Annotated in this window: 53 protein-coding genes (2 of these 53 running past the window's edge); 30 read left to right on the top strand and 23 right to left on the bottom strand. The window is 44.6% G+C overall.

Annotated elements, in window-relative coordinates; genetic code table 11:
- From ACZ5ZC_RS15340 to ACZ5ZC_RS15330, 3 genes are all read right to left on the bottom strand, one after another.
- Positions 1–429, bottom strand: partial view of a 4Fe-4S dicluster domain-containing protein gene (locus tag ACZ5ZC_RS15340; RefSeq protein ID WP_140097442.1) — the beginning only. It extends 1,233 nt beyond the left edge of the window; 429 of the gene's 1,662 nt are visible here — the first part of the coding sequence; the start codon lies at positions 427–429; its stop codon lies off the left edge, out of view.
- Between the two features lie 308 nt (positions 430–737).
- The gene (locus tag ACZ5ZC_RS15335; protein ID WP_053807409.1) at positions 738–1,367 is read right to left on the bottom strand and encodes a DUF3306 domain-containing protein; all 630 of its coding nucleotides are present in this window, start codon (positions 1,365–1,367) and stop codon (positions 738–740) included.
- Positions 1,357–1,821, bottom strand: a complete 465-nt coding sequence (locus tag ACZ5ZC_RS15330; protein ID WP_005396177.1) for a DUF3305 domain-containing protein — start codon at positions 1,819–1,821, stop codon at positions 1,357–1,359. The genes ACZ5ZC_RS15335 and ACZ5ZC_RS15330 overlap by 11 nt, the downstream gene beginning before the upstream one ends.
- 325 nt (positions 1,822–2,146) lie before the next feature.
- Here ACZ5ZC_RS15330 and ACZ5ZC_RS15325 point away from each other — a divergent pair, with 325 nt between their 5' ends.
- Positions 2,147–2,980, top strand: coding sequence for a formate dehydrogenase accessory sulfurtransferase FdhD (locus ACZ5ZC_RS15325; RefSeq protein ID WP_005396179.1), 834 nt, complete (start codon positions 2,147–2,149; stop codon positions 2,978–2,980).
- 360 nt (positions 2,981–3,340) lie between these two features.
- Here ACZ5ZC_RS15325 and ACZ5ZC_RS15320 read toward each other — a convergent pair whose 3' ends face one another.
- The 3 genes from ACZ5ZC_RS15320 to ACZ5ZC_RS15310 all read right to left on the bottom strand — a co-directional run bounded on the left by ACZ5ZC_RS15320 (position 3,341) and on the right by ACZ5ZC_RS15310 (position 8,643).
- Positions 3,341–4,933 carry an ABC-F family ATPase gene (locus ACZ5ZC_RS15320; protein WP_012841837.1) on the bottom strand — a complete coding sequence of 531 codons (1,593 nt, stop codon included), beginning with the start codon at positions 4,931–4,933 and terminating at the stop codon, positions 3,341–3,343.
- Between the two features lie 229 nt (positions 4,934–5,162).
- Complete coding sequence (locus ACZ5ZC_RS15315) at positions 5,163–7,202, bottom strand: sensor histidine kinase (RefSeq protein ID WP_464932071.1); 2,040 nt, start codon at positions 7,200–7,202, stop codon at positions 5,163–5,165.
- Positions 7,192–8,643: a sigma-54-dependent transcriptional regulator gene (locus ACZ5ZC_RS15310; protein WP_464932070.1), complete on the bottom strand. Its 1,452-nt coding sequence runs from the start codon at positions 8,641–8,643 to the stop codon at positions 7,192–7,194. Before ACZ5ZC_RS15310 ends, ACZ5ZC_RS15315 begins: the two co-directional genes overlap by 11 nt.
- Before the next feature lie 333 nt (positions 8,644–8,976).
- Between ACZ5ZC_RS15310 and ACZ5ZC_RS15305 the strand changes: the two genes are divergently transcribed.
- The 6 genes from ACZ5ZC_RS15305 to ACZ5ZC_RS15280 all read left to right on the top strand — a co-directional run bounded on the left by ACZ5ZC_RS15305 (position 8,977) and on the right by ACZ5ZC_RS15280 (position 13,951).
- Complete coding sequence (locus ACZ5ZC_RS15305; protein WP_054867071.1) at positions 8,977–9,795, top strand: ABC transporter substrate-binding protein; 819 nt, start codon at positions 8,977–8,979, stop codon at positions 9,793–9,795.
- Positions 9,796–9,801: 6 nt separating this feature from the next.
- On the top strand, positions 9,802–10,500 hold the full coding sequence (locus ACZ5ZC_RS15300) for an ABC transporter permease (protein WP_005396188.1): 699 nt from the start codon (positions 9,802–9,804) through the stop codon (positions 10,498–10,500).
- Positions 10,501–10,550: 50 nt separating this feature from the next.
- A complete protein-coding gene (locus tag ACZ5ZC_RS15295; protein ID WP_253658488.1) occupies positions 10,551–11,270 on the top strand; it encodes an energy-coupling factor ABC transporter ATP-binding protein in 720 nt (239 codons plus the stop codon).
- On the top strand, positions 11,248–11,835 hold the full coding sequence (gene mobA, locus ACZ5ZC_RS15290) for a molybdenum cofactor guanylyltransferase MobA (RefSeq protein ID WP_025534433.1): 588 nt from the start codon (positions 11,248–11,250) through the stop codon (positions 11,833–11,835). Before ACZ5ZC_RS15295 ends, mobA begins: the two co-directional genes overlap by 23 nt.
- Positions 11,832–13,610: a bifunctional molybdopterin-guanine dinucleotide biosynthesis adaptor protein MobB/molybdopterin molybdotransferase MoeA gene (locus ACZ5ZC_RS15285; protein WP_464932069.1), complete on the top strand. Its 1,779-nt coding sequence runs from the start codon at positions 11,832–11,834 to the stop codon at positions 13,608–13,610. The genes mobA and ACZ5ZC_RS15285 overlap by 4 nt, the downstream gene beginning before the upstream one ends.
- Before the next feature lie 74 nt (positions 13,611–13,684).
- A complete protein-coding gene (locus tag ACZ5ZC_RS15280) occupies positions 13,685–13,951 on the top strand; it encodes a DUF2960 domain-containing protein (protein WP_005377584.1) in 267 nt (88 codons plus the stop codon).
- 204 nt (positions 13,952–14,155) lie between these two features.
- On the opposite strand, the gene nagK is transcribed toward ACZ5ZC_RS15280, so the two are convergent.
- Together nagK and ACZ5ZC_RS15270 are read right to left on the bottom strand one after the other, a co-directional pair.
- On the bottom strand, positions 14,156–15,064 hold the full coding sequence (gene nagK / locus ACZ5ZC_RS15275) for an N-acetylglucosamine kinase (RefSeq protein WP_229618081.1): 909 nt from the start codon (positions 15,062–15,064) through the stop codon (positions 14,156–14,158).
- Between the two features lie 173 nt (positions 15,065–15,237).
- Positions 15,238–15,987 carry a tRNA-uridine aminocarboxypropyltransferase gene (locus ACZ5ZC_RS15270; protein ID WP_054867106.1) on the bottom strand — a complete coding sequence of 250 codons (750 nt, stop codon included), beginning with the start codon at positions 15,985–15,987 and terminating at the stop codon, positions 15,238–15,240.
- A gap of 149 nt (positions 15,988–16,136) precedes the next feature.
- Here ACZ5ZC_RS15270 and ACZ5ZC_RS15265 point away from each other — a divergent pair, with 149 nt between their 5' ends.
- A complete protein-coding gene (locus tag ACZ5ZC_RS15265) occupies positions 16,137–16,958 on the top strand; it encodes a sterol desaturase family protein (protein WP_012841839.1) in 822 nt (273 codons plus the stop codon).
- A gap of 90 nt (positions 16,959–17,048) precedes the next feature.
- Here ACZ5ZC_RS15265 and ACZ5ZC_RS15260 read toward each other — a convergent pair whose 3' ends face one another.
- The 5 genes from ACZ5ZC_RS15260 to ACZ5ZC_RS15240 all read right to left on the bottom strand — a co-directional run bounded on the left by ACZ5ZC_RS15260 (position 17,049) and on the right by ACZ5ZC_RS15240 (position 21,151).
- The gene (locus tag ACZ5ZC_RS15260) at positions 17,049–17,279 is read right to left on the bottom strand and encodes a hypothetical protein (protein WP_005396201.1); all 231 of its coding nucleotides are present in this window, start codon (positions 17,277–17,279) and stop codon (positions 17,049–17,051) included.
- 47 nt (positions 17,280–17,326) lie between these two features.
- Positions 17,327–17,707 (bottom strand): hypothetical protein, encoded by a 381-nt coding sequence (locus ACZ5ZC_RS15255; protein ID WP_054867073.1) that lies wholly within the window; start codon positions 17,705–17,707, stop codon positions 17,327–17,329.
- Between the two features lie 263 nt (positions 17,708–17,970).
- Positions 17,971–18,402 (bottom strand): hypothetical protein, encoded by a 432-nt coding sequence (locus ACZ5ZC_RS15250; RefSeq protein ID WP_253652181.1) that lies wholly within the window; start codon positions 18,400–18,402, stop codon positions 17,971–17,973.
- A gap of 36 nt (positions 18,403–18,438) precedes the next feature.
- On the bottom strand, positions 18,439–18,852 hold the full coding sequence (locus ACZ5ZC_RS15245; protein WP_464932068.1) for an NUDIX hydrolase: 414 nt from the start codon (positions 18,850–18,852) through the stop codon (positions 18,439–18,441).
- 280 nt (positions 18,853–19,132) lie between these two features.
- A complete protein-coding gene (locus ACZ5ZC_RS15240; RefSeq protein WP_054867076.1) occupies positions 19,133–21,151 on the bottom strand; it encodes a methyl-accepting chemotaxis protein in 2,019 nt (672 codons plus the stop codon).
- Between the two features lie 134 nt (positions 21,152–21,285).
- On the opposite strand from ACZ5ZC_RS15240, the gene ACZ5ZC_RS15235 reads away from it, so the two are divergent.
- Positions 21,286–21,780, top strand: a complete 495-nt coding sequence (locus ACZ5ZC_RS15235) for an NlpC/P60 family protein (RefSeq protein WP_005396208.1) — start codon at positions 21,286–21,288, stop codon at positions 21,778–21,780.
- 44 nt (positions 21,781–21,824) lie between these two features.
- Here ACZ5ZC_RS15235 and ACZ5ZC_RS15230 read toward each other — a convergent pair whose 3' ends face one another.
- The 3 genes from ACZ5ZC_RS15230 to ACZ5ZC_RS15220 form a co-directional block, all read right to left on the bottom strand.
- A complete protein-coding gene (locus ACZ5ZC_RS15230; RefSeq protein WP_005396212.1) occupies positions 21,825–22,169 on the bottom strand; it encodes a DUF3802 family protein in 345 nt (114 codons plus the stop codon).
- Between the two features lie 190 nt (positions 22,170–22,359).
- The gene (locus ACZ5ZC_RS15225; RefSeq protein ID WP_005396213.1) at positions 22,360–23,322 is read right to left on the bottom strand and encodes a GGDEF domain-containing protein; all 963 of its coding nucleotides are present in this window, start codon (positions 23,320–23,322) and stop codon (positions 22,360–22,362) included.
- Complete coding sequence (locus ACZ5ZC_RS15220) at positions 23,322–24,296, bottom strand: response regulator (RefSeq protein ID WP_046875314.1); 975 nt, start codon at positions 24,294–24,296, stop codon at positions 23,322–23,324. Before ACZ5ZC_RS15220 ends, ACZ5ZC_RS15225 begins: the two co-directional genes overlap by 1 nt.
- A gap of 224 nt (positions 24,297–24,520) precedes the next feature.
- On the opposite strand from ACZ5ZC_RS15220, the gene ACZ5ZC_RS15215 reads away from it, so the two are divergent.
- Both ACZ5ZC_RS15215 and ACZ5ZC_RS15210 read left to right on the top strand, forming a co-directional pair.
- Positions 24,521–25,387 carry a fructosamine kinase family protein gene (locus ACZ5ZC_RS15215; RefSeq protein ID WP_005396217.1) on the top strand — a complete coding sequence of 289 codons (867 nt, stop codon included), beginning with the start codon at positions 24,521–24,523 and terminating at the stop codon, positions 25,385–25,387.
- 253 nt (positions 25,388–25,640) lie between these two features.
- Entirely contained in the window at positions 25,641–25,835 is a 195-nt protein-coding gene (locus ACZ5ZC_RS15210) for a CPXCG motif-containing cysteine-rich protein (protein ID WP_005396219.1), read from the top strand.
- A gap of 75 nt (positions 25,836–25,910) precedes the next feature.
- Here the strand turns inward: ACZ5ZC_RS15210 and ACZ5ZC_RS15205 are convergent, their stop codons facing one another.
- A complete protein-coding gene (locus ACZ5ZC_RS15205) occupies positions 25,911–26,522 on the bottom strand; it encodes a riboflavin synthase (protein ID WP_054867079.1) in 612 nt (203 codons plus the stop codon).
- A 394-nt stretch (positions 26,523–26,916) separates the two neighbouring features.
- Between ACZ5ZC_RS15205 and ACZ5ZC_RS15200 the strand changes: the two genes are divergently transcribed.
- Together ACZ5ZC_RS15200 and ACZ5ZC_RS15195 are read left to right on the top strand one after the other, a co-directional pair.
- Positions 26,917–28,287: an MATE family efflux transporter gene (locus tag ACZ5ZC_RS15200; protein ID WP_005396222.1), complete on the top strand. Its 1,371-nt coding sequence runs from the start codon at positions 26,917–26,919 to the stop codon at positions 28,285–28,287.
- Between the two features lie 133 nt (positions 28,288–28,420).
- Entirely contained in the window at positions 28,421–29,419 is a 999-nt protein-coding gene (locus tag ACZ5ZC_RS15195; protein ID WP_054867081.1) for a DUF3080 domain-containing protein, read from the top strand.
- Between the two features lie 15 nt (positions 29,420–29,434).
- On the opposite strand, the gene ACZ5ZC_RS15190 is transcribed toward ACZ5ZC_RS15195, so the two are convergent.
- Positions 29,435–30,280: a DNA ligase gene (locus ACZ5ZC_RS15190; RefSeq protein WP_046875255.1), complete on the bottom strand. Its 846-nt coding sequence runs from the start codon at positions 30,278–30,280 to the stop codon at positions 29,435–29,437.
- Positions 30,281–30,703: 423 nt separating this feature from the next.
- Between ACZ5ZC_RS15190 and ACZ5ZC_RS15185 the strand changes: the two genes are divergently transcribed.
- The 16 genes from ACZ5ZC_RS15185 to ACZ5ZC_RS15110 all read left to right on the top strand — a co-directional run bounded on the left by ACZ5ZC_RS15185 (position 30,704) and on the right by ACZ5ZC_RS15110 (position 49,085).
- The gene (locus tag ACZ5ZC_RS15185) at positions 30,704–31,024 is read left to right on the top strand and encodes an STAS domain-containing protein (RefSeq protein WP_005394270.1); all 321 of its coding nucleotides are present in this window, start codon (positions 30,704–30,706) and stop codon (positions 31,022–31,024) included.
- A 26-nt stretch (positions 31,025–31,050) separates the two neighbouring features.
- Complete coding sequence (locus tag ACZ5ZC_RS15180; RefSeq protein ID WP_046875254.1) at positions 31,051–31,917, top strand: OmpA family protein; 867 nt, start codon at positions 31,051–31,053, stop codon at positions 31,915–31,917.
- On the top strand, positions 31,914–34,016 hold the full coding sequence (locus ACZ5ZC_RS15175; protein ID WP_464932067.1) for an SLBB domain-containing protein: 2,103 nt from the start codon (positions 31,914–31,916) through the stop codon (positions 34,014–34,016). The genes ACZ5ZC_RS15180 and ACZ5ZC_RS15175 overlap by 4 nt, the downstream gene beginning before the upstream one ends.
- Complete coding sequence (locus ACZ5ZC_RS15170; protein ID WP_047008761.1) at positions 34,016–34,702, top strand: AAA family ATPase; 687 nt, start codon at positions 34,016–34,018, stop codon at positions 34,700–34,702. Before ACZ5ZC_RS15175 ends, ACZ5ZC_RS15170 begins: the two co-directional genes overlap by 1 nt.
- Positions 34,703–34,713: 11 nt before the next feature.
- The gene (locus tag ACZ5ZC_RS15165) at positions 34,714–35,094 is read left to right on the top strand and encodes an Hpt domain-containing protein (protein ID WP_054867084.1); all 381 of its coding nucleotides are present in this window, start codon (positions 34,714–34,716) and stop codon (positions 35,092–35,094) included.
- A gap of 276 nt (positions 35,095–35,370) precedes the next feature.
- Positions 35,371–36,894, top strand: coding sequence for a sigma-54-dependent transcriptional regulator (locus ACZ5ZC_RS15160; protein ID WP_464932066.1), 1,524 nt, complete (start codon positions 35,371–35,373; stop codon positions 36,892–36,894).
- Positions 36,869–37,939 (top strand): glycosyltransferase family 4 protein, encoded by a 1,071-nt coding sequence (locus ACZ5ZC_RS15155; RefSeq protein WP_464932065.1) that lies wholly within the window; start codon positions 36,869–36,871, stop codon positions 37,937–37,939. The genes ACZ5ZC_RS15160 and ACZ5ZC_RS15155 overlap by 26 nt, the downstream gene beginning before the upstream one ends.
- A 155-nt stretch (positions 37,940–38,094) precedes the next feature.
- Complete coding sequence (locus tag ACZ5ZC_RS15150) at positions 38,095–39,279, top strand: glycosyltransferase (protein ID WP_145532143.1); 1,185 nt, start codon at positions 38,095–38,097, stop codon at positions 39,277–39,279.
- An 11-nt stretch (positions 39,280–39,290) separates the two neighbouring features.
- On the top strand, positions 39,291–40,463 hold the full coding sequence (locus ACZ5ZC_RS15145; RefSeq protein ID WP_253658498.1) for a glycosyltransferase family 4 protein: 1,173 nt from the start codon (positions 39,291–39,293) through the stop codon (positions 40,461–40,463).
- Positions 40,456–41,886, top strand: a complete 1,431-nt coding sequence (locus tag ACZ5ZC_RS15140) for a lipopolysaccharide biosynthesis protein (protein WP_464932064.1) — start codon at positions 40,456–40,458, stop codon at positions 41,884–41,886. Before ACZ5ZC_RS15145 ends, ACZ5ZC_RS15140 begins: the two co-directional genes overlap by 8 nt.
- Positions 41,883–43,247: an O-antigen ligase family protein gene (locus ACZ5ZC_RS15135; protein ID WP_006742945.1), complete on the top strand. Its 1,365-nt coding sequence runs from the start codon at positions 41,883–41,885 to the stop codon at positions 43,245–43,247. The genes ACZ5ZC_RS15140 and ACZ5ZC_RS15135 overlap by 4 nt, the downstream gene beginning before the upstream one ends.
- Before the next feature lie 115 nt (positions 43,248–43,362).
- Positions 43,363–44,487: a glycosyltransferase family protein gene (locus ACZ5ZC_RS15130; RefSeq protein WP_301659373.1), complete on the top strand. Its 1,125-nt coding sequence runs from the start codon at positions 43,363–43,365 to the stop codon at positions 44,485–44,487.
- The gene (locus ACZ5ZC_RS15125; protein ID WP_048626363.1) at positions 44,484–45,917 is read left to right on the top strand and encodes a GumC family protein; all 1,434 of its coding nucleotides are present in this window, start codon (positions 44,484–44,486) and stop codon (positions 45,915–45,917) included. The genes ACZ5ZC_RS15130 and ACZ5ZC_RS15125 overlap by 4 nt, the downstream gene beginning before the upstream one ends.
- A 220-nt stretch (positions 45,918–46,137) precedes the next feature.
- A complete protein-coding gene (locus tag ACZ5ZC_RS15120) occupies positions 46,138–47,256 on the top strand; it encodes a glycosyltransferase (RefSeq protein ID WP_054867086.1) in 1,119 nt (372 codons plus the stop codon).
- Positions 47,249–48,436: a glycosyltransferase family 2 protein gene (locus tag ACZ5ZC_RS15115; RefSeq protein WP_464932063.1), complete on the top strand. Its 1,188-nt coding sequence runs from the start codon at positions 47,249–47,251 to the stop codon at positions 48,434–48,436. The genes ACZ5ZC_RS15120 and ACZ5ZC_RS15115 overlap by 8 nt, the downstream gene beginning before the upstream one ends.
- A gap of 10 nt (positions 48,437–48,446) precedes the next feature.
- Entirely contained in the window at positions 48,447–49,085 is a 639-nt protein-coding gene (locus ACZ5ZC_RS15110) for a sugar transferase (protein WP_005394228.1), read from the top strand.
- 19 nt (positions 49,086–49,104) lie between these two features.
- Here ACZ5ZC_RS15110 and ACZ5ZC_RS15105 read toward each other — a convergent pair whose 3' ends face one another.
- The 5 genes from ACZ5ZC_RS15105 to hrpA form a co-directional block, all read right to left on the bottom strand.
- Positions 49,105–49,494, bottom strand: a complete 390-nt coding sequence (locus ACZ5ZC_RS15105; protein WP_005394226.1) for an ATP-binding protein — start codon at positions 49,492–49,494, stop codon at positions 49,105–49,107.
- A 120-nt stretch (positions 49,495–49,614) separates the two neighbouring features.
- The gene (locus ACZ5ZC_RS15100) at positions 49,615–51,195 is read right to left on the bottom strand and encodes a BCCT family transporter (protein ID WP_005394224.1); all 1,581 of its coding nucleotides are present in this window, start codon (positions 51,193–51,195) and stop codon (positions 49,615–49,617) included.
- 372 nt (positions 51,196–51,567) lie between these two features.
- Complete coding sequence (locus ACZ5ZC_RS15095; RefSeq protein WP_005394222.1) at positions 51,568–52,083, bottom strand: outer membrane beta-barrel protein; 516 nt, start codon at positions 52,081–52,083, stop codon at positions 51,568–51,570.
- 199 nt (positions 52,084–52,282) lie between these two features.
- Positions 52,283–52,762: an outer membrane beta-barrel protein gene (locus ACZ5ZC_RS15090; RefSeq protein WP_005394221.1), complete on the bottom strand. Its 480-nt coding sequence runs from the start codon at positions 52,760–52,762 to the stop codon at positions 52,283–52,285.
- A 182-nt stretch (positions 52,763–52,944) separates the two neighbouring features.
- On the bottom strand, positions 52,945–56,931 hold the full coding sequence (gene hrpA / locus ACZ5ZC_RS15085; RefSeq protein WP_464932062.1) for an ATP-dependent RNA helicase HrpA: 3,987 nt from the start codon (positions 56,929–56,931) through the stop codon (positions 52,945–52,947).
- A 185-nt stretch (positions 56,932–57,116) separates the two neighbouring features.
- Between hrpA and ACZ5ZC_RS15080 the strand changes: the two genes are divergently transcribed.
- A protein-coding gene (locus tag ACZ5ZC_RS15080; RefSeq protein WP_054867089.1) for an FMN-dependent NADH-azoreductase crosses the window boundary here: on the top strand, positions 57,117–57,671 show its 5' portion. It continues 30 nt past the right edge of the window; only the first 555 of its 585 coding nucleotides appear in the window; it begins with the start codon at positions 57,117–57,119; its stop codon lies beyond the right edge, outside the window.

Raw genomic sequence — 57,671 nt, 5'->3', positions numbered from 1 at the left:
ACCAACTGGGTAGTAGCCCGGTACTGGTACTTCTTCCGACATGCAGCTGTTTAGGCAAAGATCGAGTACGATATCGAAACAATCGCTATTGATCGCGACCTTGGCAAGATTGTTGGTCGAACCATGATTTTCAATCAGAACTTCAAACGTACCTAAGAACCCTGAAACCTGAACCGAATTAGCGTAGTAAAGCTCGGGATTTATTCCCTTTTCGCCATCGGTAGAAAGCAGCGTTAGGCTGTTCATTTGCGACAATTGCGCTGCCGCACTTTCGATGATTGCCGTTGGACCCACAATCAAAGTATTACCGCCGCTTTCATAGCTTACGGTTGGTGGAATAAGATTGGTCAACTCTACGGTATTTTCGAAAGCGTACAGCCTCGCTTTACCGTTATTGGAAGTTGCTTGTTCTAATAATTGTTTCAGCATTGCTCAATTCCATTTATGAACATGGATAGTCTTTTCCATCTCTTAGTGTAGTTAGCGCCGGAGATTCTGCTGATTAACTTATCAATGAGCATTCTTGTTCCGCCGTCTATAGGCGATGAATACTACGCAGTGGGTCCGGACTAACTTCAACCAGATTGGTATTGAGCAACAAATAGCAAATGTCGTGCCAATTAAATATCAGCTAATTTTCAATAGGTTAGCTATTTATCTTAGAAATTGTAGGGATAAAAAAACCGACTGGGACATTTTGTCTCAGCCGGCTCATTGAGTGTTTAGTCAAAATGTACCTATTCTTTGTGTGGTATATTTTGTCTCACCTCGTTAGGCGGTGATTCTTCAGCAAAAGTATCACTTTCGCCAAATACTGTATTTATATACAGTTCATTTTCATCTTGAGTAATTTGGCCACTTTTGTCGGTGTTTGACTCTGCGTCTTCAACTACCTCAGATGCGATATCGTTAGCGTTAAGCTCAGGCCCTTGCGCAGTTTCAGCGTCTGGTTCGTCTTCCACTTTGTCTTTAACCCAATCACGCAGCGTCTCAGCGACGTCTTGAGAAAGTGACTTTAAGTTACTGTAATCATCATCGTAATCGTCTAGGCCGTCACGCACGTTAAATTCTTCGGACAAGAACATTTTGCGCAGCGCGGCTTTCTTAACACTTTCTGAAGCTTCAGAAACCAGCAGTTGCGCCACAGACATTTCTTCGGTTTTTTCAGTCTCTACACTCGCGGTAATGTCTGGAGCCTGACTATGCTCATTGACGTTCAAAGCGTCTGAGCTTTCGTCAGCGTTTGAAAGCGCTGTGACACAATCTTCGGATTGCTCCGTCTCTGCTATCGGCGTGATCTCTTCATCATGTTGGGAAGATTCTGCTAATTTACGTTTCGACCAACGGCTTAAAAAACTAGTTGCCATTTGCTCTGCCCGCTCCTTTGCGTTTCTTACGTCTTACTTCTAACAACTCACCGTGGCGACCGATGAAGGCTTCCATCCAAGCCTGAACGGCTAACGGCATATCGTTGGATAGTACAAGGTTGTCGCCATCCATATATTGCGCCGCGACAGATTGTGAAGCCGTTAGTAGCTGTATCGCTGGTTTTTCACCAGACTCGACGTTATCCATCACTAAAAAAAGTTTAGGTTGCTGAGAGCTTAAGTTAAAGCGGTAGTCTGTACGCTCGTCTTTGTGCAATTGCAACAGACAAACATCTGGAGTCTCTTCCGTCGGATTTAGCGCAAATCCCGTCAACTGCCATTGGGTTGTTACCCAAATCCCTGTACTGATCTCATGCTCAACAAGCTCTACGCCAATTGGCCATGCGTCTTCGGTCTTCTCGTAATTGTTCTCGAAATCTTTCTTATCCGACATAACTCACCCAGTTTTTCTATTTTGGTCTGAAAGCAATCAGGACACTTTGACCTTACTTTCGACCATTTTATTGACTTATAAGCAATAAACGAGCCACACTGATAAAGCTTAGCCTATTCATGTCCTCTGGCTATAAGTACCAAACTAGCCGAAACTCAAATGTACTGATGTGTCATTACTGCGAACTCGCAGTTTTAATGCATTGTTGACATAAAACCTCGCAATTTTTGTGGGAACCGCTATTTTGGAACGAGATTTGCTTTGCTAACCACTTAGCAAGCTAAATGCGTAGCAACCTAACGCTCTTAATCACTAGGACACGACTGTGCTGAAACCAAATATTATTAAAACCAGTGAAAATCCCCTGCAAACCATTGAAGTCGATGTGTACGACGAGTACGGCGAAAAGCTCACAAAGCAAATCGCGTGCGAGCGTCCTCTTACGGTCATGCTGAACTGGAAAGAAGTGGTCACGCTCATGACGCTAGGTTCGCGTCCAGAAGCGCTAGTACTGGGTTATTTAAAAAACCAAAGCTTCCTGTCCGATCCAGCCGCAATTGAATCCGTCATTATTGACTGGGAAACGCATTCCGCAGCGGTGATTACTAAAGAAAATACCGAACATTTAGAAGGCGCTCTGAAAAAGAAAACCGTCACATCTGGCTGTGGTCAAGGCACCATGTATGGCAACGTGATGAAACAACTTGAGAATTACCAAGTGCCTCAAGTTCCGCTTAAACAATCAGAAATCTATTCCGCATTGGAAGCGTTGACTCATTACAACGACACCTACAAAAAAGCAGGTGCGGTGCATGGCTGTGCGGTTTGCAAAGGCAATGAGGTATTATCATTTGTGGAAGATGTCGGCCGCCACAATGCAGTGGATACGCTTGCAGGTGAGATGTGGCTCAAAGAAGAAACAGGTGAAGATAAAATTTTCTACACCACTGGTCGCCTTACTTCAGAGATGGTGATTAAAGTGGCCCAAATGGGCATTCCTGTTCTGCTTTCTCGCTCTGGCGTTACTCAAATGGGGTTAGATCTTGCGAAACAATTTGGCATTACGACGATTGCGCGAGCAAAAGGTTTACGCTTCCAAGTATTTACCGGAGCCGACAAGATTGAGTTTGATGTGAAAGGCGAAAGTGCATCTCGTTAACGAGAAATAATACAAAACCGTCGATTCGTGTAAACTTATAACAATTGGGATAAGTAAATCATCACGTTATGAAGGCTTAATTAAACGATATAACTCAGAAATAGCAACATGTGTTGTAGCAATACAACGCTTGCTTTAATTGATGCTAACTACAGCTCATTCACAAAGGATGTGAACTATGGACAATGACCAACTGTGGAATTTTTTGCTCACGCCCAGTGGCATCATGCTCTCAATGATCATTACATTTGGTGTCGTCGGCATATATGCGTATATAACCGGTCAATTTAAGGATTAAGACCAATATAAAAAGCCTCGCTAAATAGCGAGGCTTTTGCTTTTTAAACGCTTCGCGAGTAATTACGCGTCAACGCCACGAGATTTTAGGAACTCAGAGTACGTGCCTTTGAAGTCCGTGATCTTGCCATCGCGGATTTCGATAATACGCGTTGCTAGCGAGTCTACGAATACACGGTCGTGAGATACGAAGAACAACGTGCCTTTGTATTGCTCAAGCGCAGTGTTCAAAGATTCAATCGATTCCATATCCATGTGGTTGGTAGGTTCGTCCATTAGCAGCATGTTTGGCTTGTGCATCATCAGCTTACCAAGCAGCATACGACCTTGCTCACCACCAGACAGTACTTTTACTGACTTTTTAATGTCGTCTTGACCAAACAGCATACGACCAAGGAAACCACGAACGACTTGCTCGTCATCACCTTCTTGACGCCATTGACCCATCCAATCCGTTAGGTTCATGTCTTCTGCAAAGTCATGCGCGTGGTCTTGCGCGTAGTAACCGATGTTTGAGTTTTCAGACCATTTGTACTCACCCGCACGCGGTTCAAGCACACCAGCAAGCGTGTTTAGAAGTGTTGTTTTACCCACACCGTTCTCACCGATGATCGCAACGCGCTCACCCACTTCAAAAATTGCATTGAAGTCTGAGAACAAGTCCTCTTCGAATCCTTGGCTTAGGTTTTCAACAATCAGAGCGTTACGGAACAGTTCTTTCGACTGTTCGAAACGAATGAATGGGTTTTGACGGCTAGACGCTTTAACTTCATCCAGTTTGATCTTGTCGATTTGCTTAGCACGAGATGTCGCTTGTTTTGCTTTCGATGCGTTTGCTGAGAAACGTGCAACGAACGTTTGTAGCTCAGCAATTTGTGCTTTCTTCTTCGCGTTGTCGTTTAATAGACGTTCACGAGCTTGAGAAGCTGCTGTCATGTACTCATCATAGTTACCTGGGTAAATGCGCAGTTCACCGTAATCCAAGTCCGCCATGTGCGTACATACTGAGTTTAGGAAGTGGCGGTCGTGCGAGATGATGATCATGGTGCAGTTACGCGCATTTAGCGTGTCTTCCAACCAACGGATCGTATCCATGTCCAAGTTGTTGGTAGGTTCGTCAAGCAGCATAACGTCTGGGTCTGCGAATAGAACTTGCGCTAGAAGCACACGAAGTTTCCAGCCCGGCGCCACTTCACTCATTAGGCCGAAGTGCTGCTCCATTGGAATACCCACCGCAAGAAGAAGCTCGCCCGCTTTGGCTTCTGCCATGTAGCCGTCCATTTCCGCAAACTGAACTTCTAGGTCAGCCACTTTCATGCCGTCTTCTTCACTCATTTCAGCAAGTGAGTAGATACGGTCACGCTCTTTCTTCACTTCCCATAGCTCTTTATGACCCATGATAACGGTATCGATTACCGTAAATTCTTCGTAAGCGAACTGGTCCTGGTTTAGTTTTGCAACGCGCTCGTTTGGATCGTAACTCACGTTACCGCTGGTTTGCTCAAGCTCGCCGCTGAGGATCTTCATAAAGGTTGATTTACCACAACCGTTAGCTCCAATTAAGCCGTAGCGATTACCTTCGCCGAACTTAACTGAAATGTTTTCGAATAGCGGCTTAGCGCCGAATTGTTGAGTAATATTCGCTGTGGAGATCAAAACCTTTACCTTAGCAATTGGGGTGTATTTAGAAAAACCGGGCAACGGTACTTGTTCATGCTACATACTGCAAGTGTTGTTTTTATTAATTCATCGCTAGTGAAACCATCGCAGTGCTTCTTCAAAGCAAAAAGCTCAAGCACAAATGCGTCATTGAATACAAAATTGAATACAAAAAAGAGCCAGTATTATAACTGGCTCTTTCTTCCGTAATGCTTACAACAAGTGACTAAGCGATATTCGTCACCTCTAGGATCAGCTCGGCTTTTTTAGGTAAATAAATACTGAATTTACTGCCCTTTCCCCATTCCGACTCGGCTTTTAGCTCACCACCCGTTTGGCTGAGGATACTTTGAGAGACCGACAGTCCCAATCCAGTACCCTCTCGCTTCGTCGTGTAAAATGGTGAGAAGATTCGATTCAAGTTTTCTGGCTTAATACCGCAACCCTCGTCAATAACATGAATCGCGGCTCCTTTCACTTCGCCCTCGTCAATCCAGTCTTCACTGACTACGGTTAACGTGCCTTTGCCGTTCATTGCGTGAATGGCATTCATTTGCAAATTAACTAAGATTTGTAGCAAGTGGTGACGGTTTATCTCAACGGACGTATGCGCTTGTAGATCAGTCACAAACTCGACGTCGCGTTTCTTGGTGCCCGTTTTAACCAAGGTGATGCTTTCATCAATGATAGGATTGACATGTTGCCAAGTGATTTCATCTTGAACACCACCTTGGCGACTGTATTGCAATAAACTGCGCGTGATATTGCGAATACGGTCGATTTGCGCGTGAATCGCATCAATCTCTTCTTGTACTCGACTTGCATCGTCACCCAACTCAAAGTGGATCAACTCCACGTTGCCAAGGATCACGGCGGTTGGGTTATTAATTTCGTGAGCAATCCCCGCGGTGAGTTCTCCCAGTGCTGCCAGTTTTTCATGAACAACGAGTTTGTCGCGAGTTTGGTTGAGCAGTTGAATATGCAGCTCTAAATCTTGGGTTTTTTCTCTAAGGCTTGCTGTGCGCTCTTGAACTTTGCATTCAAGTTGTGCTGCGGAGTTCTTCAGTTCAATTTTGCGCTCTTCTAGCGCGTCTAACATATCATCAAACTGTCTGGCTAACTGCGCAAGTTCATGATCGGCATCCAATCCCAACGGACCAATCCGTTTTTCTTTACCTTGTTGGACCTGCTTCACCACTTTATGGATGCGTTCGATCGGTCGAAACAGATCATAAGAACCGCGATATACCATCACGCCGGAAACCAGCAATAACATAACCGTAATCAAGCTAATTTCGGCAATGTTGGTCATGTAGGCTTTAACGAATGGCCACATTAGGTAACCCGTATAAAGCATACCAATAACATTGTCGTATTGGTCTTTGATCGGTTGATACGCCGTAATATACCAAGCGTCATACACATAGGCTCGGTCAACCCACTGCTCACCTTTTGAAAGTACTTGGTTATACACTTCTGCGCTCACGCGAGTGCCTATGGCGCGCCCTAACCTATGCTCGCTGTCTAGAGGGACGTTGGTGCTTACACGCAAATCATCAAGAAATACCGTCAACGTGCCAACCGGACGAAGGCGATCATTATCGCTGAGATAGATTAAGTCGCGAATTTGATCTACCAATACAGTGCTGTTATTGAGAAGCAAACCACCATCAAGAAAGCCGATCAAATCATTCGTTTGGCTATACACAGGAATCACGGTTCGACTGACTAACCCACGCGCTTCCATGCCACCATCAGCAAGAATAGGCACTTCCGCTCGTTTAGCGAGTTCAGGATCGAGGCGTTCGAGTTCTTCTTTATTGAGTACATCAAAAAACGATTCTCGCTTAGTGAGATCCATAAAGCGGAATTTGTTTTCCATCGAGTTGACGCGTTGGAAAGAGAGAAAATCTAAAGCATATCGTTTCTTCTGCTCAGTGACCCACTTTTGCAGCTCATCTTGCGGTATCCCTTGATTGATGCGAATACGAAAATCGTATGAGTCAGCAAACGCACGTACGTAATTCGATTGCTTTTGCTGTAACAACGTTACGCTGTTATTCGCAACACCAAGACGCTCAGAAACATCAAGCAGTGCATTTTGCCACGTATAATGGATGGACCAATAAATGGTAATCCCGATCAGGGCTATCAAAGTCAGAAAGATAGGTGCGGAGGTTAAAAATAATAAGCGATAACGCACCATGGTTTTAAAACGGTGCGTCCATTTCGACAATCCTTTGTGCTGCGGGCCGTTAGTCGGCATATTCCTCATCCTCAGAATCCCATTCTTTATACTTACGTTCTAAGGTCTTACGCGCAACGCCTAAGTCACGAGCAGCGGCTGATTTGTTGCCTTCGTGCAAATTAACGACCTGTTTTATATGCGCTTTTTCGACTTCTTTCAGTGTCCAGTTGTTTGGATACCCCTCACCCGTGAACTCTCTACCTTCTTTAAACGTCGGTAGTTCAGCAGAATGAGAAACAGTAATCGACACATTAGGCAATGAGTGTCCACCATTTAGCTCCCGCCAATAATGCGCAGGCGGTTTGCCAAGCAAAATGCATCGCTCAATCAAGTTTTTCAGCTCACGAATGTTTCCCGGCCAATCGTACTCACTCATGGCTTCCATGTCCTCGTGCGCCCATTTTGGCGCAGGCATACCGAGCTCGCGCGTCAGCATATTGCTGAAAAATGGCACGAGCTCAAACAAATCGGTTTTGCGCTCACGCAGAGGACACACTTCGATTTTGAGCACATTCAAACGGTAATACAGGTCACTGCGGAAGTTGCCTTGGTTGACCTCTTCTTGCAGGTTTCGGTTGGTGGCGGCAACAATACGGACATCAATGCTGATTTCTTTTTCTGAACCAACAGGACGGATAGTACGCTGCTCTAACACACGCAATAATGATGCCTGCATTGCAAGTGGCATTTCCCCAATTTCGTCAAGAAATAAGGTGCCACCGTTCGCAACACGGAACAAACCTTCACGAGATTTTTTCGCACCGGTAAACGCCCCCGATGTATGACCAAATAACTCACTTTCAAGTAGCTCTGGCGCAATGGCGCCACAGTTGATTGGCACAAATGGGCCCGTTCGCCCACTCGCTTTGTGAATACCTCGCGCAACCAGCTCTTTACCCGTACCCGACTCACCTTCCACCAAAACAGAAGCACGCGACGGTGCAAACTGGTTAATAAGCTGCTTAAGCTGACGCGTTTTTTCTGAACCACCGATGATCTCGGAGGTATTGTGACGTTGGTAATCGCGCTTCATGGCGTACTGCATGCGCTCGTTCAAGCGACGATCCATGCAGCGGCTGACCGCTTTTAGCATTTGTTCTAGGTTGAAGGGCTTGAGGATAAAGTCAGAAGCACCAAGTTGAAGTGCGCGAATAGCAATCTCTAAATCCGCATAGCCCGTCATGAAGATCACATCGGCACGTTTGTCGTCATCTTCAAACGCTTCTTCCCACTCAATCCCAGAGCGCCCCGGCAGATTAATATCCAGTAAAATCAGATCATAATGTCGAGAATTACGCAGTTGCTCTGCTTCTTCGATGCTGCCAGCAGTGTCGACATGTGAGAAAAGCTTCCCCAATGCCTTTTTCAAAATGGCTTGCATGCCCAATTCATCATCAACGACCAGTACGGAAAAGGCGTTATATTGTTGGTTTGTACTAATATGGGATTGAGTAGACATATTTACCCCAGATGGCTTCGGATGGGACAGAGTGTACCAAGTTTAAACAGAGATACCCTACAAAAAGTGCGACATTTTGTACCAACGCAAACTTTTGTGCAAATAACCCCATGATTTAGTGCATAAATCGAGCACTTTTCGCTTGTAAAAGGTTGGCATCTTGTTTGCTATGAGGTGGCTACAGGGCGTATTCAAGTGATCTCAGGATGTTGGTGTTTGTTATTCCAACACCCTAAGACAACTTGCACTTTGAACTAATCGCTCTCGCCCAAGAGGCCTCTCCCAATACATCGGGAGAAAAGCCAAAGAATCATTGGAAAGGAACACATAAAAATGAAAAAAATTGCGCTAACTCTGGCTGCGACGTCAATCACGCTTGTAAGTTACTCTGCGTTTTCCGCTCAAGATGGCGAGCACGTTCGCCTAGCAACCACTACCAGTACTTACCATTCAGGGTTACTTGATTACCTGCTTCCACAATTTGAGAAAGACACGGGCTACAAAGTCGATGTTATCGCTGCGGGTACTGGCAAGGCCTTAAAAATGGGCGAAAACGGTGACGTAGATTTGGTGATGACACACGCACCAAAAGCCGAAGGCGCATTCGTTGAGAAAGGCTACGGCGTTCTACCTCGTAAACTGATGTATAACGACTTTGTAATTGTTGGCCCGAAAGCTGACCCAGCAAAAATCAAAAATGACGAAGGCGTGTTAGATGTATTCAAAGAGATCGCAAACAAAAACGCAACGTTCATCTCTCGCGGCGATGATTCTGGTACGCACAAAAAAGAAATGGGCTTCTGGGCTCAAACTAAAATCGAACCAAACTTTGGCGGTTACCGCAGCGTAGGTCAAGGTATGGGCCCAACTCTGAACATGGCGTCTGAAATGCAAGGCTACACCATGACAGACCGCGGCACATGGTTGGCTTATCAAAACAAATTGGATCTAGAAATTCTGTTCCAAGGCGATGAAAAACTGTTTAACCCGTACCAAGTTATTCTTGTTAATCCTGAGCGTTACCCAACAATCAACTACCAAGGCGCGAAAGCATTCAGTGATTGGTTGGTGAACCCTCGCGGACAGGAACTTATCAATGGTTTCCGCCTAAACGGTAAACAACTGTTTGTTGCGAATGCTGAGAGCAAATAACGCAATATGAATCTTGCTGATACAACACTGGAAGCGCTTCGCTTACTGGTGAATTTTGATGCAGACTTATGGGAGATCGTTGCGGTCTCCTTTAGTGTTTCTATCACGGCAATATCCTTAGTGGTATTGCCGGCTATTTTGATGTCATTTGTACTGGCGTATACCGACTTTCGCGGTAAATGGTTTTTGCTGTCGATCGTGAATACGCTGCAAGCGGTCCCTACCGTCGTGATTGGCCTGTTGCTGTACATGTTGCTATCACGCGCTGGCCCTTGGGGAGACTGGCAAATGCTGTTCACTCAGAAGGCGATGATCTTCGGCCAAATGGTGATCTGTTTCCCTGTTTTGGTATCGATGATGCATGGTGCATTGCAATCTAGCGACCGTCGTGCAGTGGAAACCGCCATCACCCTAGGCGTCTCCATTCCGCGCGTGGCCGCTACGATGATTTGGGAAACCCGCTTTCCTCTACTTGCAGCTATCATTGCAGGGTTCTCTCGTATCGTAACCGAGGTGGGCTGTTCAATGATGGTAGGCGGAAACATTATGGGCGTGACGCGAAATATTCCCACTGCTATCGCAATGGAAAGCAGCAAAGGTGCTTTTGCGCAAGGAGTTGCATTAGGAATTGTATTACTATCTTTAGCGTTGGCACTAAACTTCTTCTTATCAAGCATGAGAGGCAAAGGCTACCTCAGAACATAGAACATGAAGCAAACAAACGACTCACCATTAACCCCATGTAGAGGCGCATTATGACTATAAAAATCACCGCCGAACAGTTATCCATGCGCTTTAAAGAGCGTGTGCTTTTCCACATCCCTGAGTTAGCCATCGGCCCAAATGATGCCATTTATCTCAAGGGGGACAATGGTGTGGGCAAAACTACCCTACTCAAAATCCTTGCCGGCTTGCTCAAACCTTCTACTGGCGATGTTGTTGCGCCAAAAGATACGTGGCTGAAAAGACTGACGCGTCGCAATGGTCGTGTCGATGTGATTTATCTCCATCAATCTCCTTACCTTTTTGACGGCACTGTATATGAGAACGTAGTTTATGGAGTGAAATATCAACAAGACACACCAAAAGATAAGCGAGCTCAAGTTATTCACGCGCTGCGCATGGTAGGTTTAGAAACCTTAGCGGACGAACATATTTCCGTGTTGTCCGGCGGTGAAAAACAGCGCGTTGCCATGGCAAGGGCTTGGATCTTAAAACCGTCGATTTTATTGATGGATGAGCCAAGTGCGTCTTTAGACCAAGAATCCATTGAACGATTGGTGGTGATGGCGAAAGATCTTTTGGATCGTGGTTCGAGTATCGTGGTGACAAGCCATCAGGCCAACGCACTGACCGACTTGTGTAAAAAACAGTGGTGGATTAAAGACAAGACTTTGATAGAGTCTCCTCTGTTGTATGTCATACCAAAAGAAACATCTCAAGAGAATGCATATGCTTCAACCAACACAAACTAGTTGGGTCATTTTGGCTGGTGGCCAAGCCAGCCGTATGGGTGGAAAAGATAAAGGTCTGATTGAATTAAATCAGAAGCCACTCATCGAACACGTTATTGAACGTTTATCTCCACAAACACCACGCATTTTAATTAATGCCAACCGAAACCAAGATGCGTACAGCAAATTTGGTTTCGTATTTAGTGATCAATTCAAAGATTTCCCTGGACCTATGGGCGGTATTCACGCGGGTTTGATGCATGCTGAAACTGACTGGGTTGGATTTGTACCTTGCGATAGCCCACAAATTAACACCGACCTTGTCGAGCGTTTCTGCCAAGCCGCCAAAGAAGACAGCGATATTTTGGTCGCTCATGATGGTGACCATCAGCAACCTGTTTTCACGCTCTACCACAAGCGCGTACTGCCAAAACTCACCGCATTTTTAGAACGTGGCGACCGCAAAATCATTCTGCTCTACAAAGAGTGCAACACCAGTTACGTTGACTTTAGCGACTCACCAAACTGTTTCGTCAACTTGAACACTCCGGAAGAACTGGCGCAATTTGGACAATTAGAATCATGAAACACACGCTAAATATTCCTATTCTTGGTTTTGCAGCTTATTCAGGCACAGGCAAAACCACGCTACTTGAAGCGCTATTGCCAAAGCTGACTGAAGCAGGTTTACGCATTGGCATGCTAAAACATGCTCATCACAACTTCGATGTCGATAAGCCAGGTAAAGACAGCTACCGTTTACGCAAAGCTGGCGCGTCTCAAATGCTCATTGCTTCTCGCAACCGTTTTGCGTTAATGACAGAAACGCCAGAGGCCGAAGCAGAGTTTGAATACCTCTTGACACGTTTTGATGAAGACAAGCTTGATGTGGTTTTAGTTGAAGGCTGTAAAAACATCGCGTTTCCTAAAATTGAATTGCATCGTGAAGAAGTGGGTAAACCTTGGCTTTATCCAAACGATGAAAACATCATTGCTATCGCTTCCGACAGTGCTGAGTTAGATTCTGAACTGCCACAAATGAACATCAATGATCTTGAAGCGATTGCTCAGTTCGTTATTCAGTATGTTCAAGAAGCGAAAGCGCCACAAAACAAAGAGAAAGAAGCCGCATGTTGCGACACACTTTCTCCTGCTTTCCTTTCTGTGGTTCAAGGCCAAGAAAAAATCCTTTCTTTGGTGAACACGGTTTCGGAAATAGAAGCATGCAAGATTGAAAACGCCTATGGCCGCGTTCTCGCGGAACATATCATTTCACCAGTAAACGTGCCGCAGTACACCAACTCTGCGATGGACGGTTATGCCATCCGCAGTGATGATGTTGACCGCGATAGCTACCAAGTGGTTGCTGAAGTGATGGCGGGCCATGCTTACGATCAGCCTCTGGAAGTTGGTCAAGCGGTGAAGATCATGACCGGCGCACCGACACCACTTAACGGCGACACAGTGGTCATGCGTGAGCAAGCCTCTCAAGAAGGTGACAAGGTCACCTTTAACGGTGCGAATATCAAAGCAGGCCAAAACGTTCGTCAAGCAGGTGAAGATCTCGTTATCGGCAGTGACGTCTTTACCGCAGGCACTCGCCTAGCCTCTCCAGAAATGGGCATGATCGCTTCTCTCGGTTTTGGTGAAGCGAATGTGTTCCGCAAATTGAAAGTTGCCGTGTTCTCCACCGGTGACGAAGTACAAGCGCCGGGAACAGAGCAAAAAGCGAATTCTATCTACGATTCCAACCGTTTTACCATCATGGGCATGCTTGAAAAGCTCGGCTGCGAGATCTTGGATTTCGGTATTCTGGAAGACAACGAACAGTTAATGATTGAAGCGTTGGAAAACGCATCGGCGCAAGCGGACGTGGTTATGACTTCTGGTGGCGTATCCGTTGGTGATGCGGATTACATCAAACTTGCCTTGGATAAACTTGGTCAAATCGATTTTTGGCGAATCAACATGCGTCCGGGACGTCCACTCGCGTTTGGTCAAATCAACAACAAGCCGTTCTTTGGTCTGCCGGGCAACCCTGTTGCCGTGATGGTCTCTTTCATTAATTTTGTTGAGCCTGCACTGCGTAAGATGCAAGGCGAACAAGGCTGGAGGCCTCTGAAAGTGAATGCCATCGCAACTGAGAATCTTCGCTCTCGACAAGGTCGTACCGAGTTTAGTCGAGGAATCTATGAACTGGATGACACTGGCCGTTTAACCGTTCGTACAACAGGCAAGCAAGGCTCTGGTATTTTGCGCTCAATGAGTGAAGCAAACTGTTTAATCGAAATCTCCCCAGCTATTGATACAGTAAAAGCGGGAGAAAGCGTGACAATTATCCCACTTCAAGGCAGAATCTAGCCCAAACTAGAAATTCAAAGGTCAGCGAGTCTGGCCTTTTTGTTTAATACAGAAACCTTTTCAGAGAGACAGCTATGGCTCGCACCATTCTTTACACTTACAAAGACCAAGACAAAGAACTGACGTTCTCATACCAGCAGCACCGCAACATTCAAGAAGCGGTTGCAGAAGCAGAAGGTATCGATATCACTGAGTTCCTAAAGATGGAGCAACAAATCGAAGCAGTGTCTGACACTAAAGCGGTGCGAAACTACCGCGATAACTACTTCAGAAAATTAGGCTTTAGTAAAATCACCCTAGCTCAAAAAGAAAACCTAGGCGTAGGCAAAAAGAACAAATAAGCTTAGCTGTAAACAGAAAACTCGCGATTCGTCGCGAGTTTTTTTATACGTGCTATTTTTGTTCGTGCTCTATACCCAAGCATATAGAAGTTACTTGGGTATATGAGTTACTTCGATATATAAGTAAAAAGCCCCGTTTTACCTTGATGGTCTAAACGGGGCTTTAGATTTCTTCTTACTTTATATCGAGTAAGGTTTCAGTCACTACTTGATATTTAGGAACGCAGCACCGCGTACACCGCCTGAATCACCGTGTTTTGCTTTGATGATCTTAGGACACTTAGCCACAGACAATAAGTGTTTAGGGATGCGTTTTGGCATCTCTTCATAAATCAATTCGAAGTTTGAAAGACCACCACCCAGCACAACAACATGTGGGTCAGTCGCTGTAAAGATGTTTGCAAAACAGATAGCCAGCAACTCCATAAAACGCTCAACATGCTCGACGGCTTTCGCCTCACCTTCTGCGTGCGCTTGGATGATGTCGATCGCTTTCTTCTCTTCACCGTAGTAATGGGCATAAAGAAGCTCGAAGCCTCGGCCAGAAAGGTAACTGTCTAAACAACCCTTCTTGTCACAGCCACAGCCCAACAGAGGTGCGTTTTCGCCTAAGTGGAACCAAGCATCGATAGGCAAACGAGTATGGCCCACCTCGCCTGCTACGTGGTTACGACCAGAGAAAACTTTACCATCGTAGATAAAACCGCCACCAAAACCAGTACCTAGGATCAAACCAAGTACGGAAGGCTCATCTTGAAGCTCTTCGTCCCATGCTTCTGATAGCGCAAAACAGTTCGCATCGTTTTCAATCTTTACGCTGCGACCGATTTTCGCTTCCAGGTCCGCGCGCAGTGGTTTGCCTTTCGCCGCAGGAACGTTAACCGTTAATACCGTTGCATCGTCTGCGTCTTCCATGCCTGGTAGGCCAAGACCAATTGTGCCTTCGCAACCAAACTCTGCATCGTATTTGTTAACCAATTCCGCAATGGTATCAACCAGCAGCTCGTAGTTGTCTGTTGGTGTAGGTACACGTTCCGTCGCTACACGCTCAAGCTTCTCGTTAAATGCACCAAATTCAATTTTAGTGCCACCGACATCAAAGCCGTAATACATGTATTTCTCTCCTAAAAAATGCTTAAACGACTCCAAAAATGGCTGGAGTCAAAAGTATAAACTAGTGGCATTATCCATATCTGTACGCCTGCAAACCGTGACCGAATGCAGATTTATCTCCTCACCGAAGCCAGTTGAACAACATGCCATCAACAAAAGTTCATTCCTTAGAGTCAGCTCTCGGTTTTCACCCACTCTTTGAAACGCTTTAAATGCGGTCGGTTGGGATCGTTTTTGACTCGGGTCTTGGTCAACATGTAGGTTTCTCTAAAGGCTTCAAACCACAACTGAAGGCATTCCGATGCTTTATTCTCACCGGCTTGTTTCAAAACTAACGTCGCGACTTCGGCGGTTGAAAGATGCTGCTCATTCTCGGAGCGGCGCATAATGTATTCAGACAGAGATTCTGGCTCAATAGAAAGCACTGGCAAAGATTTAAGAAAGTCAGAACGACGAAATATCTTTCGTGCCTCACGCCAGCTACCATCAATAAAGATCAGCAACCATTTTTTGTTCTGAGCCTCTTCGTTTATTAATCGCGCAGGCTCCAGATCTTCAATTAAACGAGATGGGTCATCCACATAGTCTGCAGGAAATACAATCACTGGTTGGTAGTTGTCATCCTGTAGTAGCTCTAGCATCTCCTCAGACGGTTCTGTTCGGTTCCATTGATAAACGTAAGTCTCTTGAATCGTATCCGCAATTAGACGACCGGTATTACTTGGCTTAAATACTTCGTTTTCAGAAACAATCAACATACATGCAATATTAGCCTTGATGTTTGGCTGAAGATCGCACAAACAGTGTTGCTCAGAAACCTGGCAATATTGGCAACGAACCACTTTACATCCACGCGCGTTGAAAGGCTTGGTTGAGATAGATTGTCGGTACTGATATAAACGGTGGAAAGCGTGAATTCTCATGGTAAGTAATGCCAAGTAAAAAGTAGAGCGCGATTCTACTGACATTATGGTTTCGCCTCAAGATAAGCCCTTCAACGCACCTTACTGTTTGTTGAAATAATTTCACCCTTATCTCGGTCATAGATAAAGTAATAAATAAGGAAATGACAGTGACAGAAACGACGTTTCAAGATCCCTCGTGGATAAGATTAGGCTTTTTTCTCGGCGTATTATTACTTTGTGCCCTTTGGGAAAACAAACTGCCGAGAAAAACACTTACCGCTTCACGCGGGTTTCGCTGGGTCAATAACTTATCACTGGTTGCTGTGAATAGCTTGATTGTTGCGTTAGTCATGCCTATCGCCGCCTTTCAAGCTGCAATTATCGCTCAGGAGCAACAATGGGGACTATTTAATTTGCTCTCCCTGCCCGCTTGGTTAAACGTGCTTCTAGCGGTTATTCTGCTTGATTTCGTCATTTACGTTCAGCATGTGGTCTTTCACTATGTAAAGCCACTGTGGAAGCTTCATCGAATGCACCATGCCGATCTCGACATTGATGTCACCACTGGCGCACGTTTTCATCCTATCGAAATCATCATCTCGATGGGTGTCAAAATTGCCACCGTATTTATCTTAGGCGTTTCTCCTATCGCTATCGTGGTATTCGAAATAGTGCTCAATGCCAGTGCGATGTTTAATCACAGTAATGCAAAACTGGCTTTATCAGCGGATCAGAAACTGCGAAACGTCATAGTAACGCCAGACATGCATCGCGTTCATCATTCCGTGATAGCAAAAGAAACCAACTCGAATTTCGGTTTCTTCCTTTCTGTTTGGGATCGACTTTTTGGGACATATCGAGCTCAGCCTGAGCTTGGCCATGATGATGTCGTAATTGGTATACCGGAAATTAGGAATGAAGCAGAACAACGATTAGACAAGCTGTTAACGCAACCTTTTCGCTATAACCGAAGAAGACGCAACAGTTGAAGAAAAGTTTTTGTGGATGAAGTGCGTAAACAAAGCGAATAGACTAAACCTAAACACCAACCAGTTAAACACCACTTCATCCTTACGATGCTAGCTAATGGATTCACTCTCCGTTAGTTGACGTTTTTTGTTTAATTGAGTAATACCAACAAATAAACCAACCACACCAAGCACCGTGCACACCAAAGCATTAGTATTCATTGCTTGTTGTGCTTCTATTGAGCTGTATAGAAAAGCCAGACTGAAGAAAGTGGTACCAAAGCTTAAACCTGTCAGTACGCTGAAACCAGCGAAACTGGCCAAGTCTTTAAAATCGTTCATAACGAATCCCTGTTTACTATCCTTAATTGAGTGATGAAAAGTGAAAGTTAACGAAATATCTGGCGTGATTGTCGATGTTTACGCGCGTTCCATAACCAGATAGATACGCCGAATGAAAAACCTAAAAAGAGTGTTTTCATTTGAAGTGCGGCATTGTTGTCCAATATTTCTAATGCATAGTGAGCGTGCGAGCTAAAAATGACATTGGTCGTCAGAATCAATAGCATAAGTACTAATCCGGAACGACGGTGCTTCACCAACAGATACACCGCTAGTAAGTCTAACAGCCCCAATGCGCTCCAATAAATATTCAACCAGCGTGGCGCAAAATCATAAGGCAAAAAACCGTTAGCAATGTTGTCATAAAGATGAACCACACCGCCAACTGTCATAAAAAGGCATAAGAGAAACACGACGAATTTATCCATTATCGTTTCCTTATCTGAATGAATGCGCAAAGCATATAGAAGTCAGTTAAACATTTGTAATCTCATAGCGATTTTTGAGATCGACAGTGCCTTTAAACCGTACACGAGGCGTGCGAAAGAAGAGTAACGGATGCTCTTCCTTATCTATTCGCTTCTGATAGAAGCATAGTGTTTGCTTTGGCACTTCGCTCAAATCCGCTAGTTTTACCTCGAGATTAGGTGATAAAGGTTGTCGGGCTCGCGATGATAAAGATATGTCACACTCAACACTCCTTCGCGATCTCAGACACAAAAACAAATTTTTTCGACGGCGGAAAGATACAATCTTCCGAACATCTAAAGCCTCGTAGCCAGAATCCGTCGTCGAGATCCCGTAGATACAAACCACGTGGATAAGCTTTGTCATTCGAAAGCGGGGAAGACACCACAGTAAGGTACTCTCCCTTCGCCAAGTCAATTTCTTGTAAACGGAGGTATGGCGCAACAACTAAAGGGCAAGGTGATAGATTTTGTGTCGACGCCGCTTCAATCATTTCTCCAAGGGTCGCGCCAAAATAAAGTCCGAAGTCAAACGGTGTTTTTATCGTTAAAAAGAACGATTGAATCTCATCTGAGCACTCGACTTTGTCATCATCGAATAGTTGTTGGGCGAAGGCATTCAATTGAACACCTTTTTTACTCAGGTGCTTTAACAAGTTCTTCTTTGTTAAACCTCCAACTTGCAACCTCACTTACACCACCCCTTGGTCTATCAGTTTTCGAACTTTTTCCAGTGCGTTCTGAAAAACGGTATGCGCTTGTGAGGAAATATCGCTCCCTATATGGTGCCAAAAGAACGAAAAATCATGTCCGCCATCGTCTTGCGTATGAAACGTCCATGAATCCGCTAGGTCAGCACACTCACACGAAACAAAGTGCCATACTTGATTTTGAAAGCCACTGTCCCATGAACATAAATACCGAGCGGAGATAACGTGCGTAATTCCAGATTCTTCAGCAAGCTCCCGCTTTGCAGCCGTGATGTAACTTTCATCAAACGTCTCAATAGTGCCCTTGACGAGCTGAATACCCGCCAACGGATGTTTAAAAAGTAGGAGCTCTTGGTTTTGCTTACGCAGAACGACGGGACAAACTTTATCGATCACAAAACCACTCCTCGTTGTTTAAGCAGAAAGCTTTGGCTTGTTCTGGATATGAAGGAATCGCATGAAGTTGCATTATCCATTCCTTTGAATTCGGACAACATTCTAGTCATCTTGTTTCACCGAGATACCATTAACACCACGTAGTGATAACTCAGCCCTTAAGAAATGAGCAAGATGCGATATAACTCACTTTTGCGATTTGAATAGCAATCAGAGGGGGCGTAGAAGCAACAAAAAAGCAGAACCGAAGTTCTGCTTTTAGAAGATGAAAACATGTCACTTATGCGGACTGATGTAGCTCGTATTTATGCAACATCGCTTGTTGATGCCCTGCAATTTCCGCCACTTGCTCAGAACTCTCAACCATAGACTCAAGCTGCAGCTTTGTACGTTCGCCAAGGTCAGAAATATGGGTAATGGATTGAGATACATCTGCCGTCGCACGTTCTTGCTCTTCCGTGGCAACAGAGATCTGCTCAACACGCTCTTGAATGTGCTTAACCGCGAGGTTGATATCAGAGAATGTCGATTTCACTTCATTGCTGGACTGCAGTGCGTGGGCCATTTCTTCTCTTGAATCATTGACTGCTTGGCGCGAACGCTCTGCGGCAGTAATAAGCTCGCTCATCATTGCTCGGATGTTCGTTGTTTGTTGAGAAGTATCACTTGCTAGTTTGCGGACTTCATCCGCGACAACTGCAAACCCACGCCCTTGTTCACCAGCTCGAGCGGCTTCTATTGCTGCGTTGAGAGCAAGTAAGTTTGTGTTGTCAGCAATACCACTGATCATATCGACCATTTCACGAATCTGCTTAACACGTTGGTTTAGCTCTAACATAGATTGCTCATTCATATCCAAAGAGCTTTCAAGTGATTCCAAACGTTCACGGTTTTGTTCCACAACTTGAACGCCTTTTTCAGTGTGCTTGGTAGCAAGCATCGAGTCCTGTGACGAGGCATTTGTCACTGTTGCTATTTCACGAATGGAGGTTTCAAGTTGCGTAATGGTCGTGATCATGCTCGCCAACGCTTCATTTTGTGTCGTCAGCCCATCGCTCGTTTGTTCAGCTGCACTGTGGCTTACTTCAGCCGTCTGATAAAGCATTTCACAATTGCGCGTCACCGTTTGAATGGAATCGTGTGTGGAATCGATCACTTGATTCAACTTTCGTGCTACTTCTTTCAGCTCATAAGGGCCGACCTCATCTGCATTGTCACGAAAGTCATGCTCGGTAAGTGCTGAAAGACGCGTTAGTACATTCCTTAACCCTCGGTTTGTCCATGACTTAAGGCTAAACCAAGTAACCAGAATAATGAAAGATATCACGCACGCCGCAAAAACGATCATAACACTCACCGACTCAATGGTCTCATTGACCACACTCTCTTTATCCGCAATCAACTCACCAGCAGCTTGTGATATTTGATCAAGCAACCGCATGGTTTCATCCGCAAGAATCGAAGCCTGTTTAAACTCTGAACGTTGCAATTCCCCTTGTTCTAGTTTGGCGAGGATCAAACGCAGCACGCCCTTTTCACTAAAGCCTTGCTTCACCATCTCGTACGGTGCCGTTAGGCTTGCGTATTCGCTTACTTCTGGATGTAAAGACTGGAAATCTTCATAGGCGAGATTAATACCTGCAATACGGTTACGCATTTCTCGGTATTCTTTTTCGGCTTTGCTCAGTTCAGAATGCATCATCATTACTAAGAACGTGCTTTCCATTGAGCTCGCTGAGGCAATAAATCGGTTGGCGGCATCACTCGATTCAGGATTTTCGGCACTAAGAAACGAGCTGATTCGATTCATTTCCGGGCCGATAGAGCTGAGCCCATAGCGGAACCCACCAACTCCTGCATCAATATCCATTTGAATTTTTATCACTGAAGATTGCTTCAGTAAAATGGACTGCGTGATGTTATGTAAACGCGCTAAATTTGTATCTAACTCCTCAGAGAGTTGTTCAGCAACACCAGAAGCTTCTCCAACCAAACTTTTGCTTTGAGTCGCAAGTGAATCGATTTGCTCTTTGATGAGAGGCAGTTGTTCTGGCTCAGAAATCTGCATACCATGGTTGAGTAGCTTAACCATCTCCAATACATTCCTAGTTAACTTTGCGTTCGCCATCGCGATTGGTAGCGCTTTTTGCGACAAGTCTTCAAATTGCTCTCCTACCTGTTCCATTCCTTTGAAACTTGAGACAGAAAGGGCTATAACAAGAGCTATGATAGTTAAAAATGTTGCACTAACAGCCTGAATCAGTGAGAGTGATGTGCGTGAGCGTTTTCGCTTTGCCATAATCAATTTTTATTCTTTCTTAAGGTTGAATCGGTTTTGCAGTGATTCCGTCACATTTGTGAGACAAAACCGTGATTTGCAGCCCATACTATGGATTGGTTATGACACTAATATTTCAGTTGTGAGTCATAGAGATGACAGGTGGTGATTTGCGTCGAGTATATTTTCCTTTGATAATCAGTGTGCTACTAAGCGCCTGCTCTTCTGGGCCTGAACCTAGCGAGCAAGTGCAAGTGACAACACCTACAAATCAGTTATTGGACAATAACCCTGACTTGTTCCAGTTTTATACAGAATGGCATGGCACACCTTATCGCTTAGGCGGCACACAAAAATCTGGTATTGATTGCTCGGCATTTGTGCAAAAAGCCTTTGTCGAGGCTTATCAGCTATCGTTACCCAGGACAACGAGACAACAATCGAAACAAGGTGTGGAATTAAATTGGACGGACGCCAAACAAGGAGATTTGGTGTTTTTTAAGACAAGACGGACGACCTATCATGTAGGGATTTACTTGGGTAACAAGCAGTTCATGCATGCGTCAACGTCTAAAGGTGTGATCATTTCAAGAATCGACAACCCATACTGGGCATCTAAGTTTTGGCAAGTAAGAAGAGTTACAATGTAACTCTTCTTACTTTTAGAATTGGAGATGACTGGTATCAAACAATATCAATCGTAAGTAGCAACGGCAGTATCGAATAGGTTTTTAACCAAAGCGATGTATTCATCAAGGAACGTGATCTGTTCATTAGTCGCTTTTTTATGCCATACACCAGCCAATATCTCACCAAGATCTTCAACAACCGCATCCGCTTCTTTTAGTAATTTGAAGCGTACGCTTGAGTGAAGCTCTGGGTTTTGCTCAAAGATCGCCATGATGTTTGAAGCCACCATATCGGTGACGACATCTTCGATGCTTTCGGATCCAGTGTCGCCAATTTCAGTCGTGAAAATATCTAGATTTAGCGACAAGTGCTCGATAAGAGCGAGATATCCATCGGTTTCTAAAACCACTGTTTTTCTCCGTTTATTGCAAGCCTTCGAAGCTGAAAGCGGAATAGTTTCAATAGTAAGACATGCCGAGAAAATTTCATTAACTTATTTCATATTAACAAACATTCACGAACCAACTGGATGTTTTTCAAACAATTGCGCTTTGCCTCACTGCGTTCGGATACAGGGTTTCTTCAAACCTTTTTGTATTTCAGTCATTTTCATGCAAACAAGTTTGGTTACGACCGTTTTCTTTTGCACGATACAACGCAGCATCGGCACTCTTTAACCATTGAGTGTGAGTTTCAAAATAAGGTTTATACTCGCAAACACCAATACTTATCGTGTAATTAATCAAAAAATCTTCCACTTTCACGATCTCTTGCTCAATTCTTTTACGTAAACGCTCCGCGAAATAGCAAGCTTGTTCTTGATTCGTATGAGGAAGCAATACCGTAAACTCTTCTCCGCCAAAACGACCGCACACATCACTGCTTCTTGCTGTCTTTCTTAATAACGAAGAAGTACGACGAATGACTTCATCTCCCGTCGGGTGACCATAGGTATCATTCACTTTTTTAAAGTGGTCGATATCAAATATTACTAATGAGCATGGTCCGTCGATAACTTTTAGGTGAGCAAACTCTTCTTTCAGCGATTGCTCCCAATAAGCACGATTAAATAAACCTGTTAAACCATCTTTGCGACTGATTTCAGACAAATGTTGATTTGTTTCTTTCAAATGAATGCGATTTCTTGCCGTTTCAGAGACATCATTCACTTGAATAGCAATGTGGCTGACCTCTCCTGAGAGCCCGATTAACGGGGTGATTACGATGTCTTGATACATGAAATCACTGCTGTTTGAAACCGGAGAAAAATTGTTGAATTTAAAAAGGTACGGTCGGTTTTCCCAGCTAGAGAAGGAACGAGTTTCCAGATCGGCGGCGGTTTTTATCTTGGTTTCTAGCCAAGTTTTTGGCAGCTCTTCAAAATGATCAAATAAACATTGGCCAAGGATTTCTTGTGACAGAACGCCACTGTATGACTGCATAAAACTGTTCCACACACAGACCTTATACTCTTGATCCAACACGATAAGCCCTGAATCCATCGTATCGAGAATTTGTGTGACCCAATGAAAGTCTGCTATGTCCAGCGTAATATCGGACATTAGATTAGCTCCATGATTTCATAAATAATTTCTACGGATGGTTTATCAATTAAAAACAGTACCTCACACTCAAAATCGAGCGCTTCTGCCATGTAGGTGTATTCGATAGTAAACAGCTCACCTAATTCACCCTGCTCTTCACAGTAAGGCGTTAACGTATCCACAATGCCTGGCTGACGAAGTGAGAATTGCTTGTCGAGCTGATCCCCTAACGATGTGAGAAATGAAGAAACCAGTAAGTTCGAGATATTCAAAATGATTTCATTATGAGGTGTAAACTCAAGCAGATAGCCTAACTTCTCACCAATTTGATTGATGTCTCTACCACGTAAACACACCAGAGCTTCACCATGAATACCGCCACCAACAAACCTCTGCGCAACCGCGACGGAGCCATCACGCCCAACAACGTCGACAAGCGTCATATGAAGTTCGCCATAGGATAACGGACCAACATGTGGAACAGGAAGTTGGATGAACTCGTGTAAATGGTCTGCCATAATCGCAGCCCCTTTACCAAGGGCAATGTTTGCAATCTCGCGGAATTTGGCTAATGAGGAGAACTCCTCGCAAATCTGGATTTTAGGATCAATCGAATGGCTAGGCTTGAACGCATAGTGCAGCCCCAATTGTTCATAGAGCGGTATCACCTGCTCTTCTGTCAGAGGCTTAGCGATAAAAGCTTGAGCACCTAGCTCTATGCAGCGCTGTTTTGCCTCTTGTTGAACATCTCCAGAAATAATGACGATTTTAGTCTGGTAGTGACTAACAGGTAATGACTCGAGGACTTCAAAACCGTCCATGATCGGCATCGTTAAATCGAGAAACAAAATATCGATATTTTGCTCCGCAAGAATATTTAGCGCCTCATACCCATCTTGAGCTTCGATCAGGTGCAATGATGTATCTTGTACGATGGAGCGCGCAATGAGCTTTCTTGCAACCGCTGAGTCATCACATATCAGTATTTTCATGTCACCAATGGAACTAACGTCAAAAAAATAATAATACCTGTTGTATACGTTCATCTCCATATGCTATGCCGACAAATCAGAGGCTTATAAGCGATTTGATTCACATTTATACAAATTGACTACACTGAGAGGAAGGTTTCTTTACGAAGTATGCTCAACGTAGCGCCAACACCTTGCTTTTTATCCTAAACTGTTGGTGGTCAAATAGATTCGCGAGGTTTTGTATGTGGCAAGCAATATCGCAACAGCTTTCTGATACTTTATTATTCGAGTACCAGATCACGGAAAAAGTAAGACTGTCTGGTGGGGATATCAGTGAAAGCTACATGATCAATGACGGCGAACAGCGCTATTTCGTGAAAATTAACGATCGCGAGTTTTTGTCTAAGTTTGAAGTTGAGGCAGAAAGTCTGCATCTTTTGCGCGAGACATCTACCCTATTTGTTCCAGAGGTTGTGTTGGTTGGTAAAACCAAAAACGCCTCATTCCTAATTCTTAACTACCTTCCAACAAAGCCATTAGAAGATGGCCCAAACAGCTTTAAATTAGGACAGCAATTAGCTCACCTTCATCAATGGGGCGAGCAAAAGGAATTTGGTTTTGATACGGATAACTATCTCGGATCCACTCTACAACCCAATAAGTGGCACAAGAAGTGGTGTGTCTTCTTTGCTGAACAACGCATAGGATGGCAATTACAGCTCCTTAAAGAAAAAGGCGTCACTTTAGTTGATATCGACGACTTTATAGATGTCGTAAAACAACTGCTAGCAAACCATGCTCCAGAGCCTTCCTTGCTGCATGGCGATTTATGGAATGGGAATGCGGCTCTCACGGCATGTGGCCCTATCTGTTACGACCCCGCCTGCTACTGGGGTGACAGGGAGTGTGATATTGCGATGACTGAGCTTTTTGGTGGATTTCAGCCGGAATTTTATCAAGGTTATGAATCTGTTATGCCACTTTCTGCTGGTTATCAAGAGCGTAAAGATATCTATAACCTTTACCATGTTCTCAACCATTGCAATTTATTTGGCGGCCATTACTTGGAGCAGGCTCAACAAGTTATTAATAAAATTATTTCTTATTAATTTGGAAGCCACTGCATATTTCAAGATGTAAAACCTCGAGGCACATCACTACAGAAAATGACCCTAAGCTCAAGGTTGAGTTTGGGGTCAAGTTTTATACTTATTTCGACTCAATTAGCAACAACTCCACCTAATATCAAAGGAGACTTAACTTTGGATTGTGCCTATTTTCCTTGTAGGCAAAGTAAGTGAAGGGCTGTACTTCCTTAAAGAATAGAGTGTTTAAAAGCCCTGCGATATTAGGAGTTGTTGTATGAAAAATTATACCGAAAGGCATGTCAAATGCCCCCATTGTGGACATTCAATCGGCATTACACTAGATGCAAGTAATGGTGACCAAGAGTTTTATGATGATTGTCCAGCTTGTTGCCATGCCATTCACTTAAATATGCGAGTAGATGAGCTGCAAGATAAAGTCGAACTGTTTATCGATGACAATTACGAATAACAACTCGAGCATGTAAGCGTTGGAAACACAAAGTCACTTGAATTAAAAAGGAGCGCTTGGCTCCTTTTTATCATTCTAAAGCTGTTTTGCTGCGAGAACTCGCTCAACAGTATCAACTATGGCCTGAGTCTGAGGGTCAAACTCAATATTAACGCGGTCCCCTACTTGTCTTACTCCAAAGAGTGTTCGTTGCAAGGTTTCTGGAATTAGATGTACTGAAAAACGACACGCTTCAACCTCACCAATCGTCAAAGAACAACCATCCAAGCCGATATAGCCTTTCGCTAACACATATTTCATTGATTCTTGCGGCAGTTGGAACCAAATAGTGCGGTTATTAGGCGTATCGATGATCTCGACAATGTCAGCCATCAAACTAATATGGCCAGACATGCTATGTCCGCCAATTTCATCACCAAACTTGGCAGCTCGCTCAATGTTTACGCTGTCACCTTCAACTAGCTCGCCTAAGTTGGTGAGAGCCAATGTCGCTTGCATTAAATCAAAGCTGATAAGGTTGCCATTTATATTGGTCACGGTCAGGCAGCAGCCATTGTGAGCGACAGATGCCCCTATTTCTAATCCTTTACAAAGCTCATCGCTTAACTCGACAACATGCGTTTGAAAGCGTTCTTTTTTATCAATTTTAACGACCTTAGCCGTACCCTGAACTATTCCTGTAAACATTCTTTTTACCTATTGATTTCATACAAGCTGCAATCGATGACAGAGCCTGAAGCACAGCACTGTGTATCGAGATAAAACCTGTAGATTATAGAGCAACGACCTATTGAAAAATGGAGCCTTGTTCTCATACATGCTTCTTACATTAACATGATTTATTACAGCTCTCAGTATTAGCGTATCCTGAGCTTAGCGAGCATTAAGTTAGTGTTATCCACTATTCGCAACCTAACTATGGAATATAAACATACAATTGTTTATCATTTGCGCGGAGTTTCTCCGAGGCATTTTTTCACCTTATCGTGACTAAAATCAACCATCAGATCAGTTCACCACATCTTTTGTCCTCGAGCGCTCTCATTCTTTCAACTTATTGTTCCGCTCTGGAGTATTTTTCGTGCATCGCTATAAAGAAGAAGCATCAAGTCTCATCAAATTGGCGACCCCGGTATTGATCGCATCTGTTGCTCAAACTGGTATGGGGTTTGTTGATACCGTTATGGCCGGAGGCGTTAGTGCCACCGACATGGCTGCGGTTTCTGTCGCTTCAAGTATTTGGCTTCCATCCATTTTATTTGGTGTGGGTTTGTTAATGGCGTTAGTCCCTGTTGTCGCACAGTTAAATGGCTCTGGTCGTCGAGTAAAAATCCCGTTTGAAATTCAACAAGGCGTCGTTTTGGCATTGTTGATCAGTGTGCCGATTATTGCAGTGCTGCTTCAAACCCAATTTATTCTCGGATTTATGGATGTTGAAACGCTGATGGCAGAAAAAACAGTGGGGTACATTCATGCTGTTATCTTAGCAGTCCCTGCCTTCTTGCTTTTTCAAACGCTTAGAAGCTTTACGGATGGTATGTCATTGACGAAACCAGCAATGGTCATTGGCTTTATCGGTTTACTGCTCAACATTCCCCTAAACTGGATTTTCGTGTATGGCAAGTTTGGCGCACCTGAATTAGGCGGTGTTGGCTGTGGTGTTGCAACCACGATTGTTTACTGGGTCATGTTTGCCCTACTATTGCTTTATGTAATGACATCAGATCGACTTAAAAGCATCAACTTATTTGGTGAATGGCATCGACCACAATGGAAAGCGCAAGTTCGTCTGTTCAGGCTCGGCTTTCCTGTTGCAGCAGCGCTGTTTTTTGAAGTGACACTATTTGCTGTCGTTGCACTATTGGTCTCACCACTAGGACCAATCATCGTTGCTGCGCATCAGGTTGCGATTAACTTCTCGTCGCTAGTATTTATGCTTCCAATGAGTATCGGTGCGGCAGTGAGTATTCGTGTCGGACACCGACTTGGCGAAGAAAACGTTGATGGCGCTCGCGTTGCTTCACGAGTGGGCATCATGGTTGGTCTAGGTCTATCTGTTCTTACAGCGATATTAACCGTATTGTCTCGTGAATGGATTGCCGAACTTTACACTAGCAACCCAGAAGTCATCACTCTAGCGATGCAACTGCTCGTATTTGCTGCTGTTTATCAATGTACGGACGCAGTTCAGGTAATCGCGGCAGGTGCACTACGTGGCTATAAAGATATGCGAGCCATCTTCAACCGTACTTTTATCGCCTACTGGATTCTTGGTTTACCAATGGGTTACGTCCTTGGCCGCACAGACTGGATCGTCGAGCCAATGGGAGCGCAAGGTTTCTGGCTAGGCTTTATCATCGGCCTTTCTTCTGCCGCACTTATGTTAGGGGTAAGAATGCGCTGGATGCACCGCCAAGAACCAGAGGTGCAATTGAACTTTTCAGTTCAGTGATAATAAGAAAAAGCCAGCACACGCTGGCTTTTTTGATCGAATAATAACGCTGTTGAGTATACTTATAGCAAGCTTGTGAGTCAGTTCAGCCTGCTCTTTTGGTGACGAATACGAAGTTATAAAAAGGATATTTGTGCGGTCTATTTTATTGTTCTTAGTCTTGTTTCTTAACGGTTGCGATAGCTGGTTCAACCCAGAAAACGCCATGTTTGACAAGTATCACCAACGTGTCGCCAATGTGTTGGACGCTCCTACTCTTCCAATCGAATCGCAATCTACGGTGACCATACCTGCAAAACGTGACTTATTCGAGCCACTTCCAAGGCTATCGATTGGTTTACTAGAAAGCTACCAATTACGCCAGTGTGGATTATTCAATCTACTTGCCGAGAAAAACTCGCAACTTGGTAAGGTGCAAGATGCATTTCATGATTTTGATTACCAAACTTCACTGTTACGAGTCATGAATCGATGTCTATCCGAATTTCAGCTCAGCGATGAAGAACGTACTACATTAACAGAGCTTTACTCAACCAAGTGGCAACATTTAGGTACTCATCTTGACAACTTGCTACTCGCGAGTGATGCAATGCAAAAGCAGCTAACGGCGTCGGATTGGCTATCTCAAGAAACACCAAATGATGTTGCACGTATTAACGACGTCTATCGCCTTTTCAGTGAAATGTACGGCTTGCCTCATCGCGCCATTTCACGTCTGCCCGATATTGAGATTGTGCAGTATCAAGAAGAGCTAGAGAAATCTCGTTTAATCGGACGGCTTTACTATTCGATGATAAACGCTTCTCACTGGCTAAAAGCTACGACTCAGTTACTTAAACAACATCAGAATAATGTATTGTGCGGGCCAAACCGAGACGTGACCCAGTTCCGCTACCTAAGAAATGTCTTCCAATCTATTTACGTTGAAGAAGTGCAACCTTACTTAGCCTATTTAGACAGTACCTATCAGCAACTTCATGATGGTGCCACCTTGATAGAAAAGCGTATGCAACTTCATGGTCATCAATATGGCCTAAAAGAAGCACACAAAACCTTTAGACAAGAAACCCTAAACCACGTTCAGTTTTGGCAGGGTCTCTTCAAGCGGTGCGGCGTAACCGTTGGCAACTAGTAAGTGCAGAGCGTTCTATTCCTTCAGCCTCTCACGCAAGAATCGGGCAAAACGTGGTTTACCGGTATGAGTAAAACCGTTGTACCTGAACGTGACGGTTGAACCTATTTTCGGAGGCTGACGACGCACTTCATCGGTAAACCCACTACCAATGTAAAACTCTGTACCATCTGGCAAGCGAACTAACATCGCCCCCATCATACCCAATAAACGCCCCGTGCCTGGTTTATAGCCCACGACTAGCGCTTCATCATCCGCGTATCGTTTCAGTTTAAGTAAATCACTACCACGTCCAGCTTGATAACGGCTTGATACCTTACGTAGCATCACCCCTTCACCATCGGATATTGAAATCTTATCCAATTGCGCAAACAGGTGAGCTTCATTTTGGATCGCTCGGTGTTCGACATATTTGATATGAGGTTGGTCTACTTCGAGCACTAAGTCTTTGATGTTGTAATAACGCTTCCGGTAATCACCAGCAGAATACGGCATATCAAAGATCATAAAATCAATGTTTCGCCAAGCTGACTCCACAGGCGTTTTATCCAAAACCGTTTGTTGTACGAGATGAAAATTGCCTCGTCCCGCCCATAGCTCACCATCTAACGGATAGTCAGGTAGCGAATCTATAAACCAATCTGGAGCGTAGATTCGGTTACCATTTCTCGTCACGAGATGTTGTCCTGTCCAATAGGCGCGAATGCCGTCGAGTTTTTCGCTATACCAGTATTCAGATACATCGATGCCATCTTGATAGCTTTGCGCAAGAGAAACTGGAGGCGTGAGAGAAGTATCAGCTTGAAGCTGTGAAGACGCTGTCATAACAGCCAGCGCGATTAATGTCATTTTTAATGGCATAAGAAGACCTTGTACAAAAAAGCGCCTTTATTGAACCGTAACTCCTCTCGATGACCTATTTGTTACTAGTCATTCTTCGACTCAGAACAATCAACTTAAGTAATGATTTGCAAGGACAATCATAAACTTTAGACAGATTTTGCATTTAATATTTACACATTGTTCACAATAGGATGAGTGAGTCTCAAATCAAGTCGCAACCTAATCTCGATGAGACTCTTGCTTTAGCGAACGATCTTAATTCGACACCTCTCCTGAACAAGCCGTTTGTCTATGCGTTTTTGATTCTCAAATTGAGAGCCTATTCCTTCTCAATTTGAATGACATCAACCAAAAATCATAACCATTTGATTTTATTTGCATTTAAATTTGGCACGTTACCTGCTCTATATCCAAGTAGAGAAAACAAACGGAGATAGAGTCATGGAATTACGCAAACTAGAAATTAATCAAGACAAATTAGCCATTGAGTTTTTTGGTGACTTAGACGCAAGTGGCTGTCGACAAGCACAACATCACATTGATGAAGTAATTCACGACAATCATCACAAAGAAGTCGAAATTAACCTACAGCACGTCCAATTTCTTGATTCTTCAGGGATTGGTGCCATTGTTTACTTATATAAGCGTCTAGTTGAACGTGAAAGAAGCATGAGTATTGAAAACGTATCAGGCCAACCTTTAGAAATCATGAGCTTGCTTCGTATTAACCATGCTATTCCCGTTAACTCAAAAGGACACTAAAAATACCGGTTTAAACGGAGGTTGGCATGGTAAATCTTATACGACGATATGTAGTAAGCGGTCTTGTTGTCGGCATGTTTGGTTGTTCGTCGTTTGACTACCCAGACCACGGAAAAGGTGGCTTGGCGGAAAACTATCAAGATATCTCAATTGAAAATTATCAGTTTTCCCCAGTCATGCCCGATGAACCGTTAGGTCCAGAGCATGGGTTGAGGTTTGATTGGCAACTCACCAAGCTACACCTAGACGCGTTGATTCAAGAAGGCGCACGCTGGTGCTTTCCTGCAGCAGTCGTGCAAGCGCTTGAGAAGCAAAACAGAATCGCACGTGAGTTAGAGGGCGGACTTCTACTCGATGCTGCTAACGACCTGGTGATTCAACGTCGACGTTTAAACCAACTTGAACAGCAACTCGACTATGTATTAAGCCAAACCACTTGTACGCCACCCGATGATATTGAAGCATTGCGTAGCGATTTGAACGTCGTCGCTGAAATTTATGCACTCCTCAATATTGATAATCAATTTGCTGTCGATTCAGCAGAAATTAATCCAAAGTACATGGGACATTTGGCAGAAGCTGCCTACATTTTGCGTGACCACCCTAACCTAACTCTTGTGGTGACTGGGCATGCCGATGTCACTGGCTCACCAGATTACAACCAGAAACTCGCTCAAGCGCGTGCAGAACAAGTGAAGCGTTACCTAACTGTATTTGGCATCACTTCAGAACGCGTAACCACCAAATCTGTGGGAGACAGCCTGCCGCTTTACGAGGGTGAAACACCTGCCGTGCGTTTAACCAATCGCCGCGTAAGCATCGAGGTTATTAGCCCTAATTCAGATAGCGATACCTCAGTAAATCGCAACCTATCTGTAGGAGGTGCGCTATGAACACGATGAAACCATTTATCACCTTAGTTCTTTTGTGCTTGGTTGCTTGGGTACCTACTTCGTCAGCAGATGGAAACAATACTGTTAAGGTTGGCGATTTAATTCAGATTAACCTACCTGGAGAAGCGTCTTTAAATAAAGGGTTTCAAGTCGATCGCCGTGGGCGTATTAACTTACCGGAAGTCGGCCCTGTATTTGTTGCTGGATATAATGAACAACAGCTCCAAGACGTGATTATCGAAACGCTAAAAACCGTGTATCGTGACGTAAACAACGCTCGAGTCTTTATCAAACAACAACAGTTATTAGTGTCAGTCCAAGGCTACGTGGTCAAACCCGGGGAATATACCTTACCTTCAGGTTCCAACATTCAAATGTTTGTATACGAAGCTGGCGGCCTTCGCGCTGGTGCTCAGCTCGATAAAATGATCGTTAAACGCGGCGACAAAAACATCGAGTTTGACTACAAACGTTTCCTTGATACTGGTGATAATAGCCAGCTCCCGAAATTGGAATCGCTGGACGTACTGTTTGTTCCAGCATCTCCACTCGTTGGGAATATTGAGCAAGAATTTGATGCAGCAAAACTCGCGAACTCAGGCGATAGCGCAGACTCCGCTCGTGCCATCAAAGTCTTTGGTGAAGTTAATGCTCCCGGCTCATTCTCTTACAAACCGAACACCACGCTCGTTGATGTCGTGATGAGAGCTGGCGGCGTAACACGATATGCCAGTGTTGAGCAAATTCGCGTGATCACAAATAACAACCCAACCATGTTTAATCTAAAAAAGTATCTGGATACGGGTGATCAAAGCTTACTACCAGAAATCCTACCGGGTGCCACCATCTTTGTTCCAAAACAGGAAGAAGAAATCAAAGCGGGCGCAAATGTGGTTTATGTCATGGGTGAAGTTGCCCACCCTGGCGCGTATGAAGGAAAGCAAGACGCTAGCTTCATGGATATTCTCGCCAATGCAGGCGGGCCTACTCGCTATGCAGAATCTCGCCAAATTCGTGTCATAAAAGCCGATGGTAAGGTCATCAAATTCGACCTAACCGCGCATACCGAGGGGCTGTCTTCGGTTAGACCACCGAATGTCGGACCTGGCGACGCGATTTTCGTCCCTGAGAAAACCGATTTCAACGAGAAGTCATGGCTAAAAGTGGCGCCAAGTCGAGCGGTCGCTGTGATGGGAGAAGTCGTGCGCCCGGGACGTATTGAATGGTCAGACGAAATGGATTTAATTGATCTGCTTGCGCATGTTGGCGGCCCAACACGTAGAGCTGACACCACCAAAATTGAAGTCGCCAATAATGGTCAAATGACACAGTTCGATTTAGATCAATACATTTTAGATGGCTCACCAACATCGAATCTGCCCCGAGTTTCTGCTGGCACGGTAGTAAGAGTCCATGCATTACCTGACGATCCATCAGACAACAAATCGCAATGGGTAAGCCAGAGCTCTGATGCCTCGATATATGTTTTCGGTCAAATCAATGCCCCAGGCCGCTATCGCTTTACCGAAGAGATGCACCTTCTGGATATTTTATCTGCCGCCGATGGACCAACAATGGATGCCGATATTCACAATATTCGTGTGACGCACCGTGGCCTAGGCTATGCCAAAGTGAGTAAATTGAATTTGTCGATGTACTTTGAAACGGGCGATGAGTCTATTCTGCCCCACGTTCGTCCCGGCGATACCATTTACATTCCGGAAAAAAACAAAAACTGGTTGGATCGCTCCAAAGAATCCACCGTGCGCGTATTAGGTGAAGTAAGAGACCCAGGGCGCTATGTATTTAATGACAACATGACGGTACTTGACCTGCTGGCCGAAGCAGGAGGCCCGACTAACAATGCGTATCTTGAAAAAATCAGTGTGGTCAACATGTCTTGCTGTCAGGGCCAAGCTCGAACATTTGATTTGGTGAACTTTAGCAAAACCGCCAACATTTATGATTTACCAGTCATCCGTGCAGGTGACACTATTTACATTCCACATAAAGACGAAAGCTTTGCTGAAAAAGCAAGAGCCGGATTAAGAGATATTTTACAAATCACCACAACCATCGTGTTAATAGGAGCGTTGTAATGACTATTCCTGCCACTCACGCTGAGATTGAGCAAATTTATCTTCAGAGTGAACAGAAAGGCCACAAAACGATTTGTGTCGTGGGTTGTAAGTCTGAAGACGGCGTCACTTCCGTGGCTTCATCTCTAGCAGAGCGTCTGGTTTTAGCTGGGCACAATACTTTGTATGTGGATCTTAACCTGTTCAAGCCCGCTTATCGCACCATTCACGAGTTTGATGATACAGAAAAAGTTGGCCACCTGATCACAAGAGAAAATACGCATCAAACCTTAGTCGGTCTCCCTGCTCCATCTCTCGCCAGCACTCAATTGGCGTACCGAGACCCGACGATGCTGAAGCGCAATATTGCAGAGTGGTTAACGCAGTACGAGCGCGTCGTGATAGACACATCTCCACTTCTGAGTGTCAACCGAAGCAATATTGCCCCTCAAGTGATTGCGGGCGTATGTGATGCCACCTTATTAGTCGCACATTATGGCTCTACGACGGCAACCCAACTCGAACAAGCCAAAAAACTACTTGATGCTAGCGATGCGAATTTGATTGGTTCCGTGCTGAACATGAAGCATACACCAAGCCTGAAAGATGAATTGATCCGCCAAGTTTCCAAGCTACGCTTTTTACCCAAAAAGTGGAAAGAAAAGATATCTCAACAAATTAAGAAAAGTGAACTATTTATGTTATAGGGAGCGCCAATATGACTGCAAATAACACACCGACTATCGAACAAGAATTGGTGGATGAACACATTCTCCAGCAAATGATCAAAGATACGTGCGCCGAAATCATCCCTACGCTGATTGAACACTATATTGAAGAGTCACGAGAGCGCATGGAGAAAATAGAGCAAGCATTAAACGCGAGAGACCTCCAAACATTAGAGTTCGAAGTTCATACACTCGGCAGCTCTGCCCTTGCTTTAGGTAACCGAACGCTTTCCAGACAAGCAAGAATGATTGAGAAATATTGTGTGGAAGGGAAAACACTAGAAGCATTGGCTCTCTGTGAGTCTCTTTCCCAGCTGGCAAATGAATCGTTTGACGCGCTAGAAAAGCGAAAAGATCAAGGATTCGAGTAACCGTTTCAATGATAAATTATCTTATGAATCATCGCACTTATTAAAGTGCGATGCCGACATCATCTAAGACATTTACAATTTAACTTAATCAATTAAAAAGTATGGATTTTTCGCAAATTTCCCACCTTGTGCTAATACTTAGATAACGCTTTTCTCAAATTGAGAATATTCAGCACTAGAGAGCACTAAGTCATATAACTCGCTCATCACGCCAAATACAAATAATAGTGCTGACAAAAATCATAAAAGTGAAACGAATTACGTTGGGATAGGACTATGAGACCAAGGGTGTTACTGGTAGAAGACTCTACTTCACTAGCCATACTTTATAAGCAGTATGTCAAAGACGAACCTTATGACATTTTTCATGTCGAAACAGGTCGCGAAGCAATTCAATTTATTGAAAGAAGCAAACCTCAACTCATCATTCTCGATTTGAAACTGCCCGATATGTCTGGTGAAGACGTATTGGATTGGATCAACCAGAATGACATTCCTACCTCGGTTATTATTGCTACAGCGCACGGCAGCGTAGACTTAGCCGTTAACCTAATTCAAAAAGGTGCGGAAGATTTCTTAGAAAAACCTATTAACGCCGATCGCCTAAAAACTTCTGTTGCATTACACCTCAAACGCGCCAAATTGGAAGATTTAGTAGAAAACATTCAGTCCAAGTTTGATCGCCATAACTATCACGGATTTATCGGTTCAAGTCTCCCAATGCAGGCGGTATATAAAACCATTGATGCCGTTGCTCCAACATCTGCCAGTGTCTTTATTGTGGGTGAAAGCGGCACAGGTAAAGAAGTCTGTGCTGAAGCCGTGCACCGTCAGAGCGATCGTAAAGACAAGCCTTTTATTGCTATTAACTGCGGGGCCATCCCCCGAGATTTAATGGAAAGTGAGATTTTTGGCCACGTTAAAGGCGCATTTACCGGAGCCACAACAGACCGAAAAGGTGCTGCGACGCTGGCTCACGGTGGAACGCTTTTTCTCGATGAACTGTGTGAAATGGAACTTGAGATGCAAAAGAAGTTGCTCCGTTTTCTTCAAACAGGAACCTACACACCGCTTGGTGGAACTCGAGAGATGAAGGTGGATGTCCGAATCATTTGTGCCACCAACCGAGATCCATTAACAGAAGTGGAAGAAGGTCGTTTTCGTGAAGATTTGTATTACCGCGTACACGTAATACCTATCGATATGCCCCCCCTACGTGAGCGAGGAAGTGACATCGTCACGTTAGCCAAGCACTTTTTGACCACTTATGCTAAACAGGACAAAAAGAAATTCTCAACAATCGACAGCGAAGCTCAACATATCATCAAGCACTACGAATGGCCGGGTAATGTAAGGCAATTGCAAAACATCATACGTAACATTGTGGTGCTTAATAATGACGAAAAAGTCACGCTGAATCACCTACCCGCTCAACTGACTAGAAAGTCTAAAACAGCGAGAACATCCACTCCCGCACATGTAACTCAAGAGCCAGCAACCCCTCCAACAATAACATCCCGACCAGTGTATGTTGAGGAACAATCGGCCCCCGCTAGAGAACCGTCAATACCGACACCGGAGCCTAACATACAATCCTCATCGGCTGCCTCGCCGTACTTTAACTCTGATGGAACCATTCGCCCTATGTGGCAAGTGGAACGCGAGGCGATTCAAAACGCAATCGCATACTGTGATGGCAACGTTCTCAATGCCGCCGTAATGCTGGAGCTAAGCCCATCTACGGTTTACCGAAAAAAACAAGCGTGGGAAGCGGATGAAATTAATCTCGAACAATCTTGAGAAACCTGACGTTGGTGAAATTTGGATTTTTCTTGATAGCCGCCTGTTTGGCGGTATCGAAAGTCACGTCATAGAGCTTGCTCGTGGATTAATGACATTTGGGCACAAAGCACGTGTTGTCTTAACGACTGAGTACTCGCCACCAGCACAGATTGTAGAAAAAGCAGAAGAATCTACCATCCCTGTGAGTTACTTGAACCATTTGTCTGGTGAGCCACATAAGGCATTAAAGATCAAACACCTAACAAGCGCAGTCGCCAATCACCAACCATCGGTCATTCACTCCCACGGTTACAAAGCGTCAATCTTAGCGCGCTGTGCCAAGCTACTCACGCGCACATTTCCTCGTTTGATTTCAACTTATCATGCAGGAGAATCATCCTCGGGCAAACTGTGGCTCTATGATTGGCTTGATAGAAGTTCAGGCTACCTCTCCAACCACTGCTTTTCCGTCAGCCCAAGCATTCAGCGTAAAGTCATTTTCCCTTCGGAACTGCTGAATAACTTTGTTTCGATTCCCGATCGTAATCTCAACTATCAAGAAATCGCTTTCGTCGGCCGATTGAGCCAAGAAAAAGGTGCCGACCAATTTATCGAAGTAGCTAAGCTCTGCACAACACTGCATTTTAGTGTTTTCGGTGATGGACCAGAAAGAGAATCACTCGCCCAAATTGCCCCTTCAAATGTGACATTTTTCGGTCATCAAACTGAAATGGAGACCGTTTGGAAAAACATTAGCGTGCTTGTTATTTCTTCTCGCTATGAAGGCCTGCCTATGGCGGCGCTTGAAGCAATGGCTAGAGGAATAGTAGTGATGAGCCTACGCGTGGGTCGCTTGCCCGATATTATCCAAACTGGCGAAAATGGCTTTATTGTCGATGACGTCCCATCTCTCGCTCAATGCCTTAAACATTGGATGTCTCTTGATGAAGCGCAGCAATCTCTCATTCGTCAAAACGCTCGGCAGACCATTATTGATGATTTCTCGGCGCAAAGCGTTATTCCTGTATTGCTACGAAAATATCAAATTGAAACGGAGCAATAAGCCATATTGGTTCTCAATATGAGAATATTGCTTCTCCCCTTAAGTCCAAGCACAAATATCTAATAATATTCAAACACATAAACTAATGGCATATTTTGGCATCTCTGTTGCAACTCAGCAGTTAACACAAGTTAATGATGAGACAGAGGTGACTTATGACTACTCCAAAACGCATTCTATATGTTCATTATGGTGATAACTGGATTCGCGGCAGTGAAGTGGTACTTCTGGATCTCATCTCAGGGATTGACCGTGATAAGTTTGAGCCATTCGTGTGGTCAAACTGCCAACCACTAATCGATAAGTGTCAATCGCTCGGAATTGAAGCGGAACATTCTGTTTTCAATCTCGTTGGTGGCTGGAGTGCACCTCGCTGGGATATTAGCGGATGGAACAGCCTTATCAAACAGGGCTCAGCACTGATCGAAAAACACAATATCGACTTGGTACACGTTAATAGCGGTGGTCCTTGTCAATGGATGTGCTTGGCTGCACGCATGAATCACATCCCACTTGTCACCCAACTTCATTGTCACTATACATTGCGAGATCGCTTCTCTCTTGGGTTACACCTCTCCCCAAAATTGATTTGCGTTAGTAAAGATGTCGGTCGTGAAATTATTCAGGACGGTTACCCAGAAGACCAGCTTTATGTTGTGCACAACGGTGTATCGCTTCTGGACTCTGATACGCCCATTGATATCAAGGCTCACCTCGGAATACCTCCACAAGCGTTTACCTTTCTCTCGGTAGGTTCGTTGATTAAAAGAAAAGGATTCGACCGCCTTATTCGCGCTATGCGCATGCACAATTACCATCACGATAATCCTCATCTTGTTATCGTTGGCGATGGCGAGGAAAGAGAAACATTGCAACAACTTGCTTCGGATCTCGGTATCCAAGACAGAGTCCACTTTGTCGGGGAAAAAAGCAATGCTGGTGCATGGATGTCTGGGAATGCAGACGCTTTTATTAGCGGCGCCTATGAAGAGGCCTTTGGTCTCGTGCTCGGGGAAGCGGCTTTAGCTCAACTGCCTATCGTGGCTCCTAAAACGGGAGGCATTCCTGAGTTGTTCGAGCATAATCACTCTGCACTGCTGTACCAAAATCGCGGAATGGCAAGCTTATTAAACGCAATCCAACAAGTCATGCAAGATGCAGCGCTAAGAAACAAGCTAGCTGAAAACGCCTATCTTCATGCTAGCCAAAACCTCACGACTGCAGCATCCATAAACGCCATTGAACGTATTTATGAAGGTGAGCTTGAGAACAACAGTATTACACCAATGCCAATGACTCACTGCATGAAGCCTCTTTCACGCTGGTTGAGCATCAATTGAGGAGCCCAGTCATGAAACGTGTATTAATGTTCGACGCCATCCCAATGCAAGGTGGTTCTAAGATTGCGAATGCAGAGCTCCTCAAACAGTGCGATAAACTGAACGTAATTGGTTATCTGCTGACCACGAATCCAGAGCATTGGGAGTCACTGCTTAGTGATACGCCTCGTGTGCAGATTATCAAAATCAAACCATCACCATTGAGCTCCACTCATGGCCTCACTTACTGGTTAATGAACGCGTATTACTTTATCCAACTGATTTTTGCGTGCATGAAACTACCAAAGATAGATAGCTTTTTAGGTCTATCTTGCCCAAGTAATGATATGCCTTTGTACTTACTGAGATTAATCAGCAAAAAGCCTGTTGTACAAATGGTTCATGGTCCAATTGGTCGTTCAAGATCTTCCGGCTACTGCTTGGTAAAAGCATCCGCAATTTATTACTTGGCAAACACCCGAGAATCGATGCTAGAGGCCTTACAGGTCTACCTCAAAACAGAGAAGCCAGCCACTGAACGCTATTGGTGTGGTTTGAATGCGTCTACGTTTGTTAACGGACTATCGAGAGACCGCTGGCCAAAACAAGCAAATCCGATTTCAAACCGCGTCTTCTGGGCAGCTAGCTTACTAAAATGGAAGAACATCGATCTTTTTCTTGATGCTTTAACACTTGATAAGACAAAAGAGATCAAATCTACCGTGTGTTACATCAAACCAAATGTGGCAGGTGTGGAATATTCAACACCAGACTTCACCACAAAAGGCGTTGAATGGCATGAGTGCCCAGATAACCTAGGTGACCTACGCTCTCAGTGTGGTGTGTTTGTTTCCACCAGTGTTAACGAACCTTTTGGGTTATCCATTTTAGAAGCTCTCGCAGCAGGCATGTGCATCGTCATCCCACATGATGATAGCTACTGGGATCGCGTATTAACGCATGGCCGCAATTGCATCAAGTACACACCAAACAATGTGGCGTCGTTACATAACGCAATTCGCCTTTTGAATGAGTCTCCATGGATGAAAGTGACAATGGGTATCGAAGCACTCAACGTTTCTCAACTTTATACGGCCGAACGTTGTTATCTGCCAATCGCTCAGCACCTTGCAGCAGAATCCGCACCGAATGGCGATTGTAAACTCAAAACACCGCGATACATCAAAGGATATGACCATGTCTAAAGCAATGACCAATATGTCGCTGTTCGCTATCGCGTTAGTGATAAACAAAAGCATCAGCTTAATCATGCTGCCTGTATTGCCCCACTTTCTCTCACCAGAACAAATGGGCAAGCTTGAACTGCTTACCACCTTTGGCGTTGTCATAACCTTATTCGTCAGTTTCGCTTTGCATGAAGCGCTGTATCGATTCGTCGGGGTTGAAAAGGTTCAAAATACGCGCACAAGCCTACTAAACCAGCTGTACTCACTTGCTTTATTCATCGCTGGCATAGTGGCTTTATGCCTACTCGCTATCATTATGCTCGCGCCTATTCCTGCTCCTTTTACGCGAGTCGAGTTTGCTATTGTTATGTTTGCTATCGTTCTAGAAGGCAGTATCGCAATCGGCACAGCTTGGTTGAGAACACAGGACGACAAAGCAAGAACCCTACTTAACGTCATGGTGACTACCACTGTTTTTCAGGTCATTTTCATCATCACGGCGCTGTCTATTCATCCACATGTTATTTCTGTTTTATGGGGTGGCTTGTTGGCTGCTATTACTCAGTTTGTCTGGCTGCACATCATTAACCGCTACAGCATGACTCTGCCAAATATGACAGTGGCGAAACAATACCTAAATTACTGTCTGCCCATGATGATGGCTGGATTGGTTGCGTTTTGTCTCAATGGCGCTGAACGCTGGTTCATCGGCGCGAACGCCTCACTTGCGACCTTAGGGATTTACGCGATAGCGGTAAAATTTGCGGTTGGCATGTGTATTTTAGTTCAGCCATTTGGCATGTGGTGGATGCCACGTCGATTTAATTACCTAGAAGGTCGTAAGAGTACAGAAGCTGTGCGCATCACTCATCTAGGCATGATTTACATTACCGGTTTAAGTGTTGCAGTCGGCACATTAGCAATGGTGATGATCACTTACCTGTTACCAGAAACCTATCATGAGGCGGTACTGTTCAGCTTGTTCTTACTGCCTATCGCTATGCTAAAAGAGTGGAGCGAGCTCATTAATATTTCCATTTTGTACAAGCGTCGTACTCGCTGGTTACTGGGTATTAATGTCGTCTCAGCATGCGTTGCAATTGCTTTGCTGTTTGGCCTATCGTCCCTGGGTATCTATGGAGTTTTCATTGCGCTTTATTACGCTCAACTGTGTAAGCTTGGCCTTACTTATGTGGTAGGCCAACAATGCATGCCGTTGCCTTTTCACCTAAGTCTGATGGTTTTATTGCAGATTATCTCCGGTGTGGCACTGTTCCTGCTTCACTCTTCACAATCAATAGGCATCGCCATCGCAATTTGCATTTTGACATGCACTTTGCTGGCAGGGATAGCCACTCGCTATATGAGTAAAGAGACGCTAAATGCGCTCACTCGATACATGGTGAAATGGCGTGGACAGGTGAAGAGATACTCGTTATGACTGAAACCAAGGTGAGAAGAAAGCAGTCCATCGCAGCGCTGACGATTACCGTCTGTATCGGCCTGCTTTGGATTGTTATGCCTCACCCTATTTTGATTGTCGCACTATGTTTCGCCCCACTTGCTTTACTATTCGTTCTCAACCAAACGTTTTGGCTCGTCACGCTGTTCGTTATTTTTTCATTCTTCCGTATTCATGAAGCGTTTCCCGTTATCTATAACTTTAAGATCCCATTGCTACTATCATTAGGGGCACTGGCCGCACTTGCTTTCCACCTTTTGATAAGTCGCCAGCTTACTGCTTTTTGGCACCCTTCATTAAAATGGCTGTGCATATTTTGGGGGCTGGTGATCATCGGTATCGTCTTCGCCTCCAGTCGTGACATTGCCATTACAGTTTTCAAAAATACCTATTGGAAAATCATCATTATGACATTGGCGATCACCTGGCTTATTACCAAGCCTGCTCAGTTAGCACAAATGTCGAAAGCAATAATTTTCGCCGGATTGTTGATTGGTTTAGTCGCATTACAAAACGCAGCGAATGGCATTGATTTAGTGGAAGGGACACGCGTATCGATTGGACGCTCCATAGGTTCAGTACTCGGCGATCCGAACGACTTGGCGCTGGTGTTAATGTTTCCTCTCGCCTTTACCGTTAGTCAGTTAATGGAGAAACGTTCACCTAAGCATCTCCGGCTCTTCGCACTTGTTACCTGTTTGGTGTTGTTTTTTGCGATTATTGAGACACAAAGCCGCGGGGGCTTGTTAGGCTCTCTATCGGTATTTGCGTACTTTGCCTTTAAGCACATCAAAAGCAAAACGTTAGTCTTAGTACTAGGCGCCGTCGCAGCCATCGTACTCTACGCATTTGCTGGTATCTCAGGACGAGAATCGGGTGGCGCAGCCGAGGATGGTATAGATGCCTCTGCGATGGGGCGACTTTACGCGTGGGAAGCCGCATTTAAAATGGCTCTCCACCATCCGTTAACTGGGGTTGGGCTTGATAATTTCTACTTCAATTACTATTTCTATAGCCCTCACTGGGATGGCATCAATCACGCCGTACACAGTACTTGGTTTGGCGTATTAGCGGAAACGGGGTTTGTTGGACTCGCCGTGTTCATTACATTGATTGTGTCATTGATTCGAACCTCTTTGCATTCTATTTCACTACTGACGCCAACATCGGATTACACCCTATCTGTTGGAGCAAACGCAGTCTTAAGTGGGCTGATCGGGACCATCGTATCAGGCACCTTCCTCACTCAAGGTTTCACTTGGCCAATATACATTCTGGCGGCATTAACGGTAGTCGTTAGCCGAATCGTTCAAAGTGATTGTCAAAATGAGAAACCCTAATTTCAAATACCAACAGAAAGCCCAATCACCTGTTTTATAACAAATAAATCCTTGGCACGTATTGTGATTACTCTCTTGATTAGTAATCAAATAACAAAGACTCAAGGAGAGCCACATGACAGACATCGTAGTATTTGGAGAAGATTTTGGCGGGTTACCCTCCTCCACTCAACACATTGTCAAACGACTAGCAACGAGCCACCGCATCCTTTGGGTTAACTCAATCGGTCTTCGTCAACCTAGGCTGACCACTAAAGACATGCAACGTGCGTTAAACAAGCTCACTCGTGTATTTAATAACGCTGGATCGCATAAGCCAACGTTAGAGTCTGCAATAAACCCAAATATTCACACCATTAACCTACTCACTATTCCTGCTCCAAGTTCTGCGCTGGCAAGAAAAGTAGCGGCTAAGATGATGAAATACCAGCTCAATAAAAAATTACACGCTCTTGGTTTTGATAAGCCTATATTTTGGACATCGCTCCCGACGGCCGCAGATGTTTGTGCGGAAATGAATTCACGTGGGCTAATTTACTATTGTGGCGATGACTTTAGCGCTTTAGCTGGTGTTGACCACGACACGGTTGCCAAGCATGAACGTACACTGGTTAACGCGGCTGATGTGATTTTTACAGCAAGTGACAAACTCGCCACTCAATTTCCATCTGGTAAAACCGTCACTTTACCTCACGGTGTCGACTTTAGCCTGTTTTCTGAGCCAGCACCTAAGGCTGAAGATTTACCTAATAATGGTCGCAAAGTGCTGGGCTTTTATGGCAGTTTGTCTGAATGGTTAGACTACGACTTAATTGCCCAAGTCGCAGACCAAGCGCCTGACTGGGATCTCGTGTTCATCGGCCCCAACGAGTTCAGTGACAATCCACTTCCACAAAGAAGCAACGTATACTATCTGGGCCCGAGAGCGCATCACACTCTGCCACGTTACTCTCAACACTGGGGTGCCAGTTGGTTGCCCTTTGTTGATAACGCTCAAATCAAGGCATGTAATCCGCTTAAACTTCTTGAGTACTTGGCAACAGGAACCCCTGTTATCAGCACACCCTTTCCCGCATTAATGCCCTACAAACATATGCTCCATGTGGTTCAAGATGTCGAAGACGTGCGTGCCAGTCTCGATCACCTCCTACCGCCACCGACAGATTCAAAGTCATTTGTTCAACAGCAAAGCTGGGAAGCAAGAGCCAACCAAGTTGATAAATTAGTGAGGGCGCTATGAACGATTTAAGAGAAAACCTCAGTGTACTGTTACATGGTGCTTGGAGACGTCGCTACATGATCGTTATTCCTATGCTTGTATTGCCTGTGCTGGGTTTCATCGTAAGTAAACTGGTTCCGACGACTTATGTCGCTCATACGAGTATGCTTATCCAAGAGACAGCGAAAATGAACCCATTCCTTCAAGACCTTGCCGTCTCAACCATGCTGAAAGATCGATTGAGCGCACTCAGTACCTTGCTAAAAAGCCGACATGTTTTGTACTCAGTTGCCAAAGAACAAGCGCTGATTAGTGACGACATGAGTGCTAAAGAGCAAGAGTTTATCATTAAAGATCTCGCGTCGCGTTTGTCTGTTCAGCAGCTTGGTAAGGACTTCATTCAAATCCAACTACGAAGTGGCAAACCGAATGGCATGGAGTCGATGTTACTCTCCGTCAGTGAACATTTTGTCGAACAGCTTTTAGCTCCTGAACGATCTTCAATTAAAGATTCAAGTCACTTTTTAACCATCCATATTAATAAACGCAGAGAAGAGCTGGATAAAGCAGAGCAAGCGTTCGCGGAATACAAGAATACTTACTCTCACGCAACGCCTGAAATGCAAGCACAAAGCCTGACTCGTCTGGCAAGCCTTAAACAAACCTTGGCAGAAAAAGAAGCAGAGCTTGCTGGTGTTACCCGAAGCCTAGGTAGTTTGGACCAACAACTTTCTAAAACCAACCCGGTTATCGGTAAGCTTGAAGAACAAATCATCGACATTCGTAGTGAGCTCACTTTGCTTCGCGCCAAGTACACTGAGGCGCATAGCATGGTTCAAGGCAAGCTACGAGAGTTAAACCGCTTGGAGCAAGAGCGCTCAGTACTATTGAACTCTAAACAACCGGAATTAAACAGCGCCCAACTTTGGGATATCGCTAGCAATACCACCGTAAACAGTCTTGGAGAAGCTCAGCCTCTTCTGGTCTCTCAGCTTCACCAACTGCAAATTATGCGCGGACGCTTTGAAGCCCTCACAGAAGAAACAAATAGCTTACGAACAATGATTCAAGAGTTAGAAAGTAATGCGCATCGATTTGGTAGCACAGCAACAGAAATCAACCGCCTAGCTCGTGATGTAGCGGTAAAAAGAGAAATGTATGATGACCTTGTAGAGCGTTATGAAATGGCTCAATTAACTGGTTCACTTGGCGTATTTGAAGAGAATAAACGCGTGAAAATCATTGATGAACCTTTCACACCAACCATTCCGTCTAACTTACCTAGTTTTGTGTTTGTCATTTTAGGGTTTATCGGTGGCGCGGGTTTGGGCATTGGATTAGCGACGATACTTGAGTTAGCAGATAACTCTATCCGCTCTAAAAGAGCATTAGAAAAGCATCTTGGCGTTCCTGTGATCACCACTCTACCTAAAGTGGTATACGGAAGCTAACAGCCGTTAACACTCCATGACAAGCACTCGTTCAGCGAGTGCTTTTCTTTTTGTGCTTATTCTAACTCCGCATAAGGTTTCCACTAATATGAATCTCAAATTGAGAATAAACATCGAACTTCATATGTGTCGCCATTAACTTAATGTTTTTAAACACTTAATTTATTGGCACGCAGTCTGCAATTCCTGAATAAACAAAGAACTCAACGAGGGTTTGAGAATGGAATTCAGACAAAAGCAAAATAGCACTCAACGCAATAAAAAAGTGATATTACACGTCGTGCAGCACTTAGCTCCTGGCGGTTTGGAAACGCTCGTATTAGAGATGCTTCGTTTTGCGCAACCGAATCATTCCGTGTTTGTCGTAAGTTTAGAGGGAAGCAAAGCGCAAGCACTGCAATGCTGGTCAAAACTCTCGGCCTACCAAGGCCAACTGCACTTTCTCAATAAGAAACCTGGATTCAGCGGAAAAACCATCAGTACGCTGACTTCCATGCTCAAAGGACTTAAGCCGGATGTGGTCCACACTCACCATATCGGTCCACTCTTATATGGTGGGATTGCAGCACGCTTAGCGCAGGTGCCAGTAATTATCCATACTGAGCACGACGCCTGGCATCTGAATAGCAGAAAGTCAGCTCGACTGCAGTCCCTACTGCTAAAAATGATTCGTCCACATGTGGTTGCCGATGCGAACTTTGTCGCCGAACAAATCCAGACAAAACTGAATTACCGCAAAGTCTGCACCATACATAATGGAATCGATTGCCAGAAATTTCAAAGCGGTAATCAAGCAAGCAAGAGAAACTTGTTTGGGCTTCCAGCCAACAAAACCGTAATTGGAGTAGCTGGACGTTTAGAAGCAGTTAAAGGCCAGAAAGTGCTTATCGAAGCCTTCTCTCATCTTACGCCAAACACACACCTAGCCATTGCTGGAGATGGTTCTCAGAGAGCTCAATTGGAAGCACAAGTTAGAACGTTAAAACTTGAGGATCGCGTTACCTTTTTAGGCTTGGTCGACGATATGCCCAGCTTTTACCAAAGCCTCGATTTATTTTGTTTACCGTCGCTTCAAGAGGGTTTCCCCCTCTCAACACTAGAAGCTCAAGCATGTGACGTTCCTTGTGTCGCAACCGATGTTGGTGGCGTGAAAGAGACGCTCTGCCCGATTAACAGCACATTGGTTGAAGCCAACCGTGTGTTCTCTTTGGCGGAAGCTTTGTCGCTGCAATTGAAATCAACCCATGGTTCTCCTCGAACTTTTATTCTCAAACATTTTGATATCAGAGACATGGTGAGTCGCTACTCACGTTTGGCCAAGGAGGCTAGCTATGAATGATTTACTTTGGATTACAGGTTTTGGTTTATCCGCATTTTTGATTGTCTATCATCATGTTGGTTATCCATTGCTACTTAAATGGCTTCCTTTAAAACAGCAAAAAACCACAGCACCATTTGTAGAGCGAGCTTACAAAGCCTCTCAAACAGACAGTCAGTTACCATCTATTACTGTCATCGTGCCCGCCTACAATGAAGAACAATGGATAGCAGAAAAGATCCGCAACCTTGCGAGCTTAGATTACCCAAGAGATAAATTGAAAGTGGTGATCGCATGTGATGGCTGCACAGATAACACAGCCGAGATTGCTCAAGCGACGATTCAAGAAGCAATCTGCTCCGATACACTGTTCATCATTAATGACCACCAAGTCAATCGCGGTAAAGTTGCCCTACTCAACGAAGAAATGCGTCATGTTAGCTCGGACATTACCGCACTGAGTGATACATCGGCATTGATTTCTTGCGATTCTCTGTTGCTAGCTAGTCAGCATTATCAAAATGAGAAGGTTGGAGTGGTTAACGCGACATATCAAATAATGAGTACCGATAACCAAGGTGAAGCGGCGTACTGGCAATACCAGTCTCGAGTGAAGCACCAAGAATCCTTGCTGGGTTCAACGATTGGTTCTCACGGTGCGTTTTATACATTCAGAACCCACCTATTTGAACCACTTGAAGTCAGCACCATTAATGACGATTTTATTCTCCCTATGAGAATCGTTTTGCGAGGCTATAACTCTATCTACGAACCTAACATGCTAGCTCTTGAACTCGAACAAAGCTCAGACGACGCAGACTTCAAGCGACGCCTAAGAATTTCAGCGGGTAACATGCAGCAGCTCATGCAATTAAAGAAATTACTGCTACCTCGCTATCGTGGCACTGCCTTTGCATTTCTATCGGGAAAGGTTCTGCGCTTAGCAACACCCTATTTGATGATTGTTTGCTTGGTTTGTTCACTACTACTGGCACACAACCCGCTTTTTCAAATAATGCTGCTCGCTCAAGCCTGTGTTTATGGTATCGCACTTGTCACTTACTTGGTGCCTGCACTTAACACAGTCAAGCCTTTTAAACTGATTAGCTACATCGTCATTGGTCATCTCGCCAATTTCATCGGCGGTATGAAGTATTTGCTAGGAATGGAAAATGGACGTTGGAAACGCGTCAACCAATAAGGAAAGCATCATGAAAAACTCACGCTACGATTCAAATGTATGCCACGCGAAAAGAACGTTTGATGTACTGGTTGCAATGTTTATTTTGCTCGTCACTGCACCACTATTCCCATTTATCGCGCTAGCTATAAAAATCACATCGAAAGGCCCAGTGATCTATCGTCAACTGCGTGTTGGGCGCTGTACACCAGAAAAAATGGATCTTTTTCAGATCATGAAGTTTCGCACCATGTATATTGATGCGGAGCAACGCTCCGGTGCAGTTTGGGCAACCGAGAATGATCCTCGAATCACACCAGTAGGACGTTTTTTACGTAAGACGCGTTTAGATGAGTTACCACAGCTGTTTAATGTGTTGAGAGGTGAAATGTCGATGATCGGGCCACGTCCAGAGCGCCCTGCTTTCTACCAAAAGTTGGAAGATGAAATCCCTTATTTTGTAGAACGCACATATGGCGTATTACCGGGAATTACGGGCCTAGCGCAAGTTAACCAAGGCTATGATGCTTGCATTGAAGATGTACGACGTAAAGTTGGTTTTGATCACAGTTACGCACTAAGCTTAGGTTCGTTCTACTCTTGGATTTCAATGGACCTTTCAATCATGAGCAAAACATTCGTTGTGATGATTGACGGACGAGGTCAGTAACCCCTGGTTCTGGTAACGGTCACTCTTGCCACTGGCGTCGCATCTTTTCGATGGTCGCTGGTGGCACATCATGAATGCTTTGATACGCGCCGCGACACACTTTAACTTCCACCTCAATGCGCTTCTTCACGCAGTAGTCCAAGTAACGCTTCATCTCCCAGTGCCGAACAAACGTATTACTCACAATCACGACTTTCCCTTTGTTCAACCACTTTCGAGTTTGCTGAAAACACCATTCATGCGCTTGGGGTAACTCAGTTGGGTTAAAGTGATAATCACCTTCATCATTTTCAAAATACATGTCAGCTTCAAAATGCTTAGCACCAAGCTCTATCGCCAATTGCTTTGCTAAGGTTGTTTTACCTGAACCTGGAAGTCCACGAATAAGAATGAGTTTAGCCAGTGACATAATGCTGTTAAATGAGGTGGGAATAAGCCCAAACTGTAACGGAATTATTGAAAAAGAAAAGTAGAAATAAAAATGCCGAGCGCATTAGGCTCGGCATTTAAATTCAATAGTGGATAGTGTTTATTTGTAAGCTGACAGTTCCGTTCTTAACCCTTTAACCAAGCTTACACACATCAACAACAGAACAAAGGTAAACGGTAATCCCGTTGCAACCACGCCTGACTGCAATGCTTGCAAGGCTTCTTTGCCACCAACCCAAAGCATAACGGCTGCAATTGCACCTTCAATACAAGCCCAGAAAATACGCTGTGGAATTGGTGCATCAATCTTACCACCCGCAGTGATACTATCGATAACCAGTGAGCCAGAGTCTGATGATGTAATAAAGAACACCAGAATCAGCACGATAGAAAGCATTGAAATCACTGAGCTATACGGAAGCGCATCGTAAACATGGAACAGAGTCAGTGAAATATCAGTTAGACCATTTGCACCTAGCTCACCGACTTTATTCACCACTTGGTCAAGCGCGATACCACCGAATACAGACATCCAAATCAAGGTAACGACAGTAGGAATAACGATCACTGCGAACAGGAATTCTCGAACCGTACGACCTTTAGACACACGCGCGATAAACATACCAACAAACGGTGACCAAGATACCCACCAAGCCCAGTAGAATACCGTCCAGCCGTGCATCCAAGTTTCATCTTCACGACCGTGGGGGTTGCTCAACGGAATAATATTTTCAATGTAAGCCATTGTTGTGTCGCGTAGCGAACCCCACGCCGTATCAAACGTGATAAAGGTAATAAAAATAAGCAGGGCAAACGCAACCACCATATTGACGTTACTCAGTAGCTTAACACCACCATCAATACCACGAATTACTGACAGCACCGCGATAAAGGTAACAAAGGTGATCACAATCATTTGTGTACCAATGCCGCCTTCTAGACCAAAGACATGGTTAATACCACTGGTCGCCTGCTGAGCACCGAGACCCAGCGACGTTGCAAGACCAAACAGCGTGGATAAAACGGCAAGAATGTCGATAACATGTCCTAGCCAACCCCATGCTCGGTCACCAAAAATTGGATAAAACGCCGCGCGCAATGAAAGCGGTAAACCCTTGTTAAAAGCAAAAAACGCAAGTGCTAGTGCAACGAGTGCGTAAATACTCCAGCCATGCACACCCCAGTGGAACATGGTGGCACCCATTGCGAGAGATTTCGCTTCTTCTGTGTATGGCACTGCGTTCAGTGGCATTCCCCACCAATCAGTGAAGTACGCGGTCGGCTCCGCCACACTCCAGAACAGAAGGCCAATACCCATACCAGCTGCAAAGAGCATCGACAACCAAGAAACGGTTGAGTGATCCGGCGTTGCTTCTTTGCCACCTAAGCGGATTTTACCCAGCGGAGAAAAAAGAAGAGCAACAGCGAATAATAAGAAGAAGTTTGTCGACCACATAAAGAACGCATCAAACTGTTCGATAATTCCGTTTTTCAGACCGTTTAATACATCACGAGCAGTGGTTGGCTCAACAAGAAGAAGTGAAATTAGACAGAAAACAACGAGACCCGCACTGATGCCAAAAACGGGGTTATGTATGTCGAATCCCCACTTTTGAACGTTGTCCTGTCCAACCTGATAGTCTGTTGTGTCGATACTATATTTTTTAAATGCATTATCCATAAATACAAATTTAACGTGAATTTGAAACGCCCCTCAGGTGAGAAGAACTCCAATACCGCCCTCCATTAATTTGAACTCTAAAGTTTTAAAGCGGGGCGAAGTTTAGCAGCAATCACATATTTTTGCAAAAAATCGCCATTTATTGCATTTTTGGCTCAGTTAAAGGCAGATAAGAACAAAGTAATATCAACACAAAAATTATGAGGTCTAATGATTGGTTTTATCGTAATTTGATCGTTGGAAAAGCACTGGAAATACTTGCGCTCAGTGGCTTTATCATTGATGGACGCGTAAATTGAGATAAGTAACACTGACTTGGTTTCAAAGCTAGCGATGAAACCAAGTCAGTAACGTTTTCATAGAGACTGAGTATTATAGGAAATGGAAGGTAATATTCCCTGTCACACTGCTCACGGTGTCACTATCGCTGTCAATATCCACGCCAAACGCTTGATAGCTTGCCCCAATAGAAACATTATCGAGCAAGAAGTATTCGGCACCGACACCATACATGTAGGAGACACCATCATCTTTATCTAGATTTCTCAGTCCGCCGTCATAATCAACATTGAATGCATTGATGCCACCTTTGGCATAGACATGAAGCGGCCCAAAGTCGATGCTTGGTTTCGCTGCTAAATAGAATGAATCAAAATCAGCACTACCCCTGCTGCCACTCAGTGATAAATCTACTTTGCCGTGGTTAAAGTAACCTGCCTCAATGCCAATGAATGGCAAAATACCAGTACCTACATGAATACCGTAGGTTGTATCGTTTTCGCTATCGATATCAGATTGACCAATTTGACCGCCAGCGTAAATCCATGAGTCAGCCATTGCTGATGTTGAGCACAACGTTAGAGCTAATAACGAGAGTGTTTTTTTCATACTATCCCTTCCTGAGCGATTCCTAAGCGAAACATTACGCAAATATGCGCATTTAATCGCCACTATATATTGGAAAGCATGAGCATTTTAAGATCCAAAAGTGAATAATTTATGTTCAACTTTTGTTTTGTGACTTCCAGACAAAAAAACACCGACATAAAGTCGGTGTTTTTCATATGGGTGTTAGAAAGCTAGACGCTTATAGGAAATGCAGTGTTGCGTTAACAGAGAACGTGCCGATATCGTCTTTACCCGCCGTGTAGTTCATGTAGCTAGCACCAACAGACATCGGACCAAAAATGAAGTACTCAGCACCTACACCGTACATTAGATCCAAATCGTCATCGTCTTTGCCGCCTTTCACTTCTTTGTCCCACTGGTGGAAGCCACCTTTTGCATACACATGCAGTGGACCAAAGTCGATGCTTGGCTTAAGTGCTGCGTAGTAAGACGTTAGCTTAGTGTCTTGACCATTTACGTTAAATTCACCGTGTTGCGTCACACCTGCTTCAATACCAATGATAGGTAGGATGCCTGTACCAACGTGAACAGAGTATGATGTATCCGTCTCACCTTTGTAGTCAGACTGACCTACTGTTGCACCACCGTAAATCCAAGAATCTGCCATTGCCGCAGAAGATGCGCCAAGTAGCGCCACTGCTAATAGAGTTTTTTTCATCATCTACCTTTACTCTTTATTATTCCCACGTCTGCATAACTCAGTCGTTGGTACTACAAATAAAGGGAGGCGAACCATTGCCTCCCAGAACTAAAAAATTACGCTTATTGAGTTACTAGCAATTAGTGTACCAGTAACCTCATACGCGATAATTACAAATCTGACGCTATTTTACTGGTTGATTAGCAAGCATCAATCGCGTTTTTGACTCGTTTATCAGAAACAGGATAAGGAGTGCCTAATTGTTGAGCAAAGTAACTCACGCGAAGCTCTTCAATCATCCAACGCACTTCCTTTACGTTTTCAGGAATGGCCACACCTTTCGGGATCTTGTTCAGCAACTCTTTATAGTCTTGAGTCACAGATTCAATCTTCAGCATGTGTAAACGATCTTTGTTTGGATCGATTGGCAACTTCTCCATACGACGCTCTATCGCACGCATGTAGCGAAGAATATCCGGCAAGCGTTTCCAGCCACATTCCGTCGCAAAGCCTTTGAAGATCAAGCCTTCAATTTGTGCTTTGATATCCGACAGAGCAAACGCCATAGTGAAGTCGATTTTGCCTTTTAGCTTCTTATTGATGCTGAACGCCGTTGTCAGAATAGTCTCAACCTGTTTCGCGATCTCTACGACGGTATCACCCAGTTCAGCACGAACGTGTTCTTTCAGCGCTTCGAACTTCTCTGGCTCCCAAACTAAGCCACCCTGCTCTTCAATAAGCTTATCGACACCACAGGCGATACAGTCATCGATCAGATCAAGCACTTTGCCGTAAGGGTTAAAATACAAACCCAACTTCGATTTGTTCGGTAAGTTAGCGTGCAAGTATTTAATTGGCGACGGTACGTTCAATAAAATTAGGCGACGCTGGCCAGCACGCATTGCGGTGATCTGCTCAAATTCGGTTTCGTAGAGTTTGATTTCAACGCTGTCTTTGCTATCAACAAGTGCTGGATACGCTTTTACATCGTAGCCACCACGTTTTTGTTGATACACTTTCGGCAATTCACCGAAGCTCCACGTATGCAGACCTTGCTGTTCAATATCGTCATCTGCCACTTTGGAAAGCGTTTCTTGAACTTTGTCTTTCAAGCTCTCTTTCAATTCGTGAAGATCTTTATGTTCCTTCAGTTTGCGATTTCGATGATCAACCGCGCGGAACGTGACTTTCAAGTGTTCAGGCACCTGTTCCAAGTTCCAGTCTTCACGCAACACTTCTACACCCGTCATGCGGCGCAACTCTTTCTCCAATGAATCTAGCAGCGGCGCTTCCATTGGTGTTACGCGAGCTAAGAATGCATCGGCATAGTTCGGCGCAGGCACAAAGTTCTTACGAATCGTCTTCGGCAGCGATTTAATCAAACTAACAATAAGCTCATGACGCAGACCCGGGATCTGCCAGTCAAAGCCCGCTGGCTCAACTTGGTTTAAAATCGGCAACGGCAAATGCACTGTGACACCGTCACTATCATCGCCCGGTTCAAATTGGTAACTCAACTTGAGCTTCAAACCATTTTGATGCCAGAAGTTCGGGTAATCCAAGTCGGTGACATGACTAGCATCGCCCTTGAACAGCATCTCTTTTTCAAAGTTCAGCAGTTCAGTATCTTCTTTCGATGCTTTTTTCCACCACGTATCGAAATGTTTACCAGACACCACTTCGGTACCAACACGTTGGTCATAGAAGTCAAACAGCTCATCATCATCCACCAAGATGTCACGACGACGAGATTTGTGTTCAAGCTCTTCCACTTCTTGCAGAAGCTTGCGGTTTTGCTTAAAGAACGCGTGTTTGGTTTCCCACTCACCTTCGACCAGTGCACTACGAATAAAGATTTCGCGGCTAACGGTCGGATCGATACTGCCGTAGTTGACCAAACGCTTTGGTACAATTGGCACGCCGTAAAGCATCACTTTCTCGTGTGCCATGACTGCTGCACGTTTCTTCGACCAATGCGGTTCGCTGTAACTGCGCTTGATAAGGTGTTTGGCTAATGGCTCAATCCACTCCGGCTGAATCTTGGCAATGATACGGCCCCAAAGTTTCGAGGTTTCCACCAACTCGGCTGACATTATCCACTTAGGTTGTTTCTTAAATAGACCCGATGCAGGGAAGATATGGAAACGAGCATTGCGCGCGCCTTGATATTCATTCTTTTCTTGGTCTTTCATACCGATGTGCGACAGCAAACCAACCAAGATCGCACTGTGTACACCATGGTAAGAAGCAGGCTCATCGTTAAGTTTGAATTCCATTTCACGCATCGACTGATGAATTTGGAAGTACACGTCTTGCCACTCGCGAATGCGCAAGTAGTTCAAATAGTCTTGCTTACACTGTTTGCGGAACTGATTGCTAGACAGAGCTTTTTGCTGCTTTTGGATGTATTCCCACAAATTCACAAATGTCAGGAAGTCCGACTCTTCATGGAAGAAACGACGATGTTTATCGTCTGACGATTGTTGTTTGTCTGAAGGACGCTCGCGTGGATCTTGAATCGACAAGGCCGCTGCAATGATCATCACTTCTTTAAGCGCACCATATTTTGGCGCTTCCAATACCATACGCGCCAAGCGCGGATCGATTGGCAAACGCGCTAATTGGCGGCCAATGGAAGTCAGGCGTTTTTTCGGGTCTTTTACCTCAGAGTTAATCGCACCAAGCTCTTCCAGCAAACGTACGCCGTCTTGGATATTACGTTTATCTGGTGCTTCCACAAATGGGAAAGCTTGAATGTCGCCCAAGCCAAGTGCCGTCATCTGTAAGATAACCGATGCTAGGTTGGTACGCAGGATCTCGGGATCGGTAAACTCTGGGCGCGACTCAAAATCTTCCTCTGAGTACAGACGGATACAGATACCCTCTTCCACACGACCACAACGACCTTTACGTTGGTTCGCACTCGCCTGAGAAACCGGCTCAATTGGAAGACGCTGAACCTTAGTTCGGTAACTGTAGCGGCTAATGCGCGCCGTGCCCGGGTCGATAACATACTTGATGCCCGGAACGGTTAGCGAGGTTTCTGCCACGTTGGTTGCCAGTACAATTCGGCGACCAGCATGAGGTTGGAAAATCTTGTTCTGCTCGCCCGCCGACAAACGCGCGTAAAGCGGCACAATTTCCGTGCTCTTCAGATTACGTTTGGACAATGCATCTGCGGTATCACGAATTTCACGCTCACCGTTCATGAAGATCAGGATGTCACCTAAACCTTCATCGCACAATTCGTCTACCGCTTCGAAGATGCCTTCAAGTTGGTCACGATCATTGTCGTCATCACCGCTTAGTGGGCGGTAACGGGTTTCTACTGGGTAAGTACGACCCGATACTTCAATGATTGGTGCATTGTTGAAGTGTTTTGAGAAGCGTTCTGGATCGATGGTTGCCGACGTGATGATCACTTTCAAATCAGGACGACGTGGTAGCAACTCCTTTAAGTAACCCAAGATGAAATCGATGTTAAGGCTGCGCTCGTGCGCTTCATCAATAATGATGGTGTCGTATTGATTCAAGAAACGGTCGTGCTGAATTTCAGCCAACAAGATACCGTCCGTCATCAATTTGATTTGGGTATTTTCAGAGATCTGATCGTTGAATCGAACCTTGTAACCAACAAACTCACCCAGTTTGGTTTCCATCTCTTCGGCAATACGGTTCGCAACCGAACGCGCCGCAAGACGACGAGGCTGAGTATGACCAATCAGGCCGAACTTACCGCGACCAAGCTCAGCACAGATCTTTGGCAACTGAGTGGTTTTACCTGAACCGGTTTCACCCGCGACGATAACCACTTGGTTTTCTTCAATCGCTTTAGCGATGTCGTCACGCTTTTGGCTGACGGGCAGAATTTCTGGGTATTCAATCGTTGGTTTGTAGCTGCCACGTTGCTCAGCAACCATCATTGATTTGGCAATGTCGAGTGCAATTTCATCAAACACAGCATTACGTGCTGCGTCTTTCTTAATTTTGCTCGCACCAGAAATGCGTTTACTTAAACGGAAGCGGTCACGCATCATGCACTGGCTTAACGCTTTGCGTAGAGACGCCGCGCTATTCACTTGAGCCTGAGGTGCTTTATCTTGTTTCGCTGTCGCCTTTTGCACACCATTTGACGGTGTCGCTTGCTCTTCAGCGGAATTCTTTTTTGGGGGCTGTGACGAAGTCAAAGCGTTTCCTATTCTTTTCATTACAAAAACTGCGCGGATTGTATCACACAAGATCTGCAACAAGATAACCGAAACCACATTCAAATTTTTCGAACATGTTCAGCGAATCCCTATACTTTTTAACCAACATGCCTCGCTTATAATGGCTCCCATAGTCAAAAGCACTTATTTAAGGAATAACCATTATGTCTCGTGTACTAGCTCTAAAATCAAGCATCCTTGGCGATTACTCTCAATCAAACAAACTGGTTGAAGACTTCATCAAAAATGTGGACCAAGACAAGCTAACTGTTCGTGATTTGGCTGCAAACCCATTACCAGTTTTGGACTTCGCCGTTGCCACTGCACTTCGCGCAACGGAAGATCTTTCACAAGAACAACAAGCGGTAGTCGAACTGTCGGATACGTTGATTGAAGAAGTAAAAAACGCTGATACTTTGGTTATCGCAGCGCCAATGTATAACTTTACAATTCCAACTCAGCTTAAAAACTGGATTGATTTGATTGCTCGTGCTGGCGTGACATTCAAATACACTGAAAACGGCGTCCAAGGCCTGATCGAAGGTAAGAAAGCGATTGTCATCACGACTCGCGGTGGTATCCATAAAGATTCACCAACAGACAACGTCACACCATACCTGTGTACCGTGCTAGGTTTCGTTGGTATCACAGATGTGGAATTTGTTTATGCGGAAGCGCTAAACATGGGTGAAGATTTCGCTGCGAAAGGCATTTCTGAA

It is taken from the genome of Vibrio sp. JCM 18905 (assembly GCF_055393305.1).
The sequence above is the reverse complement of the archived record's forward strand: the minus strand, read 5'-3'. Positions and strand labels throughout refer to the sequence as shown.

What these genes read in the sequence shown, in the direction of transcription:
- ACZ5ZC_RS15335 (WP_053807409.1), bottom strand. Translation starts at nt 1,367, where the DNA reads ATGGCAACTAGTTTTTTAAGCCGTTGGTCGAAACGTAAATTAGCAGAA.
- ACZ5ZC_RS15330 (WP_005396177.1), bottom strand. Translation starts at nt 1,821, where the DNA reads ATGTCGGATAAGAAAGATTTCGAGAACAATTACGAGAAGACCGAAGAC.
- ACZ5ZC_RS15315 (WP_464932071.1), bottom strand. Translation starts at nt 7,202, where the DNA reads ATGCCGACTAACGGCCCGCAGCACAAAGGATTGTCGAAATGGACGCAC.
- ACZ5ZC_RS15310 (WP_464932070.1), bottom strand. Translation starts at nt 8,643, where the DNA reads ATGTCTACTCAATCCCATATTAGTACAAACCAACAATATAACGCCTTT.
- ACZ5ZC_RS15305 (WP_054867071.1), top strand. Translation starts at nt 8,977, where the DNA reads ATGAAAAAAATTGCGCTAACTCTGGCTGCGACGTCAATCACGCTTGTA.
- ACZ5ZC_RS15300 (WP_005396188.1), top strand. Translation starts at nt 9,802, where the DNA reads ATGAATCTTGCTGATACAACACTGGAAGCGCTTCGCTTACTGGTGAAT.
- ACZ5ZC_RS15295 (WP_253658488.1), top strand. Translation starts at nt 10,551, where the DNA reads ATGACTATAAAAATCACCGCCGAACAGTTATCCATGCGCTTTAAAGAG.
- mobA (WP_025534433.1), top strand. Translation starts at nt 11,248, where the DNA reads ATGCTTCAACCAACACAAACTAGTTGGGTCATTTTGGCTGGTGGCCAA.
- ACZ5ZC_RS15285 (WP_464932069.1), top strand. Translation starts at nt 11,832, where the DNA reads ATGAAACACACGCTAAATATTCCTATTCTTGGTTTTGCAGCTTATTCA.
- ACZ5ZC_RS15280 (WP_005377584.1), top strand. Translation starts at nt 13,685, where the DNA reads ATGGCTCGCACCATTCTTTACACTTACAAAGACCAAGACAAAGAACTG.
- nagK (WP_229618081.1), bottom strand. Translation starts at nt 15,064, where the DNA reads ATGTATTACGGCTTTGATGTCGGTGGCACTAAAATTGAATTTGGTGCA.
- ACZ5ZC_RS15270 (WP_054867106.1), bottom strand. Translation starts at nt 15,987, where the DNA reads ATGAGAATTCACGCTTTCCACCGTTTATATCAGTACCGACAATCTATC.
- ACZ5ZC_RS15260 (WP_005396201.1), bottom strand. Translation starts at nt 17,279, where the DNA reads ATGAACGATTTTAAAGACTTGGCCAGTTTCGCTGGTTTCAGCGTACTG.
- ACZ5ZC_RS15255 (WP_054867073.1), bottom strand. Translation starts at nt 17,707, where the DNA reads ATGGATAAATTCGTCGTGTTTCTCTTATGCCTTTTTATGACAGTTGGC.
- ACZ5ZC_RS15240 (WP_054867076.1), bottom strand. Translation starts at nt 21,151, where the DNA reads ATGGCAAAGCGAAAACGCTCACGCACATCACTCTCACTGATTCAGGCT.
- ACZ5ZC_RS15235 (WP_005396208.1), top strand. Translation starts at nt 21,286, where the DNA reads ATGACAGGTGGTGATTTGCGTCGAGTATATTTTCCTTTGATAATCAGT.
- ACZ5ZC_RS15225 (WP_005396213.1), bottom strand. Translation starts at nt 23,322, where the DNA reads ATGTCCGATATTACGCTGGACATAGCAGACTTTCATTGGGTCACACAA.
- ACZ5ZC_RS15220 (WP_046875314.1), bottom strand. Translation starts at nt 24,296, where the DNA reads ATGAAAATACTGATATGTGATGACTCAGCGGTTGCAAGAAAGCTCATT.
- ACZ5ZC_RS15215 (WP_005396217.1), top strand. Translation starts at nt 24,521, where the DNA reads ATGTGGCAAGCAATATCGCAACAGCTTTCTGATACTTTATTATTCGAG.
- ACZ5ZC_RS15210 (WP_005396219.1), top strand. Translation starts at nt 25,641, where the DNA reads ATGAAAAATTATACCGAAAGGCATGTCAAATGCCCCCATTGTGGACAT.
- ACZ5ZC_RS15205 (WP_054867079.1), bottom strand. Translation starts at nt 26,522, where the DNA reads ATGTTTACAGGAATAGTTCAGGGTACGGCTAAGGTCGTTAAAATTGAT.
- ACZ5ZC_RS15190 (WP_046875255.1), bottom strand. Translation starts at nt 30,280, where the DNA reads ATGCCATTAAAAATGACATTAATCGCGCTGGCTGTTATGACAGCGTCT.
- ACZ5ZC_RS15185 (WP_005394270.1), top strand. Translation starts at nt 30,704, where the DNA reads ATGGAATTACGCAAACTAGAAATTAATCAAGACAAATTAGCCATTGAG.
- ACZ5ZC_RS15180 (WP_046875254.1), top strand. Translation starts at nt 31,051, where the DNA reads ATGGTAAATCTTATACGACGATATGTAGTAAGCGGTCTTGTTGTCGGC.
- ACZ5ZC_RS15175 (WP_464932067.1), top strand. Translation starts at nt 31,914, where the DNA reads ATGAACACGATGAAACCATTTATCACCTTAGTTCTTTTGTGCTTGGTT.
- ACZ5ZC_RS15170 (WP_047008761.1), top strand. Translation starts at nt 34,016, where the DNA reads ATGACTATTCCTGCCACTCACGCTGAGATTGAGCAAATTTATCTTCAG.
- ACZ5ZC_RS15165 (WP_054867084.1), top strand. Translation starts at nt 34,714, where the DNA reads ATGACTGCAAATAACACACCGACTATCGAACAAGAATTGGTGGATGAA.
- ACZ5ZC_RS15160 (WP_464932066.1), top strand. Translation starts at nt 35,371, where the DNA reads ATGAGACCAAGGGTGTTACTGGTAGAAGACTCTACTTCACTAGCCATA.
- ACZ5ZC_RS15155 (WP_464932065.1), top strand. Translation starts at nt 36,869, where the DNA reads ATGAAATTAATCTCGAACAATCTTGAGAAACCTGACGTTGGTGAAATT.
- ACZ5ZC_RS15150 (WP_145532143.1), top strand. Translation starts at nt 38,095, where the DNA reads ATGACTACTCCAAAACGCATTCTATATGTTCATTATGGTGATAACTGG.
- ACZ5ZC_RS15145 (WP_253658498.1), top strand. Translation starts at nt 39,291, where the DNA reads ATGAAACGTGTATTAATGTTCGACGCCATCCCAATGCAAGGTGGTTCT.
- ACZ5ZC_RS15140 (WP_464932064.1), top strand. Translation starts at nt 40,456, where the DNA reads ATGTCTAAAGCAATGACCAATATGTCGCTGTTCGCTATCGCGTTAGTG.
- ACZ5ZC_RS15135 (WP_006742945.1), top strand. Translation starts at nt 41,883, where the DNA reads ATGACTGAAACCAAGGTGAGAAGAAAGCAGTCCATCGCAGCGCTGACG.
- ACZ5ZC_RS15130 (WP_301659373.1), top strand. Translation starts at nt 43,363, where the DNA reads ATGACAGACATCGTAGTATTTGGAGAAGATTTTGGCGGGTTACCCTCC.
- ACZ5ZC_RS15125 (WP_048626363.1), top strand. Translation starts at nt 44,484, where the DNA reads ATGAACGATTTAAGAGAAAACCTCAGTGTACTGTTACATGGTGCTTGG.
- ACZ5ZC_RS15120 (WP_054867086.1), top strand. Translation starts at nt 46,138, where the DNA reads ATGGAATTCAGACAAAAGCAAAATAGCACTCAACGCAATAAAAAAGTG.
- ACZ5ZC_RS15115 (WP_464932063.1), top strand. Translation starts at nt 47,249, where the DNA reads ATGAATGATTTACTTTGGATTACAGGTTTTGGTTTATCCGCATTTTTG.
- ACZ5ZC_RS15110 (WP_005394228.1), top strand. Translation starts at nt 48,447, where the DNA reads ATGAAAAACTCACGCTACGATTCAAATGTATGCCACGCGAAAAGAACG.
- ACZ5ZC_RS15105 (WP_005394226.1), bottom strand. Translation starts at nt 49,494, where the DNA reads ATGTCACTGGCTAAACTCATTCTTATTCGTGGACTTCCAGGTTCAGGT.
- ACZ5ZC_RS15100 (WP_005394224.1), bottom strand. Translation starts at nt 51,195, where the DNA reads ATGGATAATGCATTTAAAAAATATAGTATCGACACAACAGACTATCAG.
- ACZ5ZC_RS15095 (WP_005394222.1), bottom strand. Translation starts at nt 52,083, where the DNA reads ATGAAAAAAACACTCTCGTTATTAGCTCTAACGTTGTGCTCAACATCA.
- ACZ5ZC_RS15090 (WP_005394221.1), bottom strand. Translation starts at nt 52,762, where the DNA reads ATGAAAAAAACTCTATTAGCAGTGGCGCTACTTGGCGCATCTTCTGCG.